This is a genomic window from Alishewanella tabrizica (assembly GCF_014652375.1).
In the GTDB taxonomy this organism is placed as follows: domain Bacteria; phylum Pseudomonadota; class Gammaproteobacteria; order Enterobacterales; family Alteromonadaceae; genus Alishewanella; species Alishewanella tabrizica.
In genome coordinates this window covers 57,672-115,342 of the sequence record NZ_BMYR01000003.1, presented here as the reverse complement: position 1 = coordinate 115,342, position 57,671 = coordinate 57,672, and the positions used below count along the sequence as shown (strand labels likewise).

Annotated in this window: 47 protein-coding genes (2 of these 47 cut by a window edge); 19 read left to right on the top strand and 28 right to left on the bottom strand. The window is 45.5% G+C overall.

Going from position 1 to position 57,671, the window contains the following annotated elements; genetic code table 11:
• Positions 1 to 58, bottom strand: partial view of a response regulator transcription factor gene (locus tag IE070_RS04560; protein ID WP_444541859.1) — the 5' end (the start) only. 644 nt of this gene lie to the left of the window's left edge; only the first 58 of its 702 coding nucleotides appear in the window; it begins with the start codon at positions 56 to 58; its stop codon lies beyond the left edge, outside the window.
• Between the two features lie 427 nt (positions 59 to 485).
• Here IE070_RS04560 and IE070_RS04555 point away from each other — a divergent pair, with 427 nt between their 5' ends.
• A complete protein-coding gene (locus tag IE070_RS04555) occupies positions 486 to 1,469 on the top strand; it encodes a hypothetical protein (RefSeq protein WP_189480939.1) in 984 nt (327 codons plus the stop codon).
• A 613-nt stretch (positions 1,470 to 2,082) separates the two neighbouring features.
• Here the strand turns inward: IE070_RS04555 and IE070_RS04550 are convergent.
• The 3 genes from IE070_RS04550 to waaA form a co-directional block, all read right to left on the bottom strand.
• On the bottom strand, positions 2,083 to 2,571 hold the full coding sequence (locus IE070_RS04550) for a hypothetical protein (protein ID WP_189480938.1): 489 nt from the start codon (positions 2,569 to 2,571) through the stop codon (positions 2,083 to 2,085).
• A 306-nt stretch (positions 2,572 to 2,877) separates the two neighbouring features.
• Entirely contained in the window at positions 2,878 to 4,059 is a 1,182-nt protein-coding gene (locus IE070_RS04545; RefSeq protein WP_189480936.1) for a BaiN/RdsA family NAD(P)/FAD-dependent oxidoreductase, read from the bottom strand.
• A gap of 1 nt (position 4,060) precedes the next feature.
• A complete protein-coding gene (waaA, locus tag IE070_RS04540; protein WP_189480934.1) occupies positions 4,061 to 6,172 on the bottom strand; it encodes a lipid IV(A) 3-deoxy-D-manno-octulosonic acid transferase in 2,112 nt (703 codons plus the stop codon).
• A 132-nt stretch (positions 6,173 to 6,304) separates the two neighbouring features.
• Here waaA and IE070_RS04535 point away from each other — a divergent pair, with 132 nt between their 5' ends.
• Complete coding sequence (locus tag IE070_RS04535; RefSeq protein WP_189480932.1) at positions 6,305 to 7,333, top strand: glycosyltransferase; 1,029 nt, start codon at positions 6,305 to 6,307, stop codon at positions 7,331 to 7,333.
• Between the two features lie 80 nt (positions 7,334 to 7,413).
• On the opposite strand, the gene IE070_RS04530 is transcribed toward IE070_RS04535, so the two are convergent.
• The gene (locus IE070_RS04530; protein WP_189480930.1) at positions 7,414 to 8,154 is read right to left on the bottom strand and encodes a glycosyltransferase; all 741 of its coding nucleotides are present in this window, start codon (positions 8,152 to 8,154) and stop codon (positions 7,414 to 7,416) included.
• Between the two features lie 235 nt (positions 8,155 to 8,389).
• Between IE070_RS04530 and IE070_RS04525 the strand changes: the two genes are divergently transcribed.
• The gene (locus tag IE070_RS04525; protein ID WP_189480928.1) at positions 8,390 to 9,349 is read left to right on the top strand and encodes a glycosyltransferase family 2 protein; all 960 of its coding nucleotides are present in this window, start codon (positions 8,390 to 8,392) and stop codon (positions 9,347 to 9,349) included.
• Between the two features lie 238 nt (positions 9,350 to 9,587).
• Here the strand turns inward: IE070_RS04525 and IE070_RS04520 are convergent, their stop codons facing one another.
• The 5 genes from IE070_RS04520 to prlC all read right to left on the bottom strand — a co-directional run bounded on the left by IE070_RS04520 (position 9,588) and on the right by prlC (position 14,327).
• Complete coding sequence (locus IE070_RS04520; protein ID WP_189480926.1) at positions 9,588 to 10,061, bottom strand: peroxiredoxin; 474 nt, start codon at positions 10,059 to 10,061, stop codon at positions 9,588 to 9,590.
• 108 nt (positions 10,062 to 10,169) lie between these two features.
• Positions 10,170 to 10,925, bottom strand: a complete 756-nt coding sequence (locus IE070_RS04515) for a class I SAM-dependent methyltransferase (RefSeq protein WP_189480923.1) — start codon at positions 10,923 to 10,925, stop codon at positions 10,170 to 10,172.
• Positions 10,922 to 11,623, bottom strand: a complete 702-nt coding sequence (locus IE070_RS04510; protein ID WP_189480921.1) for a DNA-3-methyladenine glycosylase I — start codon at positions 11,621 to 11,623, stop codon at positions 10,922 to 10,924. The genes IE070_RS04515 and IE070_RS04510 overlap by 4 nt, the downstream gene beginning before the upstream one ends.
• Before the next feature lie 58 nt (positions 11,624 to 11,681).
• The gene (locus tag IE070_RS04505; RefSeq protein WP_189480919.1) at positions 11,682 to 12,167 is read right to left on the bottom strand and encodes a hypothetical protein; all 486 of its coding nucleotides are present in this window, start codon (positions 12,165 to 12,167) and stop codon (positions 11,682 to 11,684) included.
• 96 nt (positions 12,168 to 12,263) lie between these two features.
• Positions 12,264 to 14,327 (bottom strand): oligopeptidase A, encoded by a 2,064-nt coding sequence (prlC, locus tag IE070_RS04500; RefSeq protein ID WP_189481260.1) that lies wholly within the window; start codon positions 14,325 to 14,327, stop codon positions 12,264 to 12,266.
• Positions 14,328 to 14,480: 153 nt separating this feature from the next.
• Here prlC and gorA point away from each other — a divergent pair, with 153 nt between their 5' ends.
• Positions 14,481 to 15,836, top strand: a complete 1,356-nt coding sequence (gorA, locus tag IE070_RS04495; protein ID WP_189480917.1) for a glutathione-disulfide reductase — start codon at positions 14,481 to 14,483, stop codon at positions 15,834 to 15,836.
• Between the two features lie 230 nt (positions 15,837 to 16,066).
• Here the strand turns inward: gorA and IE070_RS04490 are convergent, their stop codons facing one another.
• Positions 16,067 to 18,940: an insulinase family protein gene (locus IE070_RS04490; protein ID WP_189480915.1), complete on the bottom strand. Its 2,874-nt coding sequence runs from the start codon at positions 18,938 to 18,940 to the stop codon at positions 16,067 to 16,069.
• 160 nt (positions 18,941 to 19,100) lie between these two features.
• A complete protein-coding gene (locus tag IE070_RS04485) occupies positions 19,101 to 21,155 on the bottom strand; it encodes a TonB-dependent receptor (protein ID WP_189481257.1) in 2,055 nt (684 codons plus the stop codon).
• A gap of 506 nt (positions 21,156 to 21,661) precedes the next feature.
• On the opposite strand from IE070_RS04485, the gene zigA reads away from it, so the two are divergent.
• From zigA to IE070_RS04465, 4 genes are all read left to right on the top strand, one after another.
• On the top strand, positions 21,662 to 22,867 hold the full coding sequence (gene zigA, locus IE070_RS04480; RefSeq protein WP_189480913.1) for a zinc metallochaperone GTPase ZigA: 1,206 nt from the start codon (positions 21,662 to 21,664) through the stop codon (positions 22,865 to 22,867).
• Positions 22,868 to 22,869: 2 nt separating this feature from the next.
• Positions 22,870 to 23,475 (top strand): DUF1826 domain-containing protein, encoded by a 606-nt coding sequence (locus IE070_RS04475; protein ID WP_189480910.1) that lies wholly within the window; start codon positions 22,870 to 22,872, stop codon positions 23,473 to 23,475.
• Between the two features lie 94 nt (positions 23,476 to 23,569).
• Complete coding sequence (locus IE070_RS04470; RefSeq protein WP_189480908.1) at positions 23,570 to 25,177, top strand: sensor histidine kinase; 1,608 nt, start codon at positions 23,570 to 23,572, stop codon at positions 25,175 to 25,177.
• Positions 25,158 to 25,832 carry a response regulator transcription factor gene (locus IE070_RS04465; RefSeq protein WP_189480906.1) on the top strand — a complete coding sequence of 225 codons (675 nt, stop codon included), beginning with the start codon at positions 25,158 to 25,160 and terminating at the stop codon, positions 25,830 to 25,832. Before IE070_RS04470 ends, IE070_RS04465 begins: the two co-directional genes overlap by 20 nt.
• A 121-nt stretch (positions 25,833 to 25,953) precedes the next feature.
• Here IE070_RS04465 and IE070_RS04460 read toward each other — a convergent pair whose 3' ends face one another.
• From IE070_RS04460 to IE070_RS04450, 3 genes are all read right to left on the bottom strand, one after another.
• Positions 25,954 to 26,511 carry a metal-independent carbonic anhydrase family protein gene (locus IE070_RS04460; RefSeq protein ID WP_189480904.1) on the bottom strand — a complete coding sequence of 186 codons (558 nt, stop codon included), beginning with the start codon at positions 26,509 to 26,511 and terminating at the stop codon, positions 25,954 to 25,956.
• Positions 26,512 to 26,843: 332 nt separating this feature from the next.
• Positions 26,844 to 28,184 carry a 5-methyltetrahydrofolate--homocysteine methyltransferase gene (locus tag IE070_RS04455; protein ID WP_189480902.1) on the bottom strand — a complete coding sequence of 447 codons (1,341 nt, stop codon included), beginning with the start codon at positions 28,182 to 28,184 and terminating at the stop codon, positions 26,844 to 26,846.
• A gap of 62 nt (positions 28,185 to 28,246) precedes the next feature.
• A complete protein-coding gene (locus tag IE070_RS04450; protein ID WP_189480900.1) occupies positions 28,247 to 30,736 on the bottom strand; it encodes a TonB-dependent receptor in 2,490 nt (829 codons plus the stop codon).
• 408 nt (positions 30,737 to 31,144) lie between these two features.
• Between IE070_RS04450 and IE070_RS04445 the strand changes: the two genes are divergently transcribed.
• Entirely contained in the window at positions 31,145 to 31,705 is a 561-nt protein-coding gene (locus IE070_RS04445; RefSeq protein WP_229796925.1) for a hypothetical protein, read from the top strand.
• Between the two features lie 116 nt (positions 31,706 to 31,821).
• Here IE070_RS04445 and bfr (IE070_RS04440) read toward each other — a convergent pair whose 3' ends face one another.
• Together bfr (IE070_RS04440) and bfr (IE070_RS04435) are read right to left on the bottom strand one after the other, a co-directional pair.
• A complete protein-coding gene (bfr, locus tag IE070_RS04440; protein ID WP_189480895.1) occupies positions 31,822 to 32,289 on the bottom strand; it encodes a bacterioferritin in 468 nt (155 codons plus the stop codon).
• Positions 32,289 to 32,762, bottom strand: a complete 474-nt coding sequence (gene bfr, locus IE070_RS04435; RefSeq protein ID WP_189480893.1) for a bacterioferritin — start codon at positions 32,760 to 32,762, stop codon at positions 32,289 to 32,291. Before bfr (IE070_RS04435) ends, bfr (IE070_RS04440) begins: the two co-directional genes overlap by 1 nt.
• Positions 32,763 to 33,039: 277 nt before the next feature.
• On the opposite strand from bfr (IE070_RS04435), the gene IE070_RS04430 reads away from it, so the two are divergent.
• On the top strand, positions 33,040 to 34,611 hold the full coding sequence (locus tag IE070_RS04430) for a S10 family peptidase (protein ID WP_189480891.1): 1,572 nt from the start codon (positions 33,040 to 33,042) through the stop codon (positions 34,609 to 34,611).
• 180 nt (positions 34,612 to 34,791) lie between these two features.
• Here IE070_RS04430 and IE070_RS04425 read toward each other — a convergent pair whose 3' ends face one another.
• Complete coding sequence (locus IE070_RS04425) at positions 34,792 to 36,159, bottom strand: peptidoglycan DD-metalloendopeptidase family protein (protein ID WP_189480889.1); 1,368 nt, start codon at positions 36,157 to 36,159, stop codon at positions 34,792 to 34,794.
• Positions 36,160 to 36,582: 423 nt separating this feature from the next.
• Between IE070_RS04425 and IE070_RS04420 the strand changes: the two genes are divergently transcribed.
• Together IE070_RS04420 and IE070_RS04415 are read left to right on the top strand one after the other, a co-directional pair.
• A complete protein-coding gene (locus IE070_RS04420) occupies positions 36,583 to 38,550 on the top strand; it encodes a pectate lyase family protein (RefSeq protein WP_189480887.1) in 1,968 nt (655 codons plus the stop codon).
• Positions 38,551 to 38,691: 141 nt separating this feature from the next.
• The gene (locus tag IE070_RS04415; protein ID WP_189480885.1) at positions 38,692 to 40,350 is read left to right on the top strand and encodes an amidohydrolase; all 1,659 of its coding nucleotides are present in this window, start codon (positions 38,692 to 38,694) and stop codon (positions 40,348 to 40,350) included.
• Between the two features lie 78 nt (positions 40,351 to 40,428).
• Here the strand turns inward: IE070_RS04415 and IE070_RS04410 are convergent, their stop codons facing one another.
• Entirely contained in the window at positions 40,429 to 40,794 is a 366-nt protein-coding gene (locus IE070_RS04410) for an HPF/RaiA family ribosome-associated protein (RefSeq protein WP_189480883.1), read from the bottom strand.
• A 191-nt stretch (positions 40,795 to 40,985) separates the two neighbouring features.
• On the opposite strand from IE070_RS04410, the gene IE070_RS04405 reads away from it, so the two are divergent.
• The 3 genes from IE070_RS04405 to IE070_RS04395 all read left to right on the top strand — a co-directional run bounded on the left by IE070_RS04405 (position 40,986) and on the right by IE070_RS04395 (position 43,411).
• Entirely contained in the window at positions 40,986 to 41,744 is a 759-nt protein-coding gene (locus IE070_RS04405) for a TrmH family RNA methyltransferase (RefSeq protein ID WP_189480881.1), read from the top strand.
• A gap of 20 nt (positions 41,745 to 41,764) precedes the next feature.
• Complete coding sequence (gene cysM, locus IE070_RS04400; protein WP_444541860.1) at positions 41,765 to 42,652, top strand: cysteine synthase CysM; 888 nt, start codon at positions 41,765 to 41,767, stop codon at positions 42,650 to 42,652.
• Positions 42,653 to 42,727: 75 nt separating this feature from the next.
• Positions 42,728 to 43,411, top strand: a complete 684-nt coding sequence (locus IE070_RS04395) for a TorF family putative porin (protein ID WP_189480876.1) — start codon at positions 42,728 to 42,730, stop codon at positions 43,409 to 43,411.
• Positions 43,412 to 43,482: 71 nt separating this feature from the next.
• Here the strand turns inward: IE070_RS04395 and IE070_RS04390 are convergent, their stop codons facing one another.
• Positions 43,483 to 45,600, bottom strand: coding sequence for a methyl-accepting chemotaxis protein (locus IE070_RS04390; protein WP_189480874.1), 2,118 nt, complete (start codon positions 45,598 to 45,600; stop codon positions 43,483 to 43,485).
• Positions 45,601 to 45,752: 152 nt separating this feature from the next.
• Between IE070_RS04390 and IE070_RS04385 the strand changes: the two genes are divergently transcribed.
• Positions 45,753 to 46,655: a DMT family transporter gene (locus IE070_RS04385; RefSeq protein ID WP_229796924.1), complete on the top strand. Its 903-nt coding sequence runs from the start codon at positions 45,753 to 45,755 to the stop codon at positions 46,653 to 46,655.
• A gap of 70 nt (positions 46,656 to 46,725) precedes the next feature.
• Here the strand turns inward: IE070_RS04385 and IE070_RS04380 are convergent, their stop codons facing one another.
• On the bottom strand, positions 46,726 to 48,708 hold the full coding sequence (locus tag IE070_RS04380) for a PhoX family protein (protein WP_189480873.1): 1,983 nt from the start codon (positions 48,706 to 48,708) through the stop codon (positions 46,726 to 46,728).
• A 176-nt stretch (positions 48,709 to 48,884) separates the two neighbouring features.
• Here IE070_RS04380 and IE070_RS04375 point away from each other — a divergent pair, with 176 nt between their 5' ends.
• Positions 48,885 to 49,340, top strand: coding sequence for a GNAT family N-acetyltransferase (locus tag IE070_RS04375; RefSeq protein ID WP_189480871.1), 456 nt, complete (start codon positions 48,885 to 48,887; stop codon positions 49,338 to 49,340).
• A gap of 78 nt (positions 49,341 to 49,418) precedes the next feature.
• Here the strand turns inward: IE070_RS04375 and IE070_RS04370 are convergent, their stop codons facing one another.
• The 5 genes from IE070_RS04370 to IE070_RS04350 form a co-directional block, all read right to left on the bottom strand.
• Positions 49,419 to 50,216 carry a DUF4198 domain-containing protein gene (locus IE070_RS04370; RefSeq protein WP_189480868.1) on the bottom strand — a complete coding sequence of 266 codons (798 nt, stop codon included), beginning with the start codon at positions 50,214 to 50,216 and terminating at the stop codon, positions 49,419 to 49,421.
• Between the two features lie 58 nt (positions 50,217 to 50,274).
• A complete protein-coding gene (locus tag IE070_RS04365; protein ID WP_189480866.1) occupies positions 50,275 to 50,766 on the bottom strand; it encodes a DUF2271 domain-containing protein in 492 nt (163 codons plus the stop codon).
• A 23-nt stretch (positions 50,767 to 50,789) separates the two neighbouring features.
• Positions 50,790 to 51,416 (bottom strand): PepSY-associated TM helix domain-containing protein, encoded by a 627-nt coding sequence (locus IE070_RS04360; RefSeq protein WP_189480864.1) that lies wholly within the window; start codon positions 51,414 to 51,416, stop codon positions 50,790 to 50,792.
• Positions 51,417 to 51,700: 284 nt separating this feature from the next.
• Entirely contained in the window at positions 51,701 to 53,779 is a 2,079-nt protein-coding gene (locus IE070_RS04355) for a TonB-dependent receptor family protein (RefSeq protein ID WP_189480862.1), read from the bottom strand.
• Positions 53,780 to 53,911: 132 nt separating this feature from the next.
• Positions 53,912 to 54,616, bottom strand: a complete 705-nt coding sequence (locus IE070_RS04350) for a 2OG-Fe(II) oxygenase (RefSeq protein ID WP_189480860.1) — start codon at positions 54,614 to 54,616, stop codon at positions 53,912 to 53,914.
• 15 nt (positions 54,617 to 54,631) lie between these two features.
• Between IE070_RS04350 and IE070_RS04345 the strand changes: the two genes are divergently transcribed.
• Both IE070_RS04345 and ggt read left to right on the top strand, forming a co-directional pair.
• Positions 54,632 to 55,036 (top strand): acyl-CoA thioesterase, encoded by a 405-nt coding sequence (locus IE070_RS04345; RefSeq protein WP_189480858.1) that lies wholly within the window; start codon positions 54,632 to 54,634, stop codon positions 55,034 to 55,036.
• Between the two features lie 94 nt (positions 55,037 to 55,130).
• A complete protein-coding gene (gene ggt, locus IE070_RS04340) occupies positions 55,131 to 56,849 on the top strand; it encodes a gamma-glutamyltransferase (RefSeq protein ID WP_189480856.1) in 1,719 nt (572 codons plus the stop codon).
• A gap of 19 nt (positions 56,850 to 56,868) precedes the next feature.
• Here ggt and IE070_RS04335 read toward each other — a convergent pair whose 3' ends face one another.
• Both IE070_RS04335 and IE070_RS04330 read right to left on the bottom strand, forming a co-directional pair.
• Positions 56,869 to 57,426 carry an acyl-CoA thioesterase gene (locus IE070_RS04335; protein ID WP_189480854.1) on the bottom strand — a complete coding sequence of 186 codons (558 nt, stop codon included), beginning with the start codon at positions 57,424 to 57,426 and terminating at the stop codon, positions 56,869 to 56,871.
• A gap of 14 nt (positions 57,427 to 57,440) precedes the next feature.
• Positions 57,441 to 57,671: the 3' portion of a DUF2288 domain-containing protein gene (locus IE070_RS04330; RefSeq protein ID WP_189480853.1), read on the bottom strand. 126 nt of this gene lie beyond the right edge of the window; 231 of the gene's 357 nt are visible here — the last part of the coding sequence; its start codon lies beyond the right edge, outside the window; its stop codon occupies positions 57,441 to 57,443.

Sequence of the window (57,671 nt, the reverse complement as noted above, 5' to 3'; positions counted from 1 at the left end):
CGCGGTTATCTTCAACAACTAACACGCTTATTGTTGCAGTACCAAGCGTAGTCACCATCTGCGGTTCCTTATTGGTTTACCTAAGGTAATGCCCTTATCAGCCAATTGATGGCTCGGTTTGGCTGCCAGTTTTAATTTGACCGACATACTCGCATTATTACTGGCCGTGTGCACACTCATGTGGCGCGTCTTATCACAATCAACACTACATCATTTCACTACACGAGTAAGATTAGCAGAGAGAATGTCACCAAAATGTCGCCGTCTGGTGAAAATAGCAATGAAGTCACCCTTTACTGGCTAAGTACATGGCTGTTTCACCGAAAGCGCAACGGTAAAAGGTGAAGGCGGTAAGTGTCATGGACTTGCGGCCAATTAAGCTTGTCTTAAGGTGTATGAACAGTTAATGGTTGACAGTTCTTAGTCGCTTTGTAAATGTGCATGCCTATTTAAGATGTCTTCTGCTTTCTTTATTAAGGGCATTTGTGCAGGCAACAATAAAATCGTTCAAGCTAGGCTGGAAATTATGGTTGCTGCCGTTAGCTCTGCTACTGATAGTGATCATACTGTGGTTAGCTCGTGCAGATGAGGATCCATCTGTTAACCCTATCCCGCATCCAACCCCCCCATCCCAACATGATACTTCAATCAACATTGTGCCTGTGGCAGAGCAAATTGCTGAGAGAAAGAGCCTAGACTATGGTGAGATTGTTACAGACAGACAAAAACCCCATTCTCGCTTGCTAAGCATAGTACATAGGCCAAAATGGACATTAGAAAGTACGCTATTTGAACAACTTGACAGCTTAATACTAGCCGCTGAAAGCGGCGATAACGAGGCGGCTTATATACTGGGAATGAATCTGCGGCATTGTAGTTTTGCGCCGGTAGATGACGCGGGTTTACAAGAAAGACTGAAAGAGGCCTATCAGTTTAATAACTATGGCGCTGCAGTAACCGCTATTACCGCACGCTATGAGTTTTGTTTAGGTGTTGATAACGTGCAGCGTAGCCAGTTTTATACTTACCTAGCATTAGCGGCCAGTCGTGGTTTCGTCCCCGCTCAAGAAGCCATTGCAATGATAACGCCCGAGCAATATATGCAAGCAGAAGGCTATGACAGGCTTAATCGTAACGAGTACCTTACCCAACGCTCAGCCTTTGTAAAACAACAAGTGGAATTTTTGAGCTCTGCCGCACAGCACGGCAGCATCAAAGCGCTGATCAGGCTATCGCAACTGCATTACGCGCAAACGGTAGGCGAAGATGGTCGCTTACAAGCTTATGCGTTTAATCAAATCATTTTACACCTTACCGACGATAACGAGCTGTATAACCGCTATAGCTGGTTTCAGGAACAAGCGCAGTCAGTTTTTACACAAGAAGAAATGGCTGATGCAATTGATAAGGCAGAACAATGGCTAAAGATCATCACCACGAACGGGACCTTATATCTAGAGACTGACTAGGCATGACCAAATCGCTGACGATTAGAGAAAGAGCCCCCCGAGTTTAAACAGCAGGTGAAATAAACTAGATGTATCCCCTGTGGCACGAATAGATCTTCACTATGAGCGAAAAGCAGAGATTCAACCCCACGCAATAACCCTGATATAAATGTCTAGTTTTAACGCAAAACCGGTCATATTGTCCTTAATTAAGTGGCTGTAAGCATAACCTGTCTGAATCAATTTAAGAAATGGTGGTAAGGTCTTTTAAGCCCTACAGTGTCAACAATCTAGTGATTTACTGAAAATCTCAGTAATAACTGATAACACAGAGCTCGAAAGTCCAGTAAGCGGATACCGTGGACTGATCCAGAAACACAAGAAACTCACTTTGCGAAAATTTTTGTCAGTGTGGAAGGTTACGTCAGGCTTATTTTACCAGTTAATTTGATTATAAAAAAATAGCGTTTCGGTATTCCGAGCAGCTATCTCGGAAAACAGCTAAAAGTGATCTGATTCATCCGAAACATGCATGCTTCAACTTTCGATTAGTGGAAGATGCTTTCCTCACAGGCTTTGAGTAGTTTGCCAAAACTTGGTATTACACATCAAATTGAAATTATTAAATACTTCTTTAGTTTTGAGAGTATGAAAGAAACCAATCATCATAAAGTTGTAAATCAAAAGCTATAGGACCATTACGCTTTCTAATCATATCGAAGTTATGTTCATTTTCACTATAAGGTATGACAACAGGTTTATTGAAGCTATAGTTGTACTTAACTCCGCTACCTGCAAACCCTCTAACATAATAACCAACAACTAAACTACAACCATTAGATTCTGTAAATTTATAGTTGACAACGTAACCGCCGATTTCTTTTAATAAAATATCTAACTCGCCAATTCTATCATGCTCTTTTATCTTTTTAGGACTATAACTATAAGAAGAATCTGTATAACTGAATGCTTGTTTTTTTTTACCAAGATTGCACGAGAGCTCAGCAAGCTCATTAAAGTAATGGTTATTTTTATAAAAGTTTGTTTTAGCTTCTTCAATTGTTGGCTGACTATCACATGCAACAAAAAATGATGCCAAAATAAGGATTAAGAAAAATCTCATATTTTTACTTCTCAGTTAAGTTAATAGTCTGGACTTCCCAGCTTTTACTAGACAGTTAGAGTTCAAAATTTTCTGCTGCTTCCAAAGCATCGAGCACATTAATCCGCGAATAGGTTAGGATTTGATTAAAATTATTGTGCAAGTTAAAGTCGTCGAACACATTTGGTATTTGCTAAAGCAATGACCGCTTTGCAATGTATAACAGTCATTTCTTTTTGTATCTGGAAATGTCTGCAATTGACACAAAGCACCTATAGAACAAAGCACTTTATGCCATCTATCAAGCCTGCTAGCAGTGGTTACTGCTCAACAATACTGCCCTGCCACCCAGCCAGACGCCCACGCCCATTGGAAGTTATAGCCGCCTAACCAACCGGTTACGTCGACCACTTCACCAATAAAATACAGGCCGAGTTGGTTTTTTGCTTCCATGGTTTTGGAGGAAAGGCCGTTGGTATCTACGCCGCCTAACGTGACTTCGGCGGTGCGGTATCCCTCGGTGCCATTGGGTTTAAAAATATACTGGCTTAAGGCTTGGTCAAGTCGCTCAATATTTTTGGCATTAAGCGCTTTTAGCGGTTGGTTTGGAAATACCTGTAGCTCTAGCAATTTTTCAACTAAACGTTTAGGTAAGATTTTCGCTAACGCGGTTTTCAGCTCTTGGGCTGGATGTTGTTGCTGCTGTTCGGTTAAAAATTCACTGATGTTCTGTTCTGGCGCGAGGTTAATTATAAGTGCATCGCCAGGTTGCCAGTAATTAGAAATTTGCAGCACCGCCGGGCCACTTAAGCCACGGTGGGTAAAGAGCATATCTTCCGGGAAAACCACATCATTGGCTTCTGCCGTTACTGGCAATGACACGCCGCTAATCTCTTCAAATACCGCTTTATCGCTGGGTTGCCAGGTTAGTGGCACTAAGCCAGCACGCACCGGCAGCACGTTTAAGCCAAATTGCTCGGCAAGTTGAAAACCAAAAGCAGTGGCACCTAAGTTGGGCAAACTTAAGCCACCACAGGCCACCACCAGGCTTTGACATTGTCGGGTAAGTTGCGGCGTGACGACCTGATACTGATCATCGGCAAATCTTACTTCGGTGATCTCTTGCTGAAGCGCAATTTGCACGCCAGCTTTATCGCATTCTTGTTGCAACATATCGACAATATCTTTGGCGCTGTTATCGCAAAATAGCTGCCCCAGTGCTTTTTCATGATAAGGAATGCCATATTGTTGTACCAGCGCAATAAAATCCCACTGGGTATAACGGCTTAATGCCGATTTACAAAAATGCCGGTTTTCCGAAAGATAATTAGCCGGGCTGGCATAAATATTCGTGAAATTACAGCGGCCACCGCCCGACATCAGAATTTTCCGGCCAATACGTTTGCCGTTATCCAGCACTAAGGTTTTACGACCTCGCTTAGCCGCTTCAATAGCACAAAACAAACCCGCCGCACCGGCACCTATAACAATAACATCCCACTGCTGCATCTTAAATTTGCTCTGTTGTGGCTAACGGCACGGCTGCCGCTAACGGCTGTTGATAGCCTTGTTGCAGGCTTTGCCAATCGGCTTCTTGCCAGTTAAATACCGCCAGCTTGCCCTTTTCTTTATTAAAGGAGCGTAATAGGCGTGCTAAATTTTGCTCAGTCCATTCCCCTGGGCTACGGCGGCTGCACTTATCAAAATCAATCAGCCACACTTTGCCACTGGCATCGAGCATTATATTGCGGCAATTGAGATCCGAGTGATACACCCCAAGCTGATGCATTTGCGCAATGGCTGCACCTACTGCTTGCCACTCGCTTTGAGTTATAGCGCGCTGCTGTAATATTGCCGCTAAATCTTTGCTATCGGGAATTAGCTCAATCAATAAGTCGGCGCGGTAAATCAGGCCACTCCGCTGATAACTAGCAGCAACGGGACGCGGCACGGCTAAGCCTTGTGCACGCATCCAGCTTAATAATTGGTATTCCTGCATGGCGCGGCTTTGCGTTACAGGTTGCAGCCAGAATTGATCGTGTAGCACCTTGCCCACTAAACCACCACGGTAATAGTGCCTTAGCACCAGCTTATGCTCGCCATGCTGAACAAAATAGGCGGTATTGCGGCCGGTAGAGCTGCCAATAACAGCTTGCTGCTGTTGCCACCATGCGCTTTGAAAATGCTGGGGGCGAATGTCGCTGAAAAATTCCGGATCAAACCAGTAATGCGCGCCATGCTGTTGGCTTTGCTGATAACCAGCGTGTTGCAGCTTTGCAGCAGCGGTTGAAATATCATGTGTAGACATGCGACGTCCTGTTAAAAGTGAATCTATTGTAGCTAGCGTGCGGGCTGTAGCACCCTGCTGCTGCAAGAAAAAGTGCTGAGCGCGTTGCCCCTGCGCCGCACGAGCACTGGCATCGGCCAATAACAGATGGCAATTACTTAATAACGCCTGATTGTTGGCAACCAGCGCTACCGCCTGCTGTTGCTGTAATTGCCGATAAGCCTCTTTAAAATTAAAAATATGTGGCCCGCTTTGTACCGCTTTGGCAAAGCAGATAGCCTCCAGCGGATTATGACCGCCCCGCTCAATTAAGCTGCCGCCAATAAACACCAAATCGGCCAATTGATACCAGGCCAGTAGCTCGCCCATAGAATCACCTAAGGCAACATCAGCATGGATATCTGCCACGCTCGGTGTTGCTCCGGTAGTATCTTCAGCACCGTAAGTTAGCGGTATGCTACTGCGTCGCCATAAACTTAAACCTGCATGCTGAACTAACTCGGCCACAGGCTCAAAACGCTCTGGATGACGCGGCACAAGCATTAGTAATAAGGCGGGAAACTGTGTTTTTAATTGCTGATAACATGCAATAAGCTGTTCGTCTTCGCCAGCATGCGTACTGGCAGCTACCCACACTAAACGTTTAGCAAACGCAGATTGAAATTGGTTAAGCAAGCCTGTCATGGTAGCAGGAATGGCCAGCTCAAATTTAAGGTTCCCCGTTACCGATATGGCACCACGATAACCTAAGGCATGAAAGCGCCTGCGGCTAGCATGGTCTTGTGTAAGTAAGCAGGTGATGTTTTGCAAAAGGGGCTTGCTGAATGCTGCAAAGCGGCGATACCCTTTAGCCGAACGCGCCGATAAACGGGCATTTACCACCACAACAGGAACACCCCGCTTCGCGCACGCAGCTAATAAGTTAGGCCATAACTCGGTTTCAAGAATAATCAGCAGCTCGGGTTTAAGCACGGTTAGAAACCGCCTAACAGCGCCGGGATAATCCAACGGTAGATAACAATGCTGCACACTGCTCCCTAAGCGACGTTGAATAGCGGCAGACCCCGTGGGTGTCGTGCAGGTCACGGTTATCGTTTTTGCTGGATACTGCTGTTGCAATTGCTGAATCAGTGGCGTGGCGGCAATCACCTCACCGACCGACACCGCATGCACCACAATACTGCCAGGTTTTAGCTGTGTTGATTTTAAACCAATAGCAAACCGCTCTAGCAAACGCTGCCGATAAGCGGGATCTTTGCGCGATCGCCACAGAAAATACACTACGATAAGAGGAAGTGCAGTATAAAGTAGTAATGAATAGACAAGTATTATCAACGCGGTTAATCACCTAAAACCATTTGTCATAAGGCTATTAGCAGCAGACTTTAGCCAAAAGAGTAATTAGTATAACATGACATATTATTTGGTGCTGTGCCCACCTAGCCTGCTAATTTAAGAAACCCTACGATGAAAATTGTACACATCATTTTGACTCATAGTTTTGCTGGTAGCGAACGCTATGCCGTTGAGCTCGCAAATTTACAAGCTGAGCACCATGACGTTACCCTGATCTTACATAAACGCGGCGCTGAAGATCGGCCTAATGCTATCGCGCATCGCGTTTCTCACAAGGTAAAGGTAGTACAGGTTGCTGGTTTTAAATGGCTGGCCATTTACCGTGCTCGCCAATTATTGCGCCAGTTGCAGCCTGATGTAGCACATGCCCATTTAAGTGCGGCGTGTAGAGTACTTCATGGGATAAAAGGCCTATGTTTACGTGTTGCCACCTTACATATTCATTATAAAAAACAACAACACGCCAATTTAGACGCACTTATTGCTATCGCGCCATGGCAACTGGCAGCGATCCCTGCACATTTAAAACCGTATAGTACGCAGCTTGATAATTGGTCTCTTGCTCGACCAGCAGCGCCAAATGCTCGCCAGCGCTTGCGCCAGCAATATGGTATTGCAGAAAATGAGATTGTATTTGGTACGTTAGGGCGAGTGGAGCAAAGCAAAGGGCAAGATGTGCTGTTACAGGCGTTTTTGCAAGCTGCGATCCCGAATAGTCGTTTAGTGATTGTTGGTGAAGGTAAAAGCTGGCAGGCGCTACGCAACAGTGCGCCAGCAAGTGTCATCATGCCTGGCTTTAGCACCTGCCCGCAAGATTGGCTGGCCTGTTTTGATGTGTTTGTGAGTGCCGCGCAAACAGAACCTTTTGGTTTAGTTTTTTTAGAAGCGATGCATGCCGGTTTACCTATCGTGGCAACGGCATCAGAAGGCGCAAAATATTTACAACCGCACTTTGCTACCCCATTAGCGCCGCTAAATGATCCTGCACAATTAGCACAATGTTTACAGCAACAGCAGCATGATATTGCAAAACGACACTATGCTATGGCGCAATTTGATCCCAGCACCAAAGTGGCTGAGGTTTTACATTTTTATCAGCAACAACTTAAGGCGCAGCAGAAGCCCATGCATAAAACGTAAAAACCTTATCTATACAATACAAAACCGCGCATTTCGCGCGGTTTTGTATTTAAAGTGCACAACATTCTATGCCAAGGCTATTACCGCCATAAATCGGCTACCCACTGCACTGGCATTACCCGGCGATACCATTTACCGCTTACGCCGGCAATCGCATCTGGCGGATTAGGCTTACCATGAAAGGCGACTATTTTAGCCCCTTTGGGAATGGTAGCGGGTTTAAACCAGCACATTAAGGCGCCAGGTAAGCAATGGCGTTTAAAACTCACGCACCAGCCTTCAGGCCAATATTGCAATTTGCCTTGTTTAGACAGATTTTGCGTAACAAATTCCTGTTCATTGCGCACCTTAGCCAACTCGCGTTCTTTGTGGTTTTTCAATAAATCAATTAAGTCGCTGTGCGCACCAATGTCGTAGCGGTATACCGAGGTATTACCGGTGTCATCTGATTTGTCCCACTCTTTAATCACATAAAACTCGCCCTTGGGCTGGAAGAAACAATCGATATTATCGACAATAACCACATCCAAATCGATAAAGAGTGTTGGGCCAGTTAAATCATACAGTGGATCGGCAAAGCTGGTCACTTTCAACCAGCCATGACCAAAGGTCCAAGGTTGGCGCTCATCAAAGTCTTTAAAACCTACCGCTGGAATATCTTTTACCTCAATGTGGCTATCAATGCCTACCGTGTCATCGGTTAAACAAATAAAGCGAAAGGGCAAGGTCAGATTACGACTCACCATGGCATGTAGTTTGTTAACGTATTCAGGGCCATACTTTTTGCCCCACTTAATACACAGCACATTTACTGTAGTCATAAAATCCTCTATTGCAGACGGCACTTTGGGTCAGTTCTGAGCCCAATAGGCAAAAATGGTTCGCGAAAAACGCGTTTTTTCTTCGTTACGGACAATAATACCTGTTCAGGGCGCGCTTGACACAATATTTTCAAATTTTGTCTTTTGCTGTGTTAAGCCGGTTGCAGTGATGATCTGCTTCTAAAATGCTGCTAGCATGGTTTGATATTATGTTTATTCAATTAGCAGTTATTTGATGGACCAGACAATCTCTTTATCACTTATTGTCCCTTTTTATAATGTTGGCGAAAACTTTGTCCCTTTACTGGCGTCGTTAGAACAGCAGTTATTGCCAGGGGTAGAAGCCGTGCTGATTTGTGATGGCGCTACCGATGATAGCCTTGCGATAGCCCAGCAACATATCGCAGCGTCTCAAGCGCCGTTTCGCTATCAACTTATTGTGCAGGCGAATGCGGGCGTTAGTGCCGCCAGAAACAGCGGGATTCAACATGCACGGGGTCAGTATATTGGATTTGTTGATGCCGATGATGTCTTGCTCGATGATTATAGCGAAAACGTGTTAGGGGTTATCAGCAAGCATCAACCTGATTTAATTGAAATTGGTTATAAGCGCTTTCGATCGCTGGCAGATTTACCACACAGTAAAGCGCGCTATTTACATCGCTATAGCGGCTTACAGCCGTGTCGCCAGGTGGCACTTACCGTGTTTAAAGCCAATCGTTGGTTTTCAGTATTACGCTTTTATCGCAAAGATAAGATCCCTCACTTTGCTTTTCCATTGGGCGTCGGTTTTTGCGAGGACCTTATTGCGATTCCTGCATTGTATCAGTACGCGCAAACAGTATTTTGTATTAAAAAACCTTTGTATGGCTACAGAGAACATGCGGCCAGTGCCACGTTTAATGTAAAACCGGCTTCGCTACAGGCGCTAAAAAGCTTTAGTAGCGAACTGGCTAATCAACAACACTATGCTGCGTTACCCTCACAATGGTGCGGTATCTTGCAATTTAATTTGGCCTATTTATTACTTAAACTGCATAAAACAACACAGCAACAAGAGGCGCTTTCACCAGCGTTTTTAGGGTATATACGAAAACTCGCGCTAACCCATTGGCTAACACCGGGGTTATCGATACGTAAAAAATGGCGCTTAACCTTTCCGGGAAGCGTCTATCGCCCGAATAAATCCGAGTAGTATTTTCATGTGCTATGATTTCGGACTCTATCCGTGCACTTTATCCTTGCACTTTAGCTATGCAGTTTAGCCGTGCAGTTTGGTTGTGCATGATGACTGTGCGTCTTAGGGGTGTTCTAACATTAGCACTTATAAATAGGCCACATAATCCTGTTTTGAATAGCAAATGGGGCTATAGTCACCCGCGACTTAGCCCCACCATATGACGACAACGTCTATCGTCGTGTAACACTATCGTTTATAGCGCAGCTAAGATGATCTCAGCTTTGCTTACTTCAAACGTCTTTGGCGGCTCGATATTTAATAAACTAACCACACCATCTTCAACCACCATGGCATAACGCTGTGAGCGCACACCACCAAAATCTGCAGTCTCCATGGTCAGGCCAATGGCTTTATGAAAGCTAGCACCGCCATCGGCTAAAAAGGTAATTTCTTCAGCGTTTTGGCTATCTGCCCAGGCTTTCATCACAAACGCATCATTTACCGCAGTACACACTATAGTATCTACACCCTTGGCTTTAATTTGATCGGCCAATGCGATATAACCAGGTAAATGTGCCGCTGAACAGGTGGGCGTGAAGGCACCCGGTACAGCAAAAAGCACCACTTTTTTACCAGCAAAAACATCGCTAGTTGTCGGGTTTTTCATACCGTCTGCCGTTAATTGTGAAAACGTGACTTCGGGTAATTTATCGCCTACTTTAATCATGAGCATGTATCCTTATTGGGTTAGTGTTTGAATCTTGATTCGTACTCAGTACTCTTTAATCTGTACTCTTTAATCTGTAATTTTTATAAGCACTTAAGCGTACTTCGCTTATTTAATGGCTTGCTTTATATAAACATCAAAACGATTATTTTTACCTTTCACCACCAATTGCGGTGTAACGCCCGCTAGAACATCAGCATATCCAGGACGTTTAACCACAACCCGGTAGCTGGCTAACGCTAGCGCAGCGGGAAGTAATGCATCCGCATCCGTATCGTTCCCGACAACATCATGAAAAGCGCGCATTTCTTTTTTGACCAAGGCCGATTTTTCTCGGGGTGGGAACATCGGATCCAAATAGACCACATCGGCTGCTGGCAGTTCAGTCAGTGCGGTAGACGCGGCAGAAAAACATAATTGCATCCGCTCAGCAAGTTCGGCAGTGGCGGGGAGCAATGCTGCACGTCGTAACCCGTCATGCAATAGTGCCGCAACCAACGGATTGCGCTCAACCAAGGTGACACTCGCCCCTAAATTAGCCATCACCAACGCATCTCGGCCAAGGCCTGCGGTAGCATCTATAATACGTAAATCGCGTTTTTTGTTTAACCCACATGCTTTGGCAATAGCTTCATCTTTACCACCACCAAATTGCCGACGATAATTGGCTGCACCACTGGCAAAATCGACCAGAATATCGCCCTGCTTGGGCAAGTCAGTATGGCGTAATACCAATTGCTGCGTGGCCCAGGCTAGGTGCCAACCGGAAGGACGTTCGGTTGCGGGATCTAATCCAAAACGCTGGATCAAGTGGTCAGCATAGTCTGTGGGAAGACCATCAAGCCAAAGCGTAGCAACGCTCATTGCTGCATCCCTACGCTATTTTCACCTACGCTGTATGAGATGATTTGGCTGATCTCTTGCAAACTACGACCCGATTCTTGTTGCCACCGGTTAAATTGCTGCTGGATCTGTTGCTGGCTGCGCTTGCTGTTAATCCCACCGTCAAACACGCCATACGCTTTTAAGTAAGCTTCAACATCCTGCGTCAGTAAAAAGGTATCTTTACCCATCGCACGCAATGCATAAGGCCCTGTGTTACCGCCAAGCCGTGCACCGTGTTTTTTTAAATATGCCCACAGCCCAATAATGTCGTTAGTGGGCCAATTGGCAATAAACTTAGCAAAACTGCCATGCTCACGTTGCACATGGTAAATCATTAAGGCATTGTCGCGAATGGTAAATACTTTACTTAAATTTCGGATAATGCGGGGATCTTGTGCTTTTTGCTCGAGCATTTCGTCACTAAGCAGCAACATCTTTTCAATGTCAAAATCAAAAAACACCTCACAAAAACTAGGCCATTTTTGCCTTACTACGCGCCATACAAAACCAGATTGAAAGACTTTTTTTGTTAGCTCAGCCAATAATATATTGTCTGCAACGGCAGCCAAGGTTGCCACCGGTAAAGGTTTACTCACTAAGGCAGCCAACGCCGCTGGCCCACCTTTCCGTGCTTCTGCACGCTGTAAAATTGCCGAAAACGTTTCCACTTGCCCCACTTGTGGTCTCCCTTACAAAAACGGGGCCCTTATAGCCCCGTTTATCACCGCGTGTACGTTATTGAGTTACCGCAGAAACTAATACACATTTGCCATTTACCAGTTGTACCGCCGGTTTATCTTCAACAGCACAATTCGACATCAGGCCTTTTCGAAGATTATCTGCTTCCGCAGCCTGATTATACGCACTGATTTTTTGTAAGAGGCTGCCTTCGTCTTTCCCCTTTATCGATACCGCCACATACTCTGCTGGCCCACCACAGGGTTTATGCCCAAGCGGCAAGACTAGGCATTGCTGCACGTTATCTGCAGCAGTATCCCGTATTAAACGCATTACTTCTGCGCGCAGTACGGCTGGATCAGCTAACTCTGCTGCCTGCTGTTGCCGGTGTGCCTGCATAGCACGTACCGGATCCGTTTGTGGATCAATTTGCTCAATCAAGGGTTTCGGCGCAATACGCTCCTCCCCTATCACTTGGCTTTGCGTACACCCTAAAAGCGGTAATGTTAACCCCAAGATAGTGATTGCTTTGAACAATCGCATAATAAAGTCCTTAATAGTCGTTTGCTTGCGTCATAATTGCGAATCAACCGCTACACCGCATCGAAGCATCCGACCACAGTGCACGTTTACGCCTCGCTAGCTAGCGATCCCCATATGCCTTAACAAGGCTTCATTAGATGGCTCGCGTCCGCGGAAGCCTTTAAACAGCTCCATCGGCTCAGCACTGCCACCCCGCTCTAAAATCCAATGCAAAAAGTCTTGTCCGGTAACAGGGTTAAACACCCCTTCTTCTTCAAACCGACTGAACGCATCGGCCGACAGCACTTCTGCCCACAGGTAACTATAGTATCCCGCGGCATAACCACCGGCAAAAATATGGCCAAAGCTGTGCTGAAAACGGTTAAAACGTGGCGGAATGATCACCGAGACTTGGCTTCGCACCTCGTCAAGTACCTGCTGTACCCGTGCCCCTAAGGCAGGGTTATAATCCGCATGTAAGCGCATATCAAATAAGGCAAATTCTAATTGGCGCACTAAAAACAACGCCGATTGAAAGTTTTTCGCTGCTAGCACTTTTTGCAATAAATCGGCGGGCAAGGGCTCGCCACTCTCGTAATGCCCAGAGATCAGCGCTAAGCCCTCTGGCGTCCAGCACCAATTTTCTAAAAATTGACTCGGCAATTCAACGGCATCCCAAGCAACACCATTAATTCCGGCAACAGCCGCCGCATCTACTTGCGTTAGCATATGATGTAAACCATGACCAAATTCATGGAATAAGGTAATCACTTCATCATGCGTAAATAACGCCGGTTTACCGCCTACCGGTTTATTAAAATTACAGGTTAAATACGCTACAGGGCTCTGTAATTGGCCATCAGGTAACAGGCGACGTCCACGGCAATCATCCATCCAAGCACCACCGCGCTTTTTACTACGCGCGTACAAATCTAGATAAAAACTGCCACGCAGGGTGCCGTCGGCAGCAAAAATATCGTAAAACTGTACATCGGGATGCCATACATCGACTCCGTCGCGTACCTGCACACTAATACCTAACAATTTATTTAGCACCGTGAAAAGTCCTGGCACCACTTTATTCGCGGGGAAATAAGGCCGTAATTGCTCATCGGATACTGCATAGCGAGCTTCTTTAAGCTTTTCTGCATAATAGGTAATATCCCAAGGATTCAGTGCACTTACGCCGAACTGTTCTTGCGCAAATTGGCGCAGCTCAATTAGATCGCGTTCGGCTTGCGGTTTAGCGCGCTGTGCTAAATCAGTTAAAAAATCTAATACCTGCTGTGGTGATTCCGCCATTTTTGTTGCTAGCGATTCTTCAGCCGCATTGTTAAAGTCTAACAATTGCGCTAATTCATGCTTCAGTGCCAGGGTTTCTTCAATAATGGCAGTATTGTCGAATTGGCCTGCGGTTGGCCCTTGATCAGAAGCGCGGGTGCAATAGGCACTGTAAAGCTCTTGCCGCAGTGCCTGATCATCGGCATAGGTCATTACGGCAATATAGCTGGGAAATTCTAAGCTAAACACCCAGCCAGTAAGCTCACGATTTTGTGCCTCTTCTGCGGCGGCTAAACGCGCATCTTCGGGTAAACCTGCCAGTTGGGTCTCATCAGTAATATGTTTAAACCAGGCTTGAGTGGCATCTAAGGTATTGTTAGAAAAGGCCGAGCTTAATTCTGATAAACGGCTTTGAATTTCGCCATAGCGCTGTTTTTTGTCATCAGCTAAACCAATGCCCGATAATTTAAAATCGCGCAGCGCATTGGTAATCACTTTTTGCTGTGCGGTAGTTAAACTGGCAAATTCGTGGCTTTGCGCTAATTGCTGATATTTTTGGTAGAGGCCTTCATGTTGCCCAAGCCAAGTACTGAAGTCTGATAGTAATGGTAAGCAACTTTCGTAAGCCGCGCGCAGCTCTGGGCTGTTTGCGACCGAATTTAAATGTGACACCGGCGACCACAATTTACTTAAGCGATCACTATCTTGTTCTAACTCAGTAATTAAGCTCTGCCAACTGACATCTGGCGCCGCAACGACCCGCTCAACAGCGTTACGAGCAACCGTAATGGCGTGTTCTACAGCGGGCTTCACCTGCTCTGGCGTGATCGCAGAAAAAGGCGGTAAATCGGTAAACGTTAATAGCGGGTTTTCGATATTTTCACTGGCAACCGTGGTCATCACATCTGCATCCTAATAAAACATTATCTTAGCAATGTTGGGCTTTGGGCTGCTTTTGTCAAGGTCGCCCATCGATTTAGCCTTGCATTCTGTAAACCTGCACCCTATATCTACACGTATTGGCTTCGGTATATTTTCTAATAAGGCTACTTTATGACGCGTCATTATAATTATCTTGCAATTGGTGCTGGCAGCGGCGGGATTGCCTCAGCCAATCGTGCGGCTATGCGTGGCGCGAAAGCTGCCGTGATTGAAGCAAAAGCCGTTGGCGGTACCTGCGTAAACGTAGGTTGCGTACCCAAAAAGGTGATGTGGTACGGCGCGCATATTGCTGAAGCGATTAAATACAGCAACAGCTATGGCTTTGACTTAACCCAGCAAGGGTTTAATTGGGCGACCTTAGTGCAGCACCGCGAGGCCTATATTGAACGCATACATGGCGCTTATCAGCGCGGCTTTGCCAGTAATGGTGTTGACCTGATTGAGGGCTTTGCCCGCTTTGTAGATAAAAATACGGTAGAGGTGAATGGCGAACTCATCAGCGCCGATCATATCACTATTGCCGTTGGTGGCAGACCTAGCCGACCCAATATTCCTGGTGCCGAGCTAGGTATTGATTCAGATGGCTTTTTTGCCTTAACCACACAACCCACCAAAGCTGTGGTGGTTGGAGCCGGTTATATTGCAGTAGAAATTGCTGGGGTATTACATGCACTGGGTACGGATACGCATTTATTAATCCGCGGGGATCGGCCACTTAGAAGCTTCGACACAGATATAACTGATGCGCTACTTAGCCGTATGCAGCAAGATAAACTGCAATTACATACTCAAAGCGACGTGGTAAAAGTTGAAGCTGCCGCGGGAGATCGCTTAACCGTGCATCTTAAAGACGGCAGTATCTTATTTAACGTTGACTGTTTGATTTGGGCCATCGGCCGCGAACCCGCCACGGACAAGATTAACTTGGCTGCAGCGGGCGTGAAGACGGATGAACAAGGGTATATTCGTACCGATAAATATCAAAATACCAATGTGTCAGGGATTTACGCTGTAGGCGATATTACCGGTGAAGCACAGCTTACTCCGGTGGCGGTAAAAGCTGGCCGGATGCTGGCCGAACGTTTATTTAATAAAAATATGCCCGATGCGCATATGGATTATGACCTTATTCCAACGGTGGTTTTTAGCCATCCGCCTATCGGTACTATTGGCTTAACCGAAGCCGAAGCAATAACCAAATACGGCAAAGAGCAGATCAAAGTGTATCGTTCTAGCTTTGCCGCCATGTATAACGCTATTACACCGCATCGCGCATTAAGCACGTTCAAGCTGGTCTGTCAGGGCGAGAACGAAAAAGTGGTAGGTTTACATGGTATTGGTGAAGGCATGGACGAGGTGCTACAAGGGTTTGCCGTTGCCATTAAAATGGGTGCGACTAAAGCCGATTTTGATGCCACTGTAGCGCTGCATCCAACGTCAGCCGAAGAGTTTGTGACGATGCGATAAACCAACTGCTCGCGCAACCTGGTTTTAACGACAAAAGTTACGCTGTTCTGTCACTGTACAGGCTGTCGATCTCCATCATGCGACGCTTTATTATTTTAAACGTGAGTCATTCTTGCCCAAAACGGCTGGCGACAAAGCAGAACTAAAACAGGTAGTTAAAGGCGTAAAAAAGCCGCAGTGTTTAATGACTGCGGCCTTATAGGTTTTAAACGCCCTGTAACATCAAAACCTTATTGTTTAGCCATGGTTTTTTGGAACTCGGCTATATCGGTAACCTGCTTCTGGTTTGGCAAGGTGGCAAACGGTTGTTCGCGGAAGCTGGTGCCACGCATTTGCACAGAAATGCGGGCCGCTTGCGGGTTCAACAAGGTTTGCTGGTAAAACGCTTTCACATCTTCTAATGTCACTTGCTCTACCGCAGCAATAAGCTTGGCTCTGGTATCAAACGTAAAGCGCTCACGATACCAATCACTTACAATAGGTTGCATCTCTTCTGCTAAATTCTTTGGTGGCTCGTTTAAACTCACCAACAGACTTTGTTTTAACGCTGTAAATTGTTCAGGCGTAACCTGCTGTAAGGTTTCCCAGTATTGCTGTTTAAACTCGTCAAAGCGTTGCTGCATATCAGCTGGGCCTTTAACTGGCGTTTGAATGTACAAACCAAAACCAGTGTAATCGTTAAGATCAATCGCCGTGCCGCCTACCGCATAAGCTAATTGTTCTTCGGTACGCAGCTTATCAAACGCCTGATTAGAAAAATGCGAAGCCAGTACGCTGGCCGCAGCACGCGCTGCCATGCCTTTTTCTGGATGTACATGCATGTCAACCAAGGCCACATCAGTTACATCAATATCACGCTGTAATACGATTGTTTGCCCTGCAGCAGGTAACCAAAATGGGCTTTGCGTATAATCTGTAGTTTGGCGCTCTTGCGGGAGAGCAGCGCTTAATTTTGCGACTAAATTCGTCACATCTTGCTTATCATAGTTACCAAACGCGAAGACCCGCACCTGATTAGCCTTTAAGGTTTGCGCAATAATTTGCTGCAGATCTGCTGCACTCATTGCCTTAGCGGTGGCGATTAATTGCTCTGGGTTATAATTACCGCCGCGGTATAAGCTACTGAAGGCCCAGAACGCTTGTTGGAAAGGCACTTGTCGGCTTTGGTTGGCTAACCCACGCACATAACGATCGACGGCTTGGGCATAACCATCAGCTGTGATATTTGGCGTTAAACCCGCAAGTAATTGCTCAAGTAATAAAGGCTGTTTATCCGTAAAACCATCCAGATTAAGTGTTAATCCATTACCATCACTTAACCACGCAACGATACCCGCCGCGCCAGCTTCGGTACGCAGTGCACTTTGCTCTAAATTATACAAATCACGCCACAGTGAGAAGGCAACACGCGCCTTAATATCCTGCTGCGCTGCTGGACTGTTAAAAACAATATCTAAGCGCCCTTTAGGCTGATCAGCAAAAACTTGGCTTGGGTAAATCCACGCTTTAATACCGGCTTGCTCTAATACTAACTCCGGTTTTTGCTGCGCTGAACGTGCTTTAATCGCAAAACTCTCGGGTAATAAACGGTTAATTTGCGGCAGGTTTAATGGCACTAACGGTTGCTGCCATGCGGCACGCTCTTCAGCACTAATATCGACAATTTTGTATTTACCCACATGGCGGATCAATTCACTATCATGCGGCTCTTGCTTACTGATATACCAAACACGCATATTTTCTGGTATCAGTTGTTCTAGCACAGCATTAATTGCTGCAGCGTCAAACCGCTCGTAAATATAAGGCGCAGCAACGGTATCTTTAACCGGAAGCTTTAACATAGACGCCGCTAATTGCGAGGCATAACCAAAGCCATCGGTTTTTTCTAAAAACTGGAATTGGTTGTTTAAGCTGGTTTTAATTTCGCTATAGTACTTGCTGTCTACACCTTGCTGCTTAATTAAATCTAGATACTGCATCACCACTGCGGTAATGGCTTCACGTTGCTGCATACCGGCATCAGTGAGATTGATATCGATAGAAAGATTTCCATAGTTACCATATAAATCAGGGGTTACTGACGCATTCAAACTGGAAATAAGCCCCGCGGCTTTTAACTGGGCAGCTGCGGTACCAGGCATTTCTGAACCCAGCAAATAGGTAACAAATTCATTAGGTTTTACTGCATACTGGTTCGAGTTATCTCGAATGGTAAAGTCCAGTCGTAACTGCTTTAAGTCTTGGTTTGGTACATAATGAATACGTTTATTGCCGAAAAGCGTATTATCCAGCTCTGTTGTCACTTTCGGGATCGGGATCTCTTTGTTCTCAATCGCAGCGAAATGCTTCAGTGCTAATAGCTCCATCTCTGCCAGTGATAAATTGCTGACCATCGCCAGTTTCATATTATTAGCTGAATAATAACTGTCGTAATACTTCAACATTTCGTCGTGCAATTTGCTGTCAGGTTTGTCACTTAAGCTTTCTAAACTACCAGCCAAAAAACGATTGGAGGGATGATCACCAAACATACGGCGCATAAGCTCAAATTGCGCTAAGAAATCTTGCTCGCGACGCATGGATTGTTCAGCATTTACCGCATTACGCTCTTTGTCAGAATACTCTGGGTAAAACTTGGGGGATTTAAAAAAGTCAGAAAAACGATCTAGCGCTTCATCATACACATTGTTATTAATTTCAAACATATAGTTGGTAATGTCCAACCAAGTATAGGCATTGTATGCCCCATTGTGTTGGCTCATAAAGCCGGCATATTCGGCGGGATCAGGATAGCGTTCGGTGCCCATAAACAGCATATGCTCTAGATAATGCGCCAAACCTTGCTGCGTCATCGGATCTTGTAGCATACCAGCGCCAACACTTAATGCCACGGCAGATTTCTCAGACGCGGGATCGGAGACTAAAATCACTTCTAATTTATTGGGCAAGGTGAGGGTTTTATATTGGCGCTGATCATTGGGGCTAACCAGAATGGCGGCGGCTTGCTGTTGTTGCAACTCGGTTGCAGCGGGGATGTTGCCCTGCTGTGCACAGCCGGTGATGACAGCTAAGGCTACAGCACTGATTACAAATAGTTTTTTCATTACGCTATCCTTTTTTACTTTAAATGTAAAAATTAAGTAGCGTAATACTAACGAAATAGCTAACAAGAGGCCAGCACGAGAGCGCTGGCTTTTGTAAGAAAGTGTGTCATGGCTTGGCTAACAAGCTTTTGGCAATTATCCCAGCAGCCTGTTAATCGGGCTAAAAGTTTAAACGCAACCCTAGCACCAACTGCCTACCGGGCAAGGGCGCATCTTCTTTAATAAAGGAGCTATGCACAAAACCCAGCCGGTTCGTGATATTTTGCAGCTTAGCAAAGGCCATTAGCTCGTACTGTTGCCAGTCAAGATAATAGTTAACCCCGGCCTCTGCCACGGTATAACCAGCAGTGGGGGTTTCATTTTCGGCTAAGCGATCTTGTTTACCATAATGCGTTAATCCAAGCTGCCCGCCCCAACTATCAGCCCGATAAGCATATTCAGCGCCTAAACGGTAGGACGGAACCCGCGGTAAGTAACCGCCATCACGCAAACGCGCGACCACGGTATCACCAATTAAGGTAACTTGGTGCTCAGGGGTAATTTGCCAGCTGATACTGGCTTCTATACCGTGCAAACGGGCATTTTGTTGCTGATATTGATAAGCCGCAAAATCGGCAATCTCAAAACCAAGGTTAGCTAAAAAGGCGTAGTTATCAATTTGGTTGTAAAACAAATTAATGTTGGTGCTAACATCAGCAAATTGGCCGCGCCACCCCAAATCAATATTGTTTGCCTGCTCAGCTTTGGCAAGATTAGGATTATGGATAATCTGCGCAACACCATTGGTATTGGACACATCATAACCTACCCCAATCTCATAAGAGCGGGTACCAATGTGGATACCGTTAGCATACAGCTCATTTGCTGCTGGTGCGCGCTGCGCTTGGCTATAAGATAAAGTCAATTGCTGGTTGGGCTGGACATCGTACACCGCGCCAAAAGACCAGCTGAATAGATTAAACTTTTGCTCAAGATCGCGGCTACCTAGGCTATCCTCTAACTCATAGGCTTGATGGATAAGCTGCTCATAGCGGCTACCAAACTCTAGCTTTACCACGCCAAAGCGTTTTTCATGCAGCATAAAAAGCGCATGGCTGTCGGTGTCGGTATTTGGGGTAAAGGTTTCATCGCCTAAGGCCTGATAATCACGTAAATTACCATGATAACCGACAATACCGCGCCAGCTTTCTGCTAGCTCGTAGGTAGCGGTACTGCGTAACTCTAACGCTTCACTTAAAAATTCAGTACCTGGTTGACCGCCTTCATATTCCGCATGATCATAATCCGTTAAGGCAATATCGGCAGTAACACTTTGCCACAGGCTGTCTACTGGCCGATATTCTGAGGCCAGCGCTACACGCTGCTGATTCAGCTTAATATATTCGCCTTCTTCGTATTCTGCCGCGGGACCTTCTGGCAAACCGTATTCGGTTTTAATCACGCCATAACTGACGCCTACAAATCCCCGCTCAGCAATATAACTGGAGCCTAGATTAAGCACTTGATGCTCTGACCAAGAGTTGCGCAAACGCTTGCTGCTATCACCTGCATCGTTTTGATATAAAGGGACTTTATAATCATTACCCTTGCGCAGATTACCATCAATATGCCAAGCAAACAGCTCTGCGCCGTTATCGTGGGCAAAGCTTAAGCTACGGTCACTGGCGGCAGTACCAAAACGGGTTTGTAGAATAGTGTCACTTTGCTGAGGGATTTGCTGTGGGATACGATTATCGACCACGTTAATCACGCCACCAATAGCGCCACTGCCATACAGCAAGGTAGCTGGGCCGCGTAATACTTCGATTTGCTGTGCCGTTACGGCATCGGCGGTAATAGTATGGTCTGGCCCTTCGCGCGAGACATCGCCGGTACCCATGCCATTATGCACCACCTGCACCCGAGCGCCATCTAAGCCGCGGATCACCGGCCGTGAGGCGACAGGGCCATAGTAGTTAGCATGCACACCCACTTCATATTTTAAGGTTTCACCAATGCTAATGTCGGTCCGGCGCAGCAACTCCTCGCCGCTCAATACCGTGACAGGACCGGCCATTTCCACTACTTCACGTTTTAAGCCATAGGCCCTGACTTCAATGCGTTCTAGCTTGCTATCTTCTGCTGATGCTATTGTTTCGGCGTTCTCAGCATAGGCTAATTGGCTTTGCGCCAGCACGGTAACGACCGCAAACGAGATTTTGGCTACTCTAAACATCACAATTAATTCACCTTTTAAAAGTTGCCGCATACTAAAACGAAGCGAATACCACTGCAAGTATTGCCCTATCAATTGGATAACAGACAGGTTGTAACAAAAACTAGGCAGTTAATATGCATTAGACATCATATTGAAGAACGGCTTGGTACACGTTGGCAATGTGATACTATCACGATATTGATTTAATTTAGAGATGGCTTCGGTATATTCATCGCACGTAAACTCCACAATATCGCTTATCGATATAACGGCTTTAATGTCAATAAACCACGCCCTATGCCATTACCTTATTTACAAACAATTACCTAATGACAACCTGGTTACTATTGATACTTTGCAAAGAACTAAATCCCAAACGCATTCATGCCATCATTATTCGCAGAGGTTAACTACTGATATTTGCAGGAGATAACCTCTGTTCAAAAGAATCTGCTGGACTTGCCCTGCGCCAGCGCTATAATTGATACACTATAACATATCAATATTTAGCAGGTTTTTGCACTATGACTCAGTTGGCCTTACCCGTTACCGTCTTGTCTGGGTTTTTAGGTGCAGGTAAAACGACCTTGCTTAATCACATTTTGCACAATCGTGAGGGCTTGCGTATTGCCGTAATCGTGAATGATATGAGCGAAATTAATATTGATGCCGCTCAAGTTAACAAAGATGTTAGCCTTAACCGCGCCGAAGAAAAGCTGGTCGAAATGAGCAACGGCTGTATTTGTTGCACCTTACGCGAAGACTTACTGCTGGAAATTGGCAAACTGGCCAAAGCAGGCCGCTTTGACTATTTGGTCATTGAATCCACTGGCATTTCCGAGCCACTGCCGATTGCTGAAACCTTTACCTTTGAACATGAAGACGGTAGCCGACTATCGGATATCGCTCGGCTGGATACCATGGTTACCGTGGTCGATGCGGTTAACTTTTTGAAGGATTATCAAGAAGCAAATGATCTGGCCAGCGCTGGCGAAAGTCTCGGCGAAGATGACGAGCGCAGCATCGCCGATTTACTAATTGAACAAGTCGAGTTTTGTGATGTGCTGGTGATCAGCAAAACCGATTTAGTCGATGCAGCGGAGCTGGCACAATTACAAGCCATCTTAAAATCGCTAAACCCCAGAGCCAGACAACTGTTAGCAGAACACGGTAAGGTGGCACTGTCGGAGATGATCAATACCGGTTTATTTGACTTTGAACAGGCCGCACAAGCGCCAGGCTGGTTGCAGGAGCTGCGCGGTGAGCATACCCCAGAAACCGAAGAATACGGCATTAGCAGCTTTAGCTTTGTCGCGCGGCGGCCGTTTCATCCACAGCGTTTTTATGACTTTTTACATCAAGATTGGCCAACAGGCAAACTACTGCGCTCTAAAGGTTATTTTTGGCTGGCCGCAACGCCCGATTATGCCTGGCAATGGCATCAGGCCGGTGGCATTGCCCGCTATGGCATGGCGGGCTTGTTCTGGCAGGCCGTGCCGCGCGATGAATGGCCAGAGGATGCCGAATCGCAGGCAGCGATTATGGCGCAGTTTACGGAGCCCTATGGCGATTGTCGTCAAGAATTAGTGTTTATTGGCCAACAACTGGATAAACCCGCTATGCAAGCACAATTAGCGACGGCACTACTTACCGACAATGAGCTCGCTATGGGTATCACCCGCTGGCAGCAGTTAGCAAACCCCTTTGAGGGTTCGATAGAGACTGAATAACGATGCGTGCAGCTAGCTTTAAAATCCTGCCCCCTGACCTGCAATGGCAAAATGCTAGGCAGTCTCAGGGCAGTGATATTACGGTGTTAACCGATATCTTTGAGGCTGATGTGAATCTCAGCGTTTGGCAGCGGCAATTGACTGAGCCAGTGCAGCAGTATGCTCAGCACTTGCTGGTAGCACTTAAGCTACCTTTACAGCGCCGATTAGCTTTGCACGAGATTAATGAGGTACTAGATAGAGTTCTCCCCGAGGTAATAGGGAAAAGCGCATTTATTAATGATATCCAACAGCTTGCCGATATGTTTGGCTGCTTAATGGACTGCTCTGAGATTGGGCTACGTTTAAACGTTTTACAACAGCCGATGTGCCCAAAATTTCATACCGATCATCTGGTATGTCGTTTAGTCAGTACCTACGTAGGCCCTGCCACTGAGTGGCATGCTGGGCCATTAGATGTAGCAGCGCCTTGCCAAACTATGCAACATGGCGATGTCGGTTTATTAAAAGGAAGTGGTTGGGAAGGTATGCAAACTTATGCCATAAGCCATCGCTCGCCCAGTTTGGCACTGCCTCGCTTGTTACTCACGCTCGATCCGGTTTGGTAATACGGTAAAAGTCGTCATTGTTAACCTGTTTTTCATGATCATCGTGCGGCGAATCTTTATACTGAATACTCAATAATTGTTGAGTATCGTTGTTATGTATCTGCGCAAACTGGCTATAACCCTCTGTATCTTATTGGCGATCATGTTACTGCAGTCGGTTATCGCGTTTTGGGCGCATCAAAACTCAGAGTTTCATACAGAACGTAATCGCGTTGCGAATCAAATGCTGTCAGAGTTTATTTCTTTGCGTGCAGATAAACAGCGCCTAAAAGTATGGCTAGCCGAATACCTTATTACCGAAGATGCCAATACGTCATTTCGGGATACCTTGTTTGTGCGTATGCAGCAACAATTGGATGCCCTTGATAAACTCGCTATACGTGATCAAGTATTAAACAATCACGAACTGGACTTACAGCACACCATGCAGCAAGTCAAAGTGATTTCGTTACTGCAAACCAATCTACAAACATTAGAAAATGCTTTAAAGACACGTGAAATTGCACAATATCAAAATGATACCGAGCGCTGGCGTGTGTTGATTAGTTTGTTTGATAAATTCCAAGATACAGACTTATCTGAGCTGCTACAGCAAGCTATTGCTCAGCAAAAACAACGCGCGAGTATTACCGAACAAGAAGCCTTAACAGCGGTAAAACGTGTCAAACTGACAATTGCACTGATTAGCCTCGCCGGGGTTATTTTTGCGATTGTAATTGGCTATCATTTATCGAAAGCGTTAAGCCGTCCATTACAACAATTACTCAATGGTACGAAACAACTCCAACAAGGGCATTTTCATCATCGAATTAGCGAAACCGGCCCGGCTGAATTTGCTGAACTTGCCCGACAGTTTAATTTAATGTCAGGGTATATCGCCGATTTTGCTGAGAAAGAAAAGCAAAGTCAGCATATTGCCGAAAAATTAGTGCAAGACCGCACAGCACAATTACAACATGCCTTGGAGCAATTACATCAAGCCGAGTTTCGCCAAAAACAATTATTAGCCGATATAAGCCATGAACTCCGTACGCCAACCACCACAATTCAGGGTGAAGCCGAAATTAGCTTACGTGGCCACGCCAAAAGTAGCAGTGAGTATCAAGAAGCCTTTACGCGTATTTTGGCGGCAACGCAACAATTAAGCCGGCGGATTGATGATTTGCTTATGCTGGCGCGGGGCGAGGATAAATTACTGCAAGTCCAACTGCATGCCCTAGCCTTACCGGTATTTTTGCAGCAAACGCAACAAACGGTACGCCAACAATTAGAACCTGTGTTTACGGTGAGTTGGCAAGTGCAAGCGCAAGAAATTGATGAATATTGGTTGCTACTGGATGCTGAAAAATTTACCAGTGTATTACGGATCATTACCGAAAATACCAAGCATTACGCTAAGCAAACTCCGCATGTGCAATTACTTATTAAGGTTTCTGAAGCAGAGCTGACATTAACGTTGATTGATCAGGGCATTGGTATCACGCCTGAAGATAGTGCCCGCTTATTCGAACGTCATTATCGTAGTAGCGAAGCCAGACAAACTCGCCCAGATGGCTTGGGTATTGGACTCTGTATCGCCCGTGCGATTATGGAAGCACACGATGGTGCGATTACTTTAGCCGCCAATACCCCTAACGGCACCCAAGTAACACTTACCTTGCCTTTATTTTACGGAGTAATAGATGAAAGTTCTCATTATTGAAGATGATGAAAAAGTGGGCAGTTTCCTATCCCGTGGTTTAAAAGCAGAGGGTTACCTGACCTTACTATTAACCGATGGCACCCATGCCCTAGACACAGTTAAACAATTTGAACCCAACGTTATTGTGTTAGATAGAATGCTGCCTAACTTGGATGGCTTAACGATTTGTCAGCAACTGCGCAGCCAAAAAATCACCGCGCGTATTTTAATTCTGTCCGCACTGTCTGAGGTGGATGAGCGGGTAAAAGGTTTGCGTGCAGGTGCCGACGATTATTTAGGTAAACCTTTTCATTTTGAAGAGTTACTTGCCCGCATTGAAGCTTTAGCCAAACGCAGTAACCATACCGAACATAAAAGACAATTGCAGGTCGCCGATTTAATTCTAGATCTCGACACCATGCGGGTGCAACGTGCTGGTCAAGATCTTAGCTTAACAGCCAAAGAATTGGGCATTTTAGAACTCTTGATGAGCAATAGCGGTAAAGTATATAGCAGAGAGCGGATTTTAACGAATGTGTGGGGCCTAAACGAAGATCCCTTAACCAATATCGTTGACGTGTATTTAGCGCGTTTGCGGAAAAAAATTGACGATGATCATATGGTTAAATTACTGCATACGCGTCGCGGGTTAGGCTATGCCATTATGCAAGAATGAGTGGGTTTATTGTGCTGCGCGATAAGGGTATTGCTGCAAAATTTAGGTAAAAAAAGGGCTGGTAACCAGAGGGTATTACCAGCCAAAGCATCAATGGGAACTCGTGGCAAAAACGTTACACTTAGTTAGCGCTGTAGGGTAACGAAGAGTGATGCAGCACAATGCGCAAGGCGCCGTTGTCATCTTTCTTGAAACCCCACGTTTTATCTACCGTGGTTACACTACCGTCTTTGTTAGTCAATTTTACATGGCCCATGGTTAAGGCTAAATCGCCGTTCATATGCACGGCCGCGTTAGTAAATTCATACCCTTGCCACCCTTTTAAGGCAAAACCGCTATCAGTTGCATAAGTACTGTTGCCACCGACAAAGTACGCTAATGCCCCGTCATAAGTGGTACGAAACGTTTGTTCACCACTGGTTAGGGTAGGTTTAAATAAAACAGCGCCTAAATTATAGCCGTAAGCTGCATCTAACACGGCGCGTGCGGTTTGTTCTGCTTGCGCACGACCGCCTTGCGTGTATGCATCGCTGATACTAATTAAGGCTTTGCCCCACGCTTGCTGAGCGGCTTGTAACTCTGCCTCCGTAATTGGGCTTTTGTTGGCTACTGTGGCATGGCTCAAGGTTGCAAAAAACAGTGCACTGCTGAGTAAAGTAAGTTTTGTGAACGTCATCATCTATACCTTTTACGTTTGCTAAAAGTAAACCCTAACTAGGGCACCGAGCTATTGCTTGATGAGATAAGTATAAAAGACCAGTATTAACGTCAAAGCGGACTTAAGATGAACAGAACGCGGATAATAGATTAAATTAACATGAACGCGCACAGCGCTTGCTTGCCATCCCTACGCTTGCCGCATAAAAAAACCGCGCAACACAAGGCTACGCGGCAAAACAACACCAAGGAACTACATTATTGGAGCGCACAGCCAACATTGCTATGTGGCAGCAAGCGTTCAGCAACCTTTACTTAGAAACACGCATCGCTACACGCACTAGTAGGCGTACATTAATGATCGTGATGCGCGTCTGCTGGACTCGCAATCCCCAACCACACTAATTTACCAGGGATATAAGGTAATGGTTTTTCACTCACCATTTCAGCGTCATGGAGATCAATCGTCATTAACTGTCGTGTTATCGGATTGGTCACGTACACTTTGTCATCACTTGCCGAAATAGCTAACTCAAAACGACTCCCCGTAGGTAAGGCATTAGCACTAGTGTTTAATGCAAGCTTACTGTCAAATTCAAACGCATTTTGTCCCGCATGATCATGGCCATGGTAGTTAAAAATGGTTAACGTGCCGGTATTGTCTAATAATACAAACTTCTCACCTTGTTCAGCAAAACCATAACCGGTAATCGCCGTGGCATTACCCGGTTGCCAATCTAACGCCACCATTTCACCCTCCTCTGGATGAATGGCGAACATGCTTGTACCCGCAAACCCCACGAAATGCTCAGCCTTATGGAAGCCGCCTAAAGAACCAATACGCATCGAACCGGTTAGCGCGTCGGAATTTGCCAATTTACTTGCTGTAAATGTCGAGCCCGTTTGCGCGATTAATAACACGCCATCAGTACAGCCAAAAGCAATGAAATCATGGTTTTGTGCACTACCATGCAAACCAGGGCACGTTTCTGTAAAGGTTTGCTCTAGGTCGTAATGCTCACTGTGCTGATGATACAATCCAACCTTATCAGGCAGTGTGGTACTGCTGTTGACATCACGAATTGTACTAATTAAAAATTCACCTCTTGGCTGAGCTGCACCATGCTGATGCGTATCATAAGTGAGTTCTGGATAATCTGTACGATCTTCACCAATATCAGCATCAGTTAAAACCGCCACACCTGCGGGGGTTCCCGTTACACTGTTGCCGTCAAAAAATACGGCTAATTGACCTTCAGCTTGCGTAAAATGTGTAGGGCGAACTTGCGTTAACTGGAAGGGCATTAAGCGCGGTTCTGCTTCGTAATCGTGTAAATGATCGGCGTGATCTTCTTGCCATAAACCGCCATCAATAAAGTTAACCCGATCTTGGGTGCGTTGCACCACTGCGGCATACCGATAATCACCAGAAGCATAAAGCGCACTTGGCGTTGCCGTAACTAAAAAGCTGTCAAGTTCGGTTTTAGCTGGCAGCGCTAATACTTGCACATACGCAGAATCTAAGGCTGAAATCACTAAACGACCGTGGGTATTCACGGCATCGTGATCATGTTCAGGATTTTCAATAACGACTGGCTCGCGTTCATTGATATTGATTTCTGTATCGCCACAAGCAACCAGCAAAGCCGCACTCACCGCTATTGAAATAGCCCGTAAAGGCGTTGTATAACGCATAAATATTTCCTCTAATTCTCACTGTTATTGGCTGCTTTAACCAGCAGCCTTTTCGTTATGATTTAAAATGTGCCACGAATACCGACTGAGAAATTCCTACCAGGTAACGGTGTGATATCGCGCAAAAAGGAAGTGTGCACTAACGCCAATTCGTCGGTTAAGTTTTGCGCTTTGACATAAGCAACTAGGTCTTGTGCCCCTAAGTTAAAGCGGTAGCTAACACTGGCGTCAACCAAGGTGTATGCAGCAGATGCGTCTTCAAACGCTGCAGTTTTTTCTTGCTTAAAGTAGCGACTGATACTGAAATCGGCATCAAAGTGATTACCTTGATAAGCCAATTCGGTCATCAAACGCAAAGGAGGTGTACGCGGTAATTCACCGCCATCACGAAGGCGAGCACGAATATAATCACCTTGAACCGTTAAACGATAAGGCTCGCTAAGCTGCCAAACAAACTGTGCTTCAAAACCATGCAAATCAACATTTTCGTTAGCGAATAAGTACACAGGCAGTTCATCGCTATGACTGTGGCCATGGTCGTGGTCGTGGTCGTGTTGATGATCATCACTATGATCATGCTCTTCTTCGCCATGCTCATGCGTAAATTCAGCAAATAACCCGGTATTACGTTGATAGAAATAATTATCTACGCGATTGTAGAACGCGTTTAATACGAAACCAAAATCGCCGTTAAATTTGCGTAGGGTGAGGTCAAGGTTACGCGATAATTCCATATCAAAAACATTTCGGTTTAACTCAAAGCCATCTTGATCGGCATTAAGTTGAAACAATGAACCAATTTCATAACTACGCGTACCAATGTGTGGCCCAAACGAGAGCAATTCTGCCGCACTAGGTGCGCGTTCAGACCGTGAAGCCGACACACCAAGATTATAACCTTCAGCAAAATCCCATACTAAACCGGCTGAAAAACTGGTAGGCGCATAACGATTGTCCACAGCAAAAATGCGTGTAATCTCAACACCAGAACTATGATCATGATCGTGATCATGCTCATGGGCATCCCCACCATGGGCATGCAAGGGTAATTCTGGCAACCGCACCTGTGCAGCCGTTAAATCAACTTGTTCAACTCGGGCACCTAACTGCACCAACACTGGTCCGAAATGCCGTTCAGTCATCCAACCTAACGCTAAAATGGTTGTTTCTGACGGTGGTGTAAAAGCCTCGCTGCCTACCGCTTCAAAATCACTGTATTTGTAATGCACACTCAAGCCACCTTTCCAGTGATAGAACGGTTGATGCAATACTTCAAAACGTGCTTCGTGGCTTTTATTTTTAAACACCGTGCCAACATCGCCATTTTCGATTTCAGCATGCTGATAATCGGTAAAGGCTAAACGGCTATTCACTTGGCGGATCCAAGGATGGGTAAAAAACAACTCGCTTTGCAATTGCAGGCGATCTTGTTGCTTATCTGCGAGTACTTCTTCTTCCCCTCCACCATGGCTATGGCCGGGAATGCCGTACTCACGATCTAATCTGCCGTAAGAGAGCCCCACAAAGCCGTTCTCTAGTAAGCGACTCCCCCCCACAGTGAATCCTTTACTGGTGCTCGCCGTGTTAGCAATGCGGCGGGCAGCAGCAGAGTCATGTGCATGCTCATCCTCATGATCGTGTTCATGGCCATGATCATGATCCGCATGCTCATCATGCTCGGCATGCAACTCGCCCTGCCAATCACCTGGTGCTTTGTAATTAATGGTGTCACGCCAAAAACCATCTAAATAAACGGCGTACTTATCATTACCATTAACTAATGAGCCAGCGACTAACTTAGCCGAATCAACACTTTGTAATTCTGCTAGCCATTCAGCACGAGGTGTACTGCTAGTGGGCACGCGTTCATCTACAATATTAACCACACCACCGATGGCACCACTGCCATAAAATAATGTTGCTGGGCCACGTAATACCTCTATTTGCGTTGCAGTACTGGCTTCGGTTGCCACACTGTGATCAGGGCCTACTCGAGAGGCATCACCGGCATCAAGGCCATTTTGCATAATCAGTACGCGAGGACCATCTAAACCACGAATAATTGGACTACTGGCAACACCGCCATGAAAATTAGAATGAACCCCTACTTCTTTACGCAAGGTATCCCCTAACGTTGCTGCCTGCTGCATCTTTAAACGATCACCTGCTAAGACACTCACGGGTAAAGCCGATTCGGTTATTGAAGCATGTAAGGGACTGGCAGTAACATCGATAATTTCTAGTGTGCTTGCTTGGATAACCAATTCGACATTATTTACACCTGAAGAAGGCACCGTTAATTCAACATTAGCATGACCATAGCGTCTTGCGGAAATATGCAACTCGACCTGATTGACCGGTACGCCAGTTAATGTAAAACGCCCCTGCTCATCAGATACCGTTCTGGCAGCTGCTCCAATTACATTAATTTCGGCATTGGCCACAGGTGCACCCTGCGCATTTTTAACGACACCACTAATTGAATTCGCCCATACCGACGGTGCGTTAACCGCTGCCGCAACTAAGAGTGCTAACGCACTTTTCTTAATCATTTTTCCTCCGAGAAGAATATCATTAGCCATCAACACAATGTTATATCATAACAATATAACAGCAATGTGATAACATAACAATACAGTACTTTCGTTAGTGGAAAAAGAGAGTCAATCTAAGACTTGAAGGAAAAGAGGTAACAATGCACCGTCTAATAACAGCCCACAACCGAGATGATCACTTGAGACACAAATATATAATAATGATAATCATTTGCATTAATGCAGTAAATGATTATACTTCCCATTAACGGATGTCGAGAATCAATAAGAGATTTTTTTGATCTTTGTGGCTCGCACTGCATCTTCGGGGTAATGCAAATCCGCGCATTTTTGAATAGTTTACCCCCTGTGCTTTGGAGAAATGCATTGTTATTCAGTAAGCCGATGCTCAGAAAGGTTTTCGGGTTGGTCGCGGAATGCTGGCCCTCATTACAACGTGACCCAACCGCAATACAGCAGCCTTGCCAGCAGCATCGACTATTTCCGACCGATGCGGGTTGGTACCATTTGCGCTTCTTAGATTTTCGCTGTTTAAATGAATGCTATCTAGGCTATGAGTTTGAAATAACGTTGGAAAGTGAGCAAAACCACTTTAACTCAGCATCCATACTGGAGGTACAGCCACAGAATAGTTATAGCAAAATTGCACTGTGGTTAACCCAACAGCACTTAACCGGTTGCCAAGCTGTGCGTTTTCAATCGCAACAGGTGCCACTATGTCAGGCACTGGCATCCTTAGAACTAATAAATACTGGGCAAATTGCTCCGGCAAAGTTGTCAGAATGGTTAAGTCGGCAAGGAACAATGCCAAAAGGACATTTTAAAATTCTGCAGTCGTGGGAGCATGGCAATAGTCACACTTTACACTGTCAAACAACCGATTGCTTATCGCGTGCGTGTTATCATTGGTTACAACAACAGGCAATCCGCTTTCAATGGTTATATATCCGTATTGAGCAGCACTGAAGAAGCTTGCTCAAGTAACAGGTGATAACACAACGTTTGTCATGAAACGTTGTGTTAGAACTGCTCATCCATGCACTTTAACGCTGTTAAACATACTAAACAAACCAAGTTAAAACTTATAACTGCGCCTGTAGATAATTTGGTAAACCCAACATTTTAATTAAGCGTAATTGCTGCTCCAACCAATGCGCATGGTCATTTTCTGTATCATCTAGCAATCCCTGTAACATATTACGGGTAACGTAATCTTGTTCCTGCTCACATAACGCCATAGTCTGCTTCAGCAGTTTTTGCACGGTATATTCAACATTTAAATCGTTTTGCAGCATGGCAGGAACATCTTGCCCAACATGAATGGCATCACGTTTCGTCATGTCTGGGGTGCCACCGAGAAAAATAATTCGCTCGATTAGCGCAGAAGCATGACCTTTTTCATCATCAAACTCATGATCAATACGCACAAATAACTTTTGTAAGCCCCAATCGTGGTACATGCGAGAATGGATAAAATACTGATCCATTGCTGCTAATTCATTCGCCAATAATGTGTTCAAGGCAGCAATGATCTTTTGGTTTCCTTGCATTATTCACCCCCTAATTGCGCTTGCAGATAATTCTCTAAACCTAATATCGTGATCTGATGTTGTTGCGTTTCTAACCAATCTAGGTGCTCTTCTTCATCTTCCAGAATGTCTGTTAGCAAATCGCGGCTAACATAATCTTGTAGGCTCTCGCACAGGGCTATAACTTCTTTTAATAACGGTAATTGCTCAATCTGAAAGTCTAAGTCGCATTGCAACATTTCAGGGGTATCTTCACCAATGCGTAATTTACCCAGCGCTTGCAGATTTGGTAAGCCTTCTAGCATTAAGATACGTTCAATTAAGGCATCAGCTTGCTTCATATCTTTAATCGATTTTTTATAGCAAACATCATTAAGGGTTTTTAACCCCCAATTTTTATATATCCGAGCATGTAAAAAGTACTGATTAATGGATGTGAGTTCAGCGGTAAGCACTTCATTTAATTTACTTAATATCTGTGGATGGCCTTGCATAATCAACTCCTGCTAACGCATACAGTTTGCAAGCATAGTACAATGAACCGTTTTTAGCAAAAATTTGTTTAATATCATGGATATACAATTAAGAATGCTTTGCATTACTACTGGTGATTTTGTTAACTCCTGCGACCTATCTTATAAATCGGTTACCAATCGCAAGCCGCTTCGTTTGTGATATTTTTAACGTTATGGTGAAATGGTATTGTAAAGCGCCAAACTAAAAACTTGCTTTTAGCTTAGCACTCATTGACTTATTTCACTGGAACACACTATGCAAGCAAAACGTTACCTCGTATCAATGATATTGGGAACCAGCCTAATATTGGCTCAACCCACGCTGGCCAACACCGCCCCCCACCACAGCGGTCAACAGAAGAATCACGCCATCAGTATTGATGTAGACAGTGCAGTCGTCACGGAGCATCGTACAGAAATTAATGGCCAGCGCGTAAGCTATAAAGCGCACACGGGTACTCAACCGGTGTGGGATGAAAATGGTCATCCTACCGCAACGCTGTTCTATACCTATTATCAGCGTAGCGATATTAAAGACAACAGTAATCGCCCCTTACTCATTTCATTTAATGGAGGTCCTGGTTCTGCTTCCGTATGGATGCATATTGCCTATACCGGCCCTAAATCATTAGTGATTGATAGCGAGGGCTTTCCTGTGCAACCCTATGGTGTAAAAACCAATCCTTACTCGGTACTGGATGTCGCCGATATCGTCTTTGTGAATCCGGTTAACACCGGTTATTCACGGGTTCTCCCGGGGCCTGATGGTAAAATGCCGTCTCGCGATCAACAGCAAAAAATGTTTTTTGGTGTGAATGCCGATGTGAATTATCTGGCAGGATGGATTAATACCTTTGTACATCGCTATGAGCGCTGGCCCTCACCAAAGTTTTTAATTGGTGAAAGCTACGGAACTACCCGTGTCGCGGGTTTAGCCTTGGCCCTGCAAAATAATGAATGGATGTATTTAAATGGAGTGGTATTAGTGTCGCCAACCGATATTGGTATTGAGCGACAAGGGCCAGTTAAAGCTGCGAATCGCTTACCGTATTTTGCTGCCACAGCTTGGTATCACAAAATGCTGAGTGCTGATTTACAACAAAAAGATTTGTATGACATTTTACCCGAAGTGGAAAACTTCACGCTCAACGAATATTTACCAGCCTTAGCGCGAGGCAATTCTCTGTCATCTGACGATAAGCAGCGTATTGCTGAGCAAGTCAGTCGTTATTCTGGCATCAGTGTCCAAAATGTATTGCGTGCCAATTTAGATATTAGCACTGCCTATTTTTGGAAAGAATTATTACGTGATCGTGGCCAAACCGTCGGGCGCTTAGATTCGCGCTATCTGGGTATTGATAAAAACGATATTGGCGAGCGGCCAGATTATTGGGCTGAACTTACGTCGTGGTTACATTCTTTCACCCCAGCAATAAATCATTATTTACGTACCGAACTCAAGTACAAGACCGATGTTAAATACAATATGTTCGGTAATGTTAATCCTTGGGATCGCAGCAACGATAATACTGGCGAAAACTTACGTCAGGCTATGGCACAAAACCCCTATCTGCGCGTATTAACCCAAGCTGGCTATTACGACGGTGCAACCAATTACTTTGATGCTAAATATAATATGTGGCAGTTAGATCCCAGCGGGAAAATGAAAGATCGTATGAGCTTTAAAGGATACCGTAGTGGCCATATGATGTATTTACGTTATGAAGACTTAAAGAAATCGAACGATGATTTACGTGAATTTATTTTACAATCGCTACCAGCAGCTGGACAACCCGCAAAATACGAGGCGAAAACGTCGAATCAGTAACGTTTTTAATGGGTAACCCAATGTAGATCATACCCTTTTGTAACATAAAAAATGCCCCTGTTATGGGGCATTTTTTATGTCTGAGTATTAGGCCTAATTCAACCGTATCGGTTTAGCGATTTCTATTCAACCTTACCCGCCAAGCTATCAAGGTTACGATGTCTAATGCATCAATCTCAGTTAATCCGCTGCCGACTCTTCAGTATTACTTTGTTGTTTAGCGAGTAATGTTTGCTGGTCCATTTGCGCGGTTAACTGTTTCACCCTAGCTGCGAATGCCGATTTAGATTCAGCAGGAACAGGCCTTGCTAACGGAATATGCGCAGTCATTGGATTAACGGGTCTATTATTGATGTGCAATTCATAATGTAGGTGGGGGCCAGTTGAACGGCCAGTATTACCAGATAATGCGATACGTTGGCCACGTGTTACCCGCTGCCCACGTTGCACATTAAACCGACTTAAGTGCAGATAACGGGTTTTGTAGTTACCAAAATGCTGGATCTCAATATATTTGCCCGCGAAAGGATGGTTTTCAATTCGAGTAACCACTCCGTCTGCCGGTGCTAAAATAGGTGTACCTATGGGTAATGGGAAATCGGTACCGTTGTGTGGCGAAATCCGTTTGGTGATGGGGTGTAAGCGTCGGGGATTAAAATTAGAGCTGACACGAGCCTGATTTGCCAACGGAACACGCGAAAAGGCTCGCTCTAAGCTGTCTCCATTAGCATCATAATATTGGCCATCATCATGCATGAACGCGGTTAATACTTGACGCCGGTTTAAAATCCGAATGGCTTCAATCCGACTTTGGCCGGTGGTTTCTTCACCAACATAATTTTCGCTACGTAATACTTGAAACTGCGCCCCCGCTTGGATGTCACGAGCAAAGTTCAGACGATCTTTAAACAATTGATTGATATTATAGATGTCGGCATCATTTAAACCTGCGCGCTGTGCAGACACATAAAAGCTGCCAAACACATCCCCAACTAATATATCTTTTTGCCAAACACCTTCGTCGAGCAATTCTTGGTAAGCAAATTCATCTTCAGCAACACGTTGGTAAAGTACTTTTTTCCCTGCGTGTATGTACAGCTCCATACTTTGTAATTGCCCAGCGTCATCTAACTGCAAAGTAAGTTTATTACCCGGTCGAAGTACATCCAGCGCCAGCAAGGATTCATCAGCTGCCATAACTTGTTGTACGGTTTGATAACCCAAATTATAACGAGAAAATATACGGCTTAAGCTATCGCCCGCCGAGATGTTGTAAATCTTAATAAAGGGATCTTCAACGGGGTCGGTTTGTAATTTATCACCGATCCATGAACTAAATTGATTGAGTGGCAACGCATCCAACTGTTGCGGCGCATGCTGTAACCCTATTCCCAGCAGTAGTGGCATAACACCCATACCACTTTGCGCTTGACGCTGTGGAGATGGCCACAATAACAAGACACTGATACTGAATAAGCATAACAACATTAAGCGTTGATGGCCTCGCGGCACGCGACGTCGAAAATCAAGAAATAGGCTGTTTAACATTAATAGGCTTTCTTATTCATTATAGTTAGACATAAGTTGTTTTAAGCGCAAAAAAACGGCGTTTAAACGGATCCGAAGCGTTGCCAGAACATCAGAGATAGCTGGCGCAAGAAAGTTCATTCTATGTGATAAAATAACTTTTTGCACCCTCACGCATTCCACAAAAAGGCAAAAAGGAAAACTTTCCTCAAGCAGCTTAGAAGTTTTATACCAGATACGAAACTTTTACCAGATAACAATGCAAACGCCCACAAAAAAATTGTGTTTATTACTCTCTTTAGCCATAAGAAATACACTGTCGGGCCATCTTAAAACAAAACGTATTTTTTAAACAAAAAATGCCACCGGTAGACAGGACGGTAAAACGTATTGCTTTAACGCAATAAAAATAAAATTATTAAACTAAATCAGCAAGGTAGAAAAATGTATCAGAAAACACTGTTAACGCTACTCCTTAGTAGCCTACTCGTTGGCTGTAATAACAACGATCCTGTAGAAGGGGACGCGGTGATCATCACCCCGCCCGTCGCACCTCCTAATACTAGCGCGGTGATCTTAACAGACTTAGATACCGTGTACGGTTATGCTTCAGAAGAAGGCGGCACCACAGGTGGTAGCGGTGAAAATCGCGTTGAAGTTATTGCATGCACCGGTGAAGAAATTATCGAGGCGTTAAAAAGTAAAGATCCCGCCCGTCCGCTTACCATTTGGGTAAACGGAACCATCACATTACAAAATGCCAAAGATACCCGCATTGATATCAAAGATATTCAAGATGTGTCGATCATTGGTTTGGGAACACAAGGTGAAATGGCCGGCATTGGGTTTAACATCGTTAGAGCACGTAATGTTATCATTCGTAATCTGCGTATTCACCATGTACGCGCCAACATGAATGCCCCCGGTGATGGTATTAGTATTGAAGGCCCTGCCAGTCACATTTGGATTGATCATAATGAGCTTTACAATAGCCTAACAGTGGACGATACCAGCTTAACACTTGATCAAGTAAAAGATTATTATGATGGCTTAATTGATGCTAAGGGCGATGCCAAGCATATTACTATCTCGTTTAACAAGTTTCACAATAGCTGGAAGACCTCTTTAGTCGGTTCTTCTGACAGCGACAACTACGAACGCACACTCACTTACCATCATAATCATTGGTATAACGTTAATTCACGTTTACCGCTGTTTCGTTTTGGTAAAGGCCATATTTATAACAACTTTTATGACGGCGCTATAGAAAGTGGGATTAACTCACGCATGGGGGCGGTTATTCGAGTAGAACAAAATCACTTTGCCAATATGAAAAACCCCGTAATGTCGATGTTTAGCCAGCAAGTGGGGTATTGGCAGTTGATTGATAACATTTTTGAAAATATCACCTGGGAACCGGGCGCACCTGGTTCAGTTATTGCTAATGACAATCAATCTACAGGTGAGCTAAATGTTCCCTATCGTTACCAGCAGAGTTTAATTCCGGTACATCAGGTGAAAGAAACGGTACTACGCTATGCGGGGGTAGGAAAAATTAATACTCCGCCCAGCCCAGGGTTATGCCCAGCTCCCGCACCTGCACCAGTTGAACCTGAAGAGCCGGCACCCGAACCCGTTCCTATAGATCCCACCCTGCCACCGACCCAAGTCGATTGGGTTAGCTATAGCGCCGACACCGATCCATTTACTGCAGGCGCCCTAATTCTAGCCGACGGTAGTGCGAGTCAATTTGTTTTACAGCAAAGTGGAGGTGTCACTGAACCCAACTTATTCACGGCTAATGGCAATGGTACGGTAACCTTTGATAGCACCGCCGCAGGCGCTGATCGTAGCCGCGCAAAAATTGAAAGCATCCTCAGAGCTGATGGCGTCTATCCAAAATACTTTACCCTATTGATGGGCATAAAAGGCAATAACGATGGCCAGCGTATGCTTGAAACGGAAATCGCCTTTGGCGATACTGCCGCAACCACACCCACCAGCCGTTTGAAAATTGTTTTGCGTGGTGATGGTAACAATGCCGGTATTCAACTTGAAAATGCCAATAACGGTTCATCTGTCACGCTAGGCAAAGCAAATGAACCCGATCCCTTAGATATGACGCAGTACCGCGTCTATCATTTCACCGTCGCGTTAAGCTCGCCAACCACAGGCAATGTCGCTGTGTATGTTGCGGGTAATAATACCCCGCTAGGTGTATTGGAGAACGTGACCATGCGCCCAGCGAGCAACGCAACAGATAATTATTTACAACTCGGCGATGCCGGGAATAGCAGCTATAAAACCGATATCGATTGGGTGATCTGGACCGATGCAGGTGCTTACACGCCAACCATGCTAAAAGGCTTATTACCACCAGGAATTGGTGACATTCAAGGGTACGAGAACTAAAGAGAGGGTATCAAGTTATACTGTCTAAATCTTCGCCCGGCGTTTCGTCGGGCATTTTTGTCATTCTGTAGCGTGGCATGCCCTAAATGAACAAGCCCTGATATAGTCGAACAATCATTTAATCTGTTTTCTGGGTAGAGTATGCAAATTAAACCTTTGGTTCTGCTTTTATCGTTATGTAGCTTAAGCAGCTTGGCTGCTCCAGTGGTACTTCACAATATTCAAGGCTATGGTTTTGACGAAAATCGGCAATTGGTAAATTTTCAGGCATTAGCATTTGATGATGAAACTGGGGAAGTGCTTGCGCGTGGCGATAACAGCTTGATAGCACAGTATGCAACCGCCAAAAAACTTGATGGGAAAGGCCAAACTGTTTTACCCGGTTTAATTGATGGACATGGTCATGTGTTAGGGCTGGGAGAATACCTTAATCAAGCCGATTTACGTGGTATTGTCAGTGAACAACAGTCGGCTGCCAGCGTCGCGACATTTGCGCAAAACAATCCACAGCAACAATGGATTATTGGCCGAGGATGGAATCAGGTGTTGTGGGAGAGTAACGCTTTTCCCAGCAAAAACAGCCTAGATGAGATGGTTGCCGATAAACCAGTGTACTTAGTGCGGGTCGATTCACACGCAGCATGGGTTAACAGTAAAGCACTGGCATTGGCCGGTATTACCAAAGATACGATTGATCCACCAGGCGGCGAAATCATTCGAGATGCCAATGGCGAGCCAACTGGTGTATTAATTGATAACGCTATGTACTTAGTTCAGCGCAAAATCCCTGCCCCAACGCCAACCGAAAAACGTGCAGCCTTAAAAACGGCGTTTAACCATTTACATGCAGTGGGGATCACCTCGGTTCATGATGCTGGCGTGAATACTGACGTGATGAAGCTTTACCAAACGCTACAACAAGAAAAGCAACTTGGTGTGCGTATTTATCCTATGTTGTCGGCTAAAGATCCTGAATTACAAAACTGGTTTGCACAAGGTATCATCGATGATCCAACTGACTGGCTAGATATTCGCTCGGTTAAAATCTATGGTGATGGCGCACTGGGTAGCCGTGGCGCTGCATTATTGGCCGATTACAGCGATCAACCAGGCCAACAGGGATTACTGGTTACGCAACCCGATGCCCTTACCGAAATTATGCGTTTAACCCTTGCCGCCGGTTTCCAAGCCAATGTTCATGCTATTGGTGACAGAGCCAATCGATTGGTGTTAGACCGTTTTGAACAACTGAGTACAAGTGAGACAAGACAACTGAGTCGGCATCGGATTGAACATGCGCAAATTGTTTCACCACAAGATATTCCGCGCTTTAAGGCATTACATGTATTACCGGCAATGCAAGCCGTGCATGCCACTTCAGACATGAATATGGCAGGTGATCGTTTAGGTGTTGCCCGCTTACGGGGTGCTTATGCATGGCGTACCTTTATTGATCAAGGCAGCATCATTGTTGGTGGTTCTGATTTCCCCGTTGAACTGGCAAATCCCTTCCATGGTTTACACGCATCCGTTACCCGGCAAGATCAGCAAAATCAACCGGTTGGCGGTTGGCTGCCAGAACAACGTCTCACCTTAGTCGAGGCGTTACGCTCTTTTACCGTTGACGCCGCTTACGGTGCTTTTCAGGAAGACAAAATGGGCACTTTAGCACCGGGCAGTTGGGCCGATTTTATTCTGGTTGATCAGGATATCTTTTCTATCCCTGCCGAGAAAATTTGGCAAACCACAACCGTTGAAACCTGGATACACGGCCAGCAGCGTTACAAAAAGCCGCTATAACCTCTTAGCAACATAACCACTACGCACCGACAAAAACGCCGCCTAAATTAGGCGGCGTTTTTATAGGCAGAGAACTGATTACGCAACTTCGTCAGGCTCAGCAAAATGATGCGTATCAACACGACCATGCTTATCGCGTAACTTACCAACAAGCGTACCTAGTTTGCGCTGCATTTTATCAGCAGCCCCCGAGATGGCTTGTCCCACTGTGGCAGCATGTTCAGTTACCGCAATCGGCTCTTGGCCTTCAAAACGCGCTTCTATCAGGCAACGTTTGTCTGCACCATCTTGTTTAACGCTACTATTTTCATCACTTAAATGCACTTCAATACGTGTGAGATGATCGGCAAAACGGTTTAACTTACTTTTTAGGGTATCGCGAACAAATTCGGCTAAACGCTCGTCGGCATGTATATGACGATCAGTGTTAATTTGTACTTGCATAGGCTACTCCTGTTTACAACGTTACGTCGTGACTTTAAGTCAGACCTCTGTTTTATCAAATGGTTTCACATTGCCTTAAAACATACGTGGAGACGATACCTGCTATCATCAAGGGGGTGTGGCAAAATTAGCAGACCCTTTGGAGGGATTAGGGTAAAATAGCCCTATCGTTATTTACTCAAGTTCACCGTATGATCAGTCAAAAATGGGTCAAGCTTATCAAATCGCTGCATACCAAAAAGTATCGCAAAGCCGAACAGCTGTTTTTTGTTGAAGGCGAAAAAGCGGTACTTGAAGTCCTGTCGTCATCATGGACAGTGCAAGCGCTTTTTGCGACGACCTCTTTCTTGGCTAAACATACGGATAGGCTCCATACCGTACCTTTAGTGCAACAATGCACAGAAGATGAATTAGTCAAAATTGGTACTTTTAGCAGTAACGATGCCGCCCTTGCAGTGGTCGCCATGCCACATTGGCCTGAGGTGGACCTTGAGACAACGCCGTGGACGTTAGTATTGGATACTATTAATGATCCAGGCAACTTGGGCAGCATTATTAGGATTGCTGATTGGTACGGTATACATCAGATTGTTTGCTCACCTGAGACTGCCGATTGCTTTAATCCTAAAGTGATTGCTGCAGCAAAAGGCTCGTTTTTACGGGTACAATTGCATTATTTACCGCTGACCACGGTGTTATCTCAGACAACACTGCCTATTTACGGTGCCTATTTAGGGGGCGAGAATGTGCACACACTCCCGCTGCAACAAACAGGCGGATTAATTGTGCTAGGTAATGAAGCAAACGGTATAAGTACAGCAACAGGCGCCTTTGTAACGCGCAAAATCACAATTCCGGCGTTTGGCGCAGCCGAGTCGCTGAACGTGGGGATTGCCGCTGCGGTTATCTGTGATAATTTGCTCAGACTATCTGCCGCTTGTGCTAAATAACACTAGAATTAACGAGGCATATTATGCAATTTCCTACTATTGAAGCCTATGTTGGCAATACACCGTTGGTGCGGCTACAACGCTTAGCCAGCCATACCAACAGCGTAGTGCTGTGCAAACTTGAAGGGAATAATCCAGCAGGATCTGTCAAAGATCGCCCTGCTCTCAATATGATTATTCAGGCCGAACAACGTGGGGCCATCAAACCTGGCGATCGTATTATTGAAGCAACCAGTGGTAATACGGGTATTGCATTAGCCATGGCGGCCGCTATAAAAGGCTATCCCATGACATTAATTATGCCGGCAAACGCCACCGAAGAGCGCAAAGCCTCGATGCGTGCCTATGGCGCTGAGCTGATTTTGGTCAGTAAAGAACAAGGTATGGAAGGTGCTCGCGATCTCGCTTTACAACTGCAAGCGGAAGGCAAAGGCATTGTATTAGATCAATTTAACAATACCGATAATCCAGCCGCGCATTTTGCCAGTACGGGGCCAGAATTGTGGCAACAAACCGGTGGTACTATCACCCATTTTGTCTCTAGCATGGGCACCACAGGGACTATAATGGGCACGTCGCGCTATTTAAAAACGCAAAATCCGGCTATTCAAATTATTGGCTTACAACCTGCCGAAGGCGCCAGCATACCGGGAATTCGGCGCTGGCCTGTAGAATATTTACCTGGCTTTTTTGAACCCGCCCGTGTTGATCAGGTGATTGATATTACGCAAGATGATGCGCTAAATACTATGCGCCGTTTAGCGAAAGAAGAAGGTATTTTTGCCGGTGTCAGTTCTGGCGGTTCGGTGTATGCGGCTTTGCGTTTAGCTGAACAAATAGATAATGCGGTAATTGTGGCAATCATTTGTGATCGAGGCGATCGCTATTTATCATCAGGCATTTTCTAATTTATCTTTTTAACAACTTGCAAAGTGGCTATTAGCAGCCATGCTTTTATCATCATATCTCTGACTGGATACCGTATGAAGATAAGCGCATTGACCACAGCAACATGGCCACTCTTACTGCTTATCAGTTTGCCTACCCAGGCAGATTGGCAAGGCAATGTTACACTTGGGAGTGATTACCTATTTAACGGGGTAAGCCAAACACTCAACCGCCCAGCGCTACAAGCAGGGCTAACGTACAGTTTTGAAAATGGCCTGTATGCTGGAGGCTGGACCTCAAATGTCGATTATGACGAAGGCACCACCCTAGAACTGGATGGCTATGTTGGTTATTTTTGGCAACTGAGCGACGATATCGCATTAGATGCCATGTTTTCGCAGTATACCTATCATGGCCGAGGCTACAGTGCTGATTTAAATTTTCAAGAAGTGTCTCTTAAACTCACGTATGGGCAATGGGGTGTAAACGGCTGGTATACCTGGGATTATTTTGGTTTTGGTGGCGCACATTACGTGTTACAGCTAAGTCGTACCCTACCACTTAATGAAAACTGGTCTGTATTCGCAGCAGTCGATACCTCTATCACAGGTGATAAAACGGCTTGGGATTGGGAAGGAAAATCTCACTTTTGGCATGGGCAAATTATGCTAAAAACGCGTTGGCAATTCATTGATATCGCTTTTGGGTACCATGTCACAACCCTCAAAGAAAAGTGGGGGCGAGACACCCTGTTATTGCAATTGGCATACAATTTTTGAGTCATTCGATATCGGGCGTGTTCACCATTTACATATGACACGCCCTAGTATGATGAAAAATGGCGTTTGCCTTAATATTTAAAACGCCCTATTTGGTTTTTAATATCACCCGCAACCCGTGCGATAAGATTGCTTTGTACAGCCCCTTCTGTCGCACTGTTACTTAAGCCAGTCACCGCGCTACTAATTTGCACCACATTTTTACTAATATCTTCACTGACGACACTTTGCTCCTCGGCCGCACTGGCGATTTGTGTTGCCGCATCGGTGATATGCGCCGCAGATCCAATGGCCTGTTGCAGTTTGTCCTGCGCACTGCGCACACTGCGTTGACATTCGTCTGTTAATTGCCGATTTTGTTGCATAGCACTGACAACCGATTGCGTTTTTGTGGTCAAATCAGTAATCAGTGACTGAATTTCACCGGTCGATTGCTGCGTGCGTGACGCAAGATTGCGCACTTCATCCGCTACCACCGCAAACCCTCTACCCATTTCACCGGCGCGTGCTGCTTCAATTGCGGCGTTTAATGCCAGCAAGTTGGTTTGTTCAGAAATATTACGAATCACTTCAACAATATTATTGATGCTGCTACTGGACTGCTCTAGCTCTGTCATCATTTTTGCTGCTTGTTGCATACTGCTCCCTAGAGAGACAACAATACGATTAGTATCGGCTACCGCCTGATCACCAAACGTCACCGCGGCCGAAGCGCCTTGTGCCAAGTCTGCGGTTAGGGAGGCTTGAGTTGCCACTTCTGCCGCCGTACTCGACATTTGGGTAACCGCAGTGGCCACCTGTTCAATGGCCTTTTGTTGATGGGCCACATCTTGATGCGTACGCTCGGCAATATCTGCGCTAACCGTAGCCGATTGTTGTAATTCAGCCACTAAGGTCGCAGTATCCGCAACAATACGATGGGTTTTTAATAAAAATACATCGAGCGCCCGCGCTAATTTACCGATCTCATCTTTACGATCATTGGCTAAACGTTGTGTGAGATCGCCATCTGATTGCGCTAATTTATCCACCATTTTGGTTAAATGTTGCAGCGGCTTAACCAATTGCCCAGAGAAAAACGCTAATACGGCGGTACCTGCTAGCGCAATAAGTGCCCCTAACACTACTTGCCAATAAATACTTTGGGTAAAGTCATCGGCTAAACGATCATTGAGTGCATTAATGTCTGCCAAGGCAACGGCTGTTGGCAATTGGTATTCTAGTAGCCAAGGGGTACCGAACGCAGTTAATTTTATGGGTACAGATACCCGTAATTGCTCACCTTCTTCCGCAACCTTACTTAATCCGCCTTGCACCGTTGCGCGCAATACTTGCCATTCAGCTTCAGCGAGCGCTTCTCCTACTTGACTCGGCCGTTGCGTATCGGCGGCAAGGTAACCATGATGGGAAATAATCCGTAATTCACCCACGCCATCAAATAATTGTTGATCTAATAACTGTAAACGCTGCTGCAAAAAGGCCATTGAAATATCTACACCGGTAATACCAATAAAACGCTGCTGCTGATAAAGCGGAAAAACAATAGAAGTCATCAGAGTAGGTACGCCTTGCACTTGCCACACGGCCGGATCCACGACGCAAGGTGTTTTACGATCTCGTGGACATAAGTACCATTCGCTGGGCCTTAAGCCCCGTTCGTTTTTCGTGTCATCGTAAAGCAGCTGCGTTTCGACAGGCTGTAAAGCTATTTGTCCCTGTGGATCACGCGTCCAATAGGGGCCAAATTGACCAGCCGCCGTCGAATGCGCGTTATTGTTGAGAAAGGCCGTATCTTGTCCATCAATCGCATTGGGCTCCCATACCAAATACCCCCCTAATAATTGTGGGTGACTGCGTACAACCTGTTCCACTAACTGACTATAATGCTGTCGCTCTAACCCCATATTCATGGCAAGCATGGCATTCATGCCATCGGCAATGGTCTGCGCTCGCGCCAAACCTTCATTAAGTAATAATTCCACCTGATCGGCTTGTAATTGTAATTGCGTAGTCAGCCGTTGATTAACTTGCTGCAAAAAAAGCTCACTGCCTTGTTGTCGATTGACCTGAAATAATTTTTGTGATGTCCAAACACCAAAGACAATACTTAATACTACCGCGATGACTAAACAGCTCGCGGCAACCAACGCGATTTGGGTGCGCACTGACGTTAACTGCAATATCGCCATTCAATGTTATCCTCAAAGTGTTTTAAAGAGTATTAGCGTTAAATTAGCCGCTTGCCAGTCCATGCCTGACTTAATTTTTTACGCTGTACAAGCCGGTCAGGCAATCTTTAGTGGAGTCCCTGCGCGCTTCCTTTTATACTAGGATTTTTCGGTTGGTATCCCCCTTGCCCTTTGAATATTTAGCATTACTGGCAGCTGCATGTTGGGCTTTTGGTAGTCTACTCTCAGCTCAAGCAGCCACGCATCTTGGGGCCTTTGCGTTTACCCGCTATCGAATGCTGATCGCCATGTTACTGCTGTGGGCACTGGCTTGGGTTAACGATGGCTGGCAAAGCCTAACGCTAAACCATATTGGATTATTAGCATTGTCTGGCACTATCGGGATTTTTATTGGTGATACAGCACTCTTTGCTGCGATGAATCGATTAGGACCGCGGCGTGCCGGCGTTCTCTTTGCCACACATGCATTGTTCTCGGTATTGTTAGCGTATTTTTGGCTAGGCGAAACGCTGTGGGGTTTAAGCTTAGTGGGCAGTTCACTGTTGGTTAGTGGCGTTATGATTGCGATCCTTTTTGGCAAACGTCAAACAGAGCAACATCGTTGGGAGAATCAGCAAACCGGTTTTACCAGCGGCGTCGCGTTAGCGTTATTGGCAGCGATCTGTCAGGCGGTTGCTACATTAATGTTGAAACCCTTAATGCTCACCAATATCGATGCGATAGCCGCCTCTGCAGTACGTATGAGCACAGGTTTTATCCTGCACCTCGCCATTTTTTTGCTTGGGTTTAACATTGCACGCAGTCATTTACCCCTAACACGACGGATCTTTTGGCTAGTAGCAATAAATGCGACCTTGTCGATGGTACTGGGCATGACCTTTATCTTAGAAGCGTTGAAACATGGCGATGCTGGCATGGTCGCCATGTTGTCTTCGGTAAGCCCAGTACTGGTTTTACCGATGCTCTGGCTGGTATATAAACGCAGTCCAGCTTGGGGCGCCTGGGTAGGCGCCCTGCTTACCGTAGTTGGGACAGTGCTGATTATCCGCCATTAAGCTTTGCAGCTAGCGCAATACCTTGCCAAAGCGAGACGACTTTTAACTACCAATCTTTTAACTAACCACTTTAACTGCCAATAAGGCCGCCATCATCTTTCGTAATAACCACAGTGGCAGAGCGTGGCCGACGCGTGCCACGATCAGGCCAGGTACTGCTAAAACTGTAGGGACCAGAGCCTTCACCCGGATGCTGAATATTGACAAACATGGTGCGACAATCAGGCGTCATAACCACTCCCGTTACCTCACAGCCGATTGGCCCAACTAAGAAACGCTTAATTTGGTGTGAGCCAACATCCGCCACCAACATTTGATTATTACCAAAAGTGCCCTCCCGCAGTTGGCCACCAGACATATCGGTTTGGATCCATAATAAGCCATTTGGATCAAACCAGAGGCCATCAGGCGAGGCATGATGATTCTCTTCAGTCAGCATAAACTGATGATGCGGCGTATAAGTGTAAGCTTCACCACTTAACAAGAAAATATCCCAATCAAAACGCGTAATCGACGCTTCGCGCCAACGAATAATATGGCCCTGAGTGTTATTGGAGCGCGGATTAGCGGGATTCAACTGCGAATTGTGACGCTGACTGTTATTGGTTAAGGTAAAGTAAACTTCGCCCGTTTCAGGATGTACAGCACCCCACTCTGGCCGATCCATTTTGGTCGCGCCGGCGATATCGGCCGCTAAACGGGTATTTAGCAATACATCAGCCTGATCAGTAAACTCTACCTTAGCTGCAGCGGCTTTGGCTTTAAAATCGGCACTGTTAATATCGAGCGGCAACCACTCACCACTGCCATCATCATTAAAGCGCGCTGCGTAAAGGGTGCCGCTATCTAATAAATGTGGGCCAGCGGTAGCAGGATCATACAACTCGGCGCTCACAAATTTATAAATATATTCAAAACGTGAATCATCACCTGAATAAGCCACTAGGGGTTTGCCAACTTCTGCCTTGGCAAAAATAATCCCCTCATGGGCAAAACGTCCCATAGCCGTATGCTTTACTGGCATACTTTGCGGATTGAAGGGATCAATTTCCACTATCCAGCCAAAGGTATTGGGCTCATTACGAAAATCTGCCGTGGCACTATCAGCAATACTGGATGCATCAAAGCGCTGTAATACAGCATCTTCGCGCGCTGCTGTTTCCCAGTACATAATGCTATGCTCTTCAGAGACACTGTAGCGACGATGCTCCCGCGGCATGCGGGTATCACGATTGACGAAAAGTAGCGCCCAGTTTTCTTCACAGGTTAAATAAGTGCCCCAGGGCGTTACACCATGCGCACAGTTATTTAAAGTGCCCCGAGTAGCGATTCCTTCTGGACTATACTGCGTTTGAACTTTCGCATTGCCGCGCACTGGCCCAGTTAACTCCATCGGTGTCATACCGGTGATCCGCCGGTTATATTGACTCTCTTGCACTAATTGCCACTGACCATCAGGCTGTTTTTTAATATGCGCGACACTGACACCATGCGCCGCCAACTCTTTATGCACTTGTGATGCAGGCCTTGGTAAGATCTCTTCAACAGCACCATGTAGGATCTTTGGATCACAGTATTCGTGGTTCATTACCAGCAAACCTTCTTCGGAATTCTGGCCACCTTGCTTTAAGTCGATTGGAAAAAAATGCATGCCATCATGGTGCGAGCCAATTTGCATGGCTTGCTCTGCCGCGGTGTTACTGCCGTCACCTTTATAGGCCGCGGCATTGGGTAATAAGGGTGTGCCCCAAGGTAAAAAAGGTTTAGCGCTGTAACCTGCAGGTACGGTTACCGTATCAAAGCGGTTGGTCGAAATGGCTTCAAAACCTAACAAGCCCTTTTGTACTGCCGCACTTACCGCCGCCACTTTGCTATCACAGCCGGTTAAACTTGTACCAATAAAACTGCCTACCGCCAGTGCAACGGCACCTTGCAAAAAGCGCCGACGACTCAAACGATTGTCTAATACTTGCTGAAACTCAGGATTGGCTGAAAAATTTGCCTGTGGCTCAACGCCAGAAATATCGAATTGGGTTACTGTATGTTTTGCCATTTTAGTTGCCACCGTAAGAAAAAATACTGCATAGCTTGCCAGTTGCTCTTTGCAGTTTTATGACGAAAAAAGGAAAAACTAAGGTAAAGACGCGTTTTGCCGATTTACGGCAATAGCATCAAGCGCCTATGCTCTGATATAGTGCGGTATCAATAGCAACAAAAGGGCGGAAAAAGATGCAATGGCAGGTGCTCACCTTTACTGAGTTAGATACCCTAACACTTTATTCACTGTTACAACTGCGGGTAGACGTGTTTGTTGTAGAGCAAAACTGCCCCTATCCTGAATTGGATGACAAAGATTTACACCCTGAAACTCGTCATATTTTGTTAAAAAAAGGCGATAAGGTGATTGCCTATTCACGAATCTTGGCACCGAATGTCAGCTTTGTGGGCTTTCCTGGTATAGGACGGATCTGTGTATCACAAACCGCCAGAAGACTGGGATTAGGTAAAATTTTAGTTGAAAAAACCCTCGCCGAAACCACTGCTTTATGGCCCCATACGGATATCCATATTTCAGCACAATGTTACTTGCAACGTTTTTATCAGGAATTAGGCTTTAACGCCGCTAGCGAGCCCTATTTAGAAGATGATATTCCGCATTTAAAAATGATCAAAACAGCCGAATAAGGTAGCCATTTCTTTCTTAGCAGCATAACGTGGCGAGCTTTTGGCCTACCACGTTATCCCAAGGTGATCACATTTTACTTATGGCACGCCAACTTCAAAGGTTAAGGTAAGCGAGGCTCGTTCGTTGTCTGCCAACGCTGTAACCGTATTGGCTTGATAGCTTGCCTCTAATAAATAACGCCCTGCGTGCTCTGGCGTAAACTGCAGCTTGCCCTCAGTATCGCTCTCGAGTGTAACCCGCGCAGCATTATTACGATATAACTCACCTTCACGAGATAACTCAACTTTTACGCCCGCTGCGGGTTTGCCTTCTATTAATAGCTGCCACTGTATTGCATCTTCTGCCACATAATCTGCAGGATGAGTCACAAAATTCACTTCAAACCCTTCACCTTTAGGGGTGATTGCCTTGCGATTAGGTGCATTGACCGTTACAACAGCCAAGGCTTTGCTCTGACTGCGGCTAGTCGTGATCTTGGTGGCATGTTTAGGCAACTCACTCATCGCCGCTTTTTTATCTGCCATAATACGTTTACGTTCACCATTGACTTCAAACAAGGTGAAATAACGGGGGGCACCGCCGTTTTCAATTAAATACGTTCCATCTGCCACAAGCTGATGATCGGCCTGTGACTTACGCTTACCTTGATACTGTTGCGCAAACGGTTGAGATTGACCATCGGGAAAAATAATACGTAAACTGTCAGGTGAAACGCCTTTATCTGCAACAAATGTCATGTTCGCCGCAGATACATCTACTGAAATCCAGGTATCTTCACCCGATAACACAAAATGACTGGGCATCACCCATAAGGTATGCGCTAACACAGACTGACTAGACAGCGTAAAGATTGCGGCAAGTAAAAGCTTTTTCATTCAATTTTCCTTTTAAATAATATAGGGGGTATACAAGAAGTACTTTAAAGATTGGTGCCTATTTGATAGTGAACACTAACTCGCCTAATTCCTCTAGCGCTGTAGCACGAAGCTGATAAGGCTTACCATCGAGTTCAAACGCTATTTTTTGTAAACTTCGTCCGCCTTGTTCACGCGACGCTTCTACATAGAGCGTATATTTCCCCTTAGGTAAGGCTTGGCCTTGATCATCGTCACCCTGCCAATGTAAGCGATACTGACCTGGCGAACGCGTTGCGCCTGTCATAGCATCAACCAAGGCGGCATCACTGCGCCCCAGTTTGCGCCAAAACCGCCGAATATCTTTTAACCAATCTGGCTCTTTGCGCCAAAGCGCCACGAGTTTCACAGGTTCTTGCTCAGCATTCTCGATCCAGACAGCAACATAGGGTCGATAGTATTGCGCGGTTTCAATCTGCGGAATATGCACATTAATTTCTGCTTCTACTGCCTGTAATGGGCTACAGGCAAGCAATGCGATTGCAATACAACTTTGGGGGATCCTTCTCATTGTGCGTGATTCTCCTAGTACAATTAATGTAGCGATATTAGGTAAGCTAAAACTGCCATCATGCCGCCAAGCAACGCCAGGCCATTACCAATAGATTTCTTGGAGGGCATTTTTAACAGTAAATAAAAGCCCGTTAAGGCAAAAAAGAGGCAAGCTATTGCGGTAATATCAATAAGCCAGCGCCAGAGCAAACCGCTATCACGACCTTTGTGCAGATCATTAAGCAAGGCTAAATACCCACTAAACTTCTGCTCTAACTCAATTTCCTGATGCTGAAAATCGACAATCGCCAACGCATAACCGGCAGGTCTTTTAAAGCTCAGTTCAAGGGCTAATTCATCCGTATCAAAACGAGATTGCCAACTCACCGCTTTTACCCCCTGCCCGAGTAACCATGTCGCTAACGCGTCGGTGTACGCGGCTTGTTCGGCAACGGTAGGCCAGGTTCGCAGCGTTTCAGGTAAAGGATACACACTGATACTTTGCGTTGCGCCAAGCTGGCTTTGCCATTCAGGGTGGTTTAGTGTAATTCCGGTTACTGAAAAAAAGAGCAGCAATACTAATACCCACATGGCACTGTATGTATGAGCCACTCGCATTAAACGATTAAATGCGCCCTTTCTTTTTACATCCGAGTTTTTATTCAGCATGGTATTTCACGTCATACGTTCAGCATTAAACACGCTCTGGCGCGTACCCATAAAAGCGTATGATAATAATTCTCAATTGCAAAAGCAAATGATAATACGTATTATTTGATTTCAGGAATAAAGGAAGGTTGATGATTCATCGTAGCGATAACTAATGCCTGTTGCTAACAGGCATTATTCTATTCGCCAGTGACAAAAACAAACCACCCGCCATTGGCGGGTGGTTTTAGAACGTGATACCGAATGTGATAAGCTAAGCGGGAGGATTTACCATCAACACGTTCTTAGAAACGGTAACGAAAGCCCGCTTCTACCGTGCGTTCTGGACCAACATAAATACCTTGGCGTAAACCACTGATATACTGTTTGTCAGCAATATTTTTTACCGAACCATACACCGTTAGACCGTCCAATACGGTGTACTGTGCCAGCAAGTCATATACGGTATAAGCTGGCAGTAATCCGCCCCAAATACCGCCAGCCGCATTGGTTGGGATCGCTTCACTATTGCTTGGATCGGCATATTGCTCACCACGATGATGCGCCATTAATGCCACACTGAACGCCTCCGCGCTGTAGCTAAAAGCAACGTTAGCTAACAATTTAGGGGCATAAGGGATCCGATTACCTGCATTAACGCCGGTTTTAAATTCTGATGTTGGTACCCAGGTCGCGTTTGTATCTAACTGGAAACCGCCACCAAAATCGTAATTAAATACGAACTCCATGCCGGTGTGTTCTGTTTCGCCGGCATTAGATTGCGATAAATTCGGATCGCTATTCCCTGTTACCACCTGGTTAGCAAAATCCATATAAAATGCAGAAACTTCATAAGCAATAGCGCCGACTGTGCCGCGTACGCCCGCTTCGTAATTTACAGAGCGTTCGCCGTCTAATTGCTGATCGGTTAAGCCATCCAACGCAACGCCGTTAGACGCTGGCGAAAACGCTTTATACACGCCACCATACAGCTGCGCATTGGCAGTCAGTTCATACGTCGCGCCAACACCAGGTAAAAACTCCGTATTGGTGGTTTTCGCACTGTCACCATTTTGCGTCAGAATTTCACGCTTTTGCTCGTAAGATTCAACACGTAACCCCGGTGTAACGGCTAACTCATCGGTAATTTGCATACGCGTTTGTGCATAACCGGCTACGCTAGTGGCGGAATCAATAATATGGCGATCATTGTTACCTGAACGATCCGCAGCACGTGTTGCCCGAATACGCGTATCATTTGACTCTTCTTCCATTAAGCGTAAGCCAAATTCTGAGGCGGCAGCATAACCGAATAATTGCTGATCGAAGCTCAAGCGGCTTTCAATGCCTAACCGTTCAAAACCACGATTATTGCCCACAACATTGTTTGTATACACCCAACGCCCTGCTGCGTTTGATGCAGCCGTGTTTACGTCATAGCGCCAGTAATCCCGTGTAGTAGTACTCCAATACACTAGGGTATTCAGTTTGGCATTATTATCTAAAATAACTTCGTGATTAATATCTAAAGCAGTACGATCGGTAAGGTACCAATCATCAGGTGCAGGGTTATAACGCTCGCCGTTTAGATAATCTGCAAGCAACAAGCCGCGATAAGAAATATTGGCTTCATTTTCATGATACGCGAACTTCACCCCCACTTTTTGCTTATCGCTAATAGCCATCCCCGCTTTTACCATAACATCTGACATGTCATAGCCTTTGTCCATAAAGCCGTCGCTTTTCGCGGTAGTCGCTACCACACCGACAAAAGCATCTTCTGAAGGATTGGTTGCACCCGCTTCGACACTTAACTCACGCATGTTAAACGAGCCAGCTCGGGCCGACAGCTGCACGCCATCATCTGGTGTTTTGGTAATGTAGTTAACCACACCACCTATCGTGGAAGGGCCGTAGCGCAACGAGGCAGAGCCTTTTAAGACTTCAACAGATTCAACTCGCTGAATACGGGTATTAAAGTAACGATCATTACCAATAAATAAGCCTGGCGCAACAGGCACACCATCTTCTAACAGTAACGACTTTGATTCACCCGCCGATAAACCACGGATACCAAAGTTGGCGACAATCGAGGTTTCTTCTTCACCTTTAATATTAATGCCTGGAACGCGGCGTAACACATCTTCGGTGGATAACGGCTGCACTTGCTCAATTTGCTGACGATCAATCAAAATAACCGCACCGGTTTCATCAAACCGATGACGCTGTTGCTCGCCTTTTACCCGAATAACCTCTATCGATGGGGTAATAGCACTGGCTTTACCGTCAGGTGTTGCCGTTTCTTCAGCCATGCTGCCGATGCTTATTGCACCTAAAGATACTGCCACGGCAAATGCCACCGGATGCTGCTTACTCGTAAACATAATTCCTCGCTACAATAAAAATCTTACTCAATGTTTTATTGTCGCGAATATTATCAATACGTAAGTTAAATAGCAATAATTATCATTTGAGTTGGCAGTAGCTTTACTGTCATGATTACTCAATTGTCATGGTTACTTTACTGCTGTGCCATACAACTGCTCTGCCCGATTAAATAAAATCCAACTGGTTAGGATATATTTATCCGCTGACACTGGCGTACATCCACGATGAGTATGGGTAAAAAATGCTGGGGCAATAATCATACGTCCTTGAACCGGTTTAATCGCTTTTTGTTGATAAAAAAACTCCGTTTGTCCGCCTTCGGCGACATCGTTTAAATAAAACATAAATAATAAGGTGCGATGCAAAGCCTCATTATCGGGTAATTGCGGGTAAACCTCACAATGCCAGTAATTGTAATTTCCTTTGCCTGCAATATACTTTTGCGCCTGTATGGGCCCTAATCGATACAAGGTACGCATAAAATCAAAGGTTTTATCCGCATTAAACTGGCTAAAGTTATCGTGGTTTACCGCAATAGCTTGCCCTGTCAAAGGATCTTGCGTAGTAATCGCCACGGGGGAAATTAGGGCAAAATGGTATTTTTGAAAATACTGATGGGCGAAATGCGAGGTCACATTTATAACTTGCTGCAATAAATGCTGATATTCAGCATGCTCATTTAAATACAGATCCGTACTTAACTTTTTGCTAGGATCAACGCCACCGCCTGTGCGACCCGGTTTTTTGTGCGGACTTTTTTCAAACGCTCGGATCAGCTGTTGGCAAAGCGCAGGGCTTAACGCATTATCATATACCTCAATAAAATCGGTCATTAGGATGTCCTGACTATGTTTACAGAAAATGTTACGCCGCGCTTCTCAGAAACCGACGCACTAGGCCATATTAATAACACAGTGTTTGCAGTGTGGTTTGAAAGCGCCCGCCAAGGGATCTTTCGCATCTTCACACCCAATTTAGATGTTACACAGTGGGCATTGATTATCGCTAGCATTCAAATAAATTACCATGCCCAAACACACTATAATGCACCAGTCGAATTGCGCACTTGGGTCAGCCGTATTGGTAACCGCTCGTTTGAAGTGTATCAAGAGGCATGGCAGTTGGGGAAAAAATGCGCTTCTGGTACTACCGCCCTAGTTAAGTTTGATTACACCCAACAGCAAGCTGCTGTATTAACTGCGGCAGAGCACGCTGCACTAGAGCAACATTTTCTGACCTCCGCTGAGCGTTAACAGCCTACCATTGGTCGAAACAGGCTGGTAAGCCGTAAGGTTAAGGTTTAGCGTGTAAAAAAACTCGGAGCATTAACCAATGAAAACAAAGCCCATGAAAAGAAAGCTAACATTACTATGTCTAAGCCTTTTTATTGTTCTTCCTTTACAGGCTTACGACCGCATTACCGGAAAAGATTTTGCCAGTCGCTCTGAAGTGATTGCCACAGAGGCGATGGCGGCCACTAGCCATCCTTTAGCAACACAAATTGCGCTTGATGTGATGAAGCAAGGTGGTAATGCCATTGATGCAGCTATTGCCGCTAACGCAGCCTTGGGATTAATGGAGCCAACAGGTAACGGTATTGGTGGCGATCTTTATGCCATTATTTGGGATGCTAAAACGGGTACTTTACATGGATTAAATGCCTCAGGCCGATCCCCACTTGGCTTAAGTTACGATACGCTAAAAGCAGAATTAGATAAACTTGGCCGGCACGATTTACCGCCACATGGCATGCTCCCCATCAGTGTACCGGGCACGGTGGATGGCTGGTTTGAAATGCATCAAAAATTTGGCAAATTACCCATGCCAACCCTGTTACAACCCACTATTGATTACGCTGAAAAAGGCTTTCCAGTAACCGAGTTGATTGCCTATTACTGGAATCGTAGCGTCCCGGTTTTAAGCCCGCAGCCGGGTGATTTTAAAGGCGCTTTTACGCTCAATGGTAAAGCGCCAGCTAAGGGCGAAATTTTCAAAAATCCGGCCCTAGCAAATACATTAAAAGCGATCGCTAAAGATGGGCGCGATGCGTTTTACCGTGGCGAGCTTACGCGCCAAATAGACAGTTTTATGCAGCAAAATGGCGGCTATTTGCGCTTTGCCGATTTTGCCAATCATCGTTCTGATTGGGTGGAACCGGTCAGTGCCGATTACAAAGGCTATACCTTATGGGAGCTGCCACCCAATGGTCAGGGTATTGCCGCCTTGCAAATGCTGCAAATCATCAAAAACTTTGATTTGGCCGCCATGGGGTTTAATAGCCCAGAAAGTATTCACATTATGGTTGAAGCCAAAAAACTCGCGTTTGAAGATCGGGCCAAGTTTTATGCAGACACCGATTTCAAAAAACAACCTATCGCCGGACTTATCTCAGCCGAATACGGTAAAGAACGCGCTAAACTAATTGGTGATCGCGCAGCACAACGCGTTGATGCGGGGAATCCTCATTTATACGAAGGCGACACCATTTATATGACCACAGCTGATAAAGACGGCAATATGGTCTCACTCATTCAAAGCAATTATCGCGGGATGGGCTCTGGGGTTGTAGTACCAGGCCTAGGCTTTGTTTTCCAAGATCGTGGCCAGCTGTTTTCTATGGATAAGAACCATGCGAATGCCTATGAGCCAGGTAAGCGCCCGTTTAATACGATTATCCCAGCCTTTGTGACTAAAGACGGCAAACCCTTGATCAGTTATGGCGTAATGGGCGGCGCTATGCAACCGCAAGGGCACGTACAAATACTGGTTAATATGGTGGACTTTGGCATGAACCTGCAAGAAGCTGGGGATGCAGCGCGCTGGCAACATTTAGGCAGCACTGAACCCACAGAGAGTCAGGAAGCCTATCTTAAGAATGGTGGCTATATTGAAGTAGAACGCGGCATTCCGTTTGAAACGGTACGCGAACTACAAAAACGAGGTCATGAGGTGCGTTATGGTTTGGGCGGCTATGGCGGCTATCAAGCTATTATGAAAGATCATATAAATGGTGTATGGATTGGCGCATCCGAATCACGTAAAGATGGCCAAGCTGCAGGTTATTAAGCACACTAATCAGCCATCATTAGGCGCTTAGGATAACGTTAGCATCATAATGCTGCTGAATATGACATATCGCTTGTTCTAAGCAGCCGGCAAAAGGCTCGGCCGACGCAGGCCGCTGCTTGCGTAAAGTAATACGCTCAGCGGCTTTTAAATATCGCATAACTTCTTCTTTGGTTTGTAACACTAAACGCGGTACGGCAACAGGTTTTCCGGTTTCTGTGTCTTTGGCAATCATCGTAAAATAAGAGGAATTACAATGCTTGATCTGTCCGGTTTGAATATTTTGCGCGTCTACCCGGATCCCAACCACCATAGAACTTTTACCCACATAGTTGACCGACGCATTTAATGTCACTAATTCACCGACTTCAATTGGGTTTAGAAAATCGACCCGATCTACCGAGGCCGTAACGCAGTATTTACCGCTAAATTTAGAGCCACAAGCAAAAGCTATTTGATCCATTAACGACAGCAGATAACCACCATGTATTTTGCCACTAAAATTAGAATGTGATGGCAACATTAATTGTGACAAGGTGATATGTGAGCACGAGACGGTTTTACTTTCTGCATCCATGGCATTACTCCTAATTAATTCAACTGTGTCGTTAGTGGTTTATCTTGAACCAATACCCATGGCGATACCACCACGGCCCAAAGTTCGGTTTTGGCCTGGTACCACGCTTGCGCGTGCCCATCAAAGGTGCGGCTAATCTGTTTACTCGACAACCATGCTGCAACCTGCGATGCCTGATCTTGGTGAAATGCAAACGCCACATCAATTAAATCCAGCGTTGCTTCAACGTGGATGACATTACCCGC

What these genes read in the sequence shown, in the direction of transcription:
- IE070_RS04550 (WP_189480938.1), bottom strand. Translation starts at nt 2,571, where the DNA reads ATGAGATTTTTCTTAATCCTTATTTTGGCATCATTTTTTGTTGCATGT.
- IE070_RS04545 (WP_189480936.1), bottom strand. Translation starts at nt 4,059, where the DNA reads ATGCAGCAGTGGGATGTTATTGTTATAGGTGCCGGTGCGGCGGGTTTG.
- IE070_RS04535 (WP_189480932.1), top strand. Translation starts at nt 6,305, where the DNA reads ATGAAAATTGTACACATCATTTTGACTCATAGTTTTGCTGGTAGCGAA.
- IE070_RS04530 (WP_189480930.1), bottom strand. Translation starts at nt 8,154, where the DNA reads ATGACTACAGTAAATGTGCTGTGTATTAAGTGGGGCAAAAAGTATGGC.
- IE070_RS04525 (WP_189480928.1), top strand. Translation starts at nt 8,390, where the DNA reads ATGGACCAGACAATCTCTTTATCACTTATTGTCCCTTTTTATAATGTT.
- IE070_RS04520 (WP_189480926.1), bottom strand. Translation starts at nt 10,061, where the DNA reads ATGATTAAAGTAGGCGATAAATTACCCGAAGTCACGTTTTCACAATTA.
- IE070_RS04515 (WP_189480923.1), bottom strand. Translation starts at nt 10,925, where the DNA reads ATGAGCGTTGCTACGCTTTGGCTTGATGGTCTTCCCACAGACTATGCT.
- IE070_RS04505 (WP_189480919.1), bottom strand. Translation starts at nt 12,167, where the DNA reads ATGCGATTGTTCAAAGCAATCACTATCTTGGGGTTAACATTACCGCTT.
- prlC (WP_189481260.1), bottom strand. Translation starts at nt 14,327, where the DNA reads ATGACCACGGTTGCCAGTGAAAATATCGAAAACCCGCTATTAACGTTT.
- gorA (WP_189480917.1), top strand. Translation starts at nt 14,481, where the DNA reads ATGACGCGTCATTATAATTATCTTGCAATTGGTGCTGGCAGCGGCGGG.
- IE070_RS04490 (WP_189480915.1), bottom strand. Translation starts at nt 18,940, where the DNA reads ATGAAAAAACTATTTGTAATCAGTGCTGTAGCCTTAGCTGTCATCACC.
- IE070_RS04485 (WP_189481257.1), bottom strand. Translation starts at nt 21,155, where the DNA reads ATGTTTAGAGTAGCCAAAATCTCGTTTGCGGTCGTTACCGTGCTGGCG.
- zigA (WP_189480913.1), top strand. Translation starts at nt 21,662, where the DNA reads ATGACTCAGTTGGCCTTACCCGTTACCGTCTTGTCTGGGTTTTTAGGT.
- IE070_RS04475 (WP_189480910.1), top strand. Translation starts at nt 22,870, where the DNA reads ATGCGTGCAGCTAGCTTTAAAATCCTGCCCCCTGACCTGCAATGGCAA.
- IE070_RS04470 (WP_189480908.1), top strand. Translation starts at nt 23,570, where the DNA reads ATGTATCTGCGCAAACTGGCTATAACCCTCTGTATCTTATTGGCGATC.
- IE070_RS04465 (WP_189480906.1), top strand. Translation starts at nt 25,158, where the DNA reads ATGAAAGTTCTCATTATTGAAGATGATGAAAAAGTGGGCAGTTTCCTA.
- IE070_RS04460 (WP_189480904.1), bottom strand. Translation starts at nt 26,511, where the DNA reads ATGATGACGTTCACAAAACTTACTTTACTCAGCAGTGCACTGTTTTTT.
- IE070_RS04455 (WP_189480902.1), bottom strand. Translation starts at nt 28,184, where the DNA reads ATGCGTTATACAACGCCTTTACGGGCTATTTCAATAGCGGTGAGTGCG.
- IE070_RS04450 (WP_189480900.1), bottom strand. Translation starts at nt 30,736, where the DNA reads ATGATTAAGAAAAGTGCGTTAGCACTCTTAGTTGCGGCAGCGGTTAAC.
- bfr (WP_189480895.1), bottom strand. Translation starts at nt 32,289, where the DNA reads ATGCAAGGAAACCAAAAGATCATTGCTGCCTTGAACACATTATTGGCG.
- bfr (WP_189480893.1), bottom strand. Translation starts at nt 32,762, where the DNA reads ATGCAAGGCCATCCACAGATATTAAGTAAATTAAATGAAGTGCTTACC.
- IE070_RS04430 (WP_189480891.1), top strand. Translation starts at nt 33,040, where the DNA reads ATGCAAGCAAAACGTTACCTCGTATCAATGATATTGGGAACCAGCCTA.
- IE070_RS04425 (WP_189480889.1), bottom strand. Translation starts at nt 36,159, where the DNA reads ATGTTAAACAGCCTATTTCTTGATTTTCGACGTCGCGTGCCGCGAGGC.
- IE070_RS04420 (WP_189480887.1), top strand. Translation starts at nt 36,583, where the DNA reads ATGTATCAGAAAACACTGTTAACGCTACTCCTTAGTAGCCTACTCGTT.
- IE070_RS04415 (WP_189480885.1), top strand. Translation starts at nt 38,692, where the DNA reads ATGCAAATTAAACCTTTGGTTCTGCTTTTATCGTTATGTAGCTTAAGC.
- IE070_RS04410 (WP_189480883.1), bottom strand. Translation starts at nt 40,794, where the DNA reads ATGCAAGTACAAATTAACACTGATCGTCATATACATGCCGACGAGCGT.
- IE070_RS04405 (WP_189480881.1), top strand. Translation starts at nt 40,986, where the DNA reads ATGATCAGTCAAAAATGGGTCAAGCTTATCAAATCGCTGCATACCAAA.
- IE070_RS04395 (WP_189480876.1), top strand. Translation starts at nt 42,728, where the DNA reads ATGAAGATAAGCGCATTGACCACAGCAACATGGCCACTCTTACTGCTT.
- IE070_RS04390 (WP_189480874.1), bottom strand. Translation starts at nt 45,600, where the DNA reads ATGGCGATATTGCAGTTAACGTCAGTGCGCACCCAAATCGCGTTGGTT.
- IE070_RS04380 (WP_189480873.1), bottom strand. Translation starts at nt 48,708, where the DNA reads ATGGCAAAACATACAGTAACCCAATTCGATATTTCTGGCGTTGAGCCA.
- IE070_RS04375 (WP_189480871.1), top strand. Translation starts at nt 48,885, where the DNA reads ATGCAATGGCAGGTGCTCACCTTTACTGAGTTAGATACCCTAACACTT.
- IE070_RS04370 (WP_189480868.1), bottom strand. Translation starts at nt 50,216, where the DNA reads ATGAAAAAGCTTTTACTTGCCGCAATCTTTACGCTGTCTAGTCAGTCT.
- IE070_RS04365 (WP_189480866.1), bottom strand. Translation starts at nt 50,766, where the DNA reads ATGAGAAGGATCCCCCAAAGTTGTATTGCAATCGCATTGCTTGCCTGT.
- IE070_RS04360 (WP_189480864.1), bottom strand. Translation starts at nt 51,416, where the DNA reads ATGCTGAATAAAAACTCGGATGTAAAAAGAAAGGGCGCATTTAATCGT.
- IE070_RS04355 (WP_189480862.1), bottom strand. Translation starts at nt 53,779, where the DNA reads ATGTTTACGAGTAAGCAGCATCCGGTGGCATTTGCCGTGGCAGTATCT.
- IE070_RS04350 (WP_189480860.1), bottom strand. Translation starts at nt 54,616, where the DNA reads ATGACCGATTTTATTGAGGTATATGATAATGCGTTAAGCCCTGCGCTT.
- IE070_RS04345 (WP_189480858.1), top strand. Translation starts at nt 54,632, where the DNA reads ATGTTTACAGAAAATGTTACGCCGCGCTTCTCAGAAACCGACGCACTA.
- ggt (WP_189480856.1), top strand. Translation starts at nt 55,131, where the DNA reads ATGAAAAGAAAGCTAACATTACTATGTCTAAGCCTTTTTATTGTTCTT.
- IE070_RS04335 (WP_189480854.1), bottom strand. Translation starts at nt 57,426, where the DNA reads ATGGATGCAGAAAGTAAAACCGTCTCGTGCTCACATATCACCTTGTCA.